Here is a 44,145-nt window from a genome sequence, read left to right as displayed (position 1 = left end):
AAGAGTCAGAGGGGGAAGAGGGGGAAGAGAAAGAAGAAAATTATTCCAAAACCTTAATTAAATTTTATAAAGAATTTCCTTAAATTGATTCTTATTACTTCTTATCACTATTCCCTTTTCTCTGTCATTATCAAAAGACTTTTTTAGCATTACGAGAATTGGGAATAATATTAATAATTTTTATTAATTGGTAATTTTCATTCCTTATTTCCCATTATTAATGGTTTATATTGAAATAAAGATTTAGATTGCGGAGTATGAAATCATGGAATTAATGATCGAAGATTTGATGGAGCAGTTGGTTGAATTAGGTGGTTCGGATATGCACATTCAAGCAGGAGCACCTATCTACTTTCGTATCAGTGGTAAACTTACCCCCATTGGTGAAGAACCTTTGAACCCTCAAGAGTGTCAAAAGTTAATCTTCAGTATGCTGAATAACACTCAACGTAAAACCCTTGAACAAGAATGGGAATTAGATTGCTCTTATGGTGTTAAAGGTTTAGCTCGATTTCGGGTGAATGTTTATAAAGAAAGAGGCTGTTATGCCGCTTGTTTACGCGCTTTGTCTTCTAAAATTCCTAACTTTGATCAACTTGGTTTACCTGATATTGTCAAAGAAATGACCGATCGACCTAGAGGTCTTATACTTGTAACAGGTCAAACAGGATCAGGCAAAACCACCACCCTAGCGGCGATGTTGGACTTAATTAATCGTACCCGTGCCGAACACATTTTAACGGTAGAAGACCCCATCGAGTATGTATTTCCTAATATTAACAGCTTATTTCATCAACGCCAAAAAGGGGAAGATACCAAGAGTTTCGGTAACGCCTTAAAAGCTGCACTACGGGAAGATCCAGATATTATTCTAGTGGGTGAGATGCGAGATTTAGAAACCATCTCCCTTGCCATTAGTGCCGCAGAAACAGGACACCTTGTATTTGGTACATTACACACAAGCTCCGCCGCTGGGACGATCGATCGGATTATTGATGTATTCCCCGCCGCCGAACAAGCCCAAATTCGAGCTATGTTATCAAACTCCTTATTAGCGGTATTTGCCCAAACCCTAGCCAAGAAGAAAAACCCCAAACCGGGGGAATTTGGACGAGCTATGGCACAGGAAATTATGATTGTCACCCCTGCGATCGCCAACCTAATCCGGGAAGCAAAAGCACCACAAATTTATTCAGCCATTCAAACGGGGGGTAAATTAGGAATGCAAACCATGGAACAAGCCTTAGCAGGGTATGTTAAAACGGGAGTAATTAGCATGGAAGAAGGATTAGCAAAAAGCAGTAAACCAGACGAATTAAAACGCTTAGTTGCAGGTAGTGGCATGGATGCTGTAGCAACAACAGCTACAAAGAGAAGATAAATGAAGAATGAAGAATGAAGAATGAAGAATGAAGAATGAAGAATTAATTAAAACCTATTACCTATTACCTATTAACTATGGCTACTTTTATTGTTCAAGTTAAAGATAAAGCAGGTAACATCCTCAATGAAAGAGTAGTTGCCGATTCCCAAGACGAAGCAAGAAGAATCCTGAAAAAAAGATTTGCCTCTATAGGTAAAATCAAAAAAGCAGGGATGGAATTTGACTTGGCGAGTATTGAAGCCGCCATGAGTAAGGTGACGGTGAAAGATAAAGCGATTTTTTCCCGTCAATTCGCCGTGTTAGTCAATGCGGGGGTAGCAATTATTCGTACCCTAACTGTCTTAGCTGAACAATCAGGCAACCCTAAATTCAAAAAAGCGTTACAAACCATTAGCGGTGATGTACAACAGGGTACAAACCTTTCCGAAGCTATGGCAAAACATCCCGACTGTTTTGATCAACTTTATGTTTCTATGGTGGAAGCAGGAGAAACGGGGGGGGTTTTAGACGAAGTAATGAATCGTCTTGCTAAACTCTTGGAAGATGTGGCAAGGTTACAAAACCAAATTAAGTCTGCTATGGCTTATCCTGTGACGGTGGGCATTTTTGCGGTTATCGCCTTTTTAGGGATGACGATTTTCTTAATTCCCGTCTTTGCAGGAATTTTTGATCAATTAGGCGCAGAGTTACCTGCCTTAACTCAGTTTATGGTGACATTAAGTGGATTTTTAAGAAGCCCTAAAGCCGTTATTCCTGTTTTTGTTATCTGGGGCTTGGTATTTGCTTTTAAACAATATTATAAAACTCCAGCAGGAAGATTACAGATTGATACTTTTGCCCTCAAAGCTCCTATTTTTGGTGACTTGAATGAAAAAAGTGCTGTTGCTCGTTTTTGTCGTGTATTTGGTACTTTAACTCGATCGGGCGTACCCATTCTGCAATGTTTAGACATTGTACAGGAAACTATCCCTAATAAAGTCATTTCTAATGCCATTGGAGCGGCAAAAGATGCCATTTTGGAAGGAGGTATGTTGAGTGTGGCGATCGCAGAGAAAAAAGTCTTTCCTGCTATGGCGATTCAAATGATGATGATTGGGGAAGAAACAGGGGAATTAGATTCCATGATGATGAAAGTTGCTGACTTCTATGAGGATGAAGTTGAACAAGCCGTCAAAGCCTTAACCAGTGTTATTGAGCCTTTGATGATGGTGGGTATTGCAGGGATGGTAGGGACAATTCTACTATCTATGTATTTACCTATGTTCTCGATCTTCGATCAACTTGGCTAGTGAATGCAGAATTAACAATTAAGAATTAAGAATTAAGAATTAATAAGTGATTAAAAATTATTTTTTGGGAAAGAGGATTTTTTAATTAGTTAGTAGGGGCATAATATATTATGTCCGTATAGGCTTAAGCCCTCTTCCTACTAATTATTGGATATGCCTATTATAAGTTGAAAATTTAACATCATGAGTATTAAACAATCAGATTATGAAACGGTGTTAGCTGATTATAGCGATCGATCGCGCATTGTTTCTTTATTGGGGCAACATCGTCAATATTTAGAGATGATTCCAAGTATGAGACGACCAACGGATAGTGTCATCTCTATTCCGTTACCTTTAGCAAAAGTGCGAAATTTGCGTACAGTATCAGGGGATAATTTGAGTCAAGTATGTTTAGATGAAATAACTCCAATTCCTTGTGATTTTGCTATCTTAATGTGCGATCCTGAATGGAAGATAAAAATGGGAGTAGAAATATTAGTGTTTATTCATCGCCCTGATGAGGATTTTTCTGATTTATTGAGACGTTGGCGACAATCACAAATTTATCTGAATAAAGATTATGAGTGGATTATGCCCACCACAGAAGAACATATGTTCAGTGACGTAGCCGAAGAAATTCGCCCTTTGTTTATCATTTTTCCTCAAACTCCTGAGAGAATTAGAAAAGGTTTATCGGGGGCTTCTTTACCCTATATTGAATATACTCCTGAGAGTCCTATTAATGAAAATAATTTACAATCTTTGGTTAATAATTAGACTTCTGATCAAAAACTAACTCAAGTGTTATTGTACAGTAACAGATTAAATATCATCAAACTTCTTTTATCTGAAGCACTTGGTTTAACTTCATTGAACTTTACTTTAGGTTTTGTTTTTTGTCAAAGGGGGAGGTTCGTTTATTCGAGAGCCTTTGAAGACGTAGCTCGATCGAACTGAGGTAAAATAAGAAAAATTATTTATAGATAATGTTGGGTTTCATTCTTCAACCCAACCTACATTTGATTATTACTTAAAAATATGGCTTATTATTGGTTTAAAACATTTCACCTCATCGGTATTGTGGTTTGGTTTGCAGGATTATTTTATCTAGTGCGCTTATTTGTCTATCATGCAGAAGCCAATGAAAAACCCGAACCTGCTCAAAGCATCCTTAAGCAACAGTATCAGTTGATGGAAAAACGTCTGTATAATATTATCACTACCCCCGGCATGGTGGTAACGGTTGCTATGGCGATCGGACTGATTCGCACAGAGCCTGAAATCTTAAAATCTTCTTGGTTACACATCAAATTTTTATTTGTAGGTTTATTGTTGATTTATCATTTCTGGTGTGGTAGAATCATCAAACAATTAGAAAAAGGCGAAAACACATGGAGTGGACAAAAATTTCGAGCTTTAAACGAAGCGCCAACTCTCCTTTTAGTAGTTATTGTCATGTTAGCGGTATTTAAAAATAGTTTTCCCCTTGATATTGCCACTTGGTTAATTGTGGGGTTAGTGATTATCATGGCTGGAAGTATTCAATTTTATGCCAAAATTCGCCGTCAAAATGAGGCGAAGTTAAACTCTCAACCTTTAACAAATGAGTAAATAGTACTATTAGCATTCCTATCTGATTTGTAACAATGATTTAGGATTGCTGATATGAGTGTTAATTAGGGGTTGCTGAAAAAGTCTTTTGATGAAGATAGGGAAAAGGGAAAAGGGAATAAGTAATAAAAATAAAGGTTTTGGGACTTTGCATGAATATATAAATACGAAAATGTTTCAAGTAAAATTCCGTAAAAAATGCTCATTTTTTGAGTAAAAATTGCTAAAACTGCACACTTTTTTAGTAATGTAGTTTGTCTAAACCCTTGATTTTAATAGACTTCTGATTTATTCAGCAAACCCTAATTAGACATTTGGGAGAAAAACAGGCATCTTGCCTGTTCTACGGTGGTATAATTGTGATTGTAGTTTAAAAGTATTGTATTAATCTAAATCGGCTTCCATTACCATAGCGGTTGCTTCTCTAGTGGTGTTTTGAAATTCCTGCACATTAACTTTATTTAACAGCACGATCGAACCTAAAGCCACCAAACCTTCACAAACAAACACAAAACTATAGGCTAACCAAGGATTATCAAAGAAAAATCTACCAACGTCCAAAATCCAACCTCCCAAAGCAATAGCAATCCCCCTCGACATGGCTTGGGCTAAACCCCATGCCCCTACAAATGTACCCGCAGTTTCGGCGGCGGTTAAGTCTAACATCAAACTAATGGAAGCAATAGTCGTAATTCCTGCGGCGACTCCAAATAATACCATTGCCCCTTGTAAAATTTGAGGGGTAGCGGTTAAACCAGCTAGAATGATTAAGGAAAAAGATAACGCAACTAGAATACAACCCATTTTAGCTGTTTTAGTTTTACCCAAACGAGGCACAACATAAAATCCTGTGATACCATAGCCAATTAAAATGCCAATACCCCAAAATGAGTTTAACATGGTTGTTTCCCCGATCGACATATTAAACACTTCACCGCCGTAAGGCTCAAGAATTGCCTCCTGCATGAATAAACTCATCGTCACCATGACAAGGAAACTAAAGAAAATCCCTGTTTGACGGGAGGAAGTAAGAATTTTTAAGGCACGTTTCAAACTAATACCGTCTTCTCTATCCACAAAAGATGATCTTAAACGATAACGGGAGTATTTTTTCTCCACTCCCCATGTAGCAATAACCGTTAAAATCACCACAATAATTGGCACTAATAGAAAAATAGAGTTAATTGGTGCGATGAGGTTATCTAAAGAAATTACATTGTCTTCTCCTACCGCTAAATTTTTGAGCAGAATATTTCCCGTAATTCCCCCGATAACTATGCCAACCATCAGCATAGACCAAATTATACCAACTATTTTAGATCGATCGTCTTCATCAGAAATATCCACCAGTAAAGCCGTAAAAGGAGTCGAACTTCCTCCCGTGGCAATACCTTGTACAATGAACACTAAAGCTAAAATTAAGCTCACAAATACTGTAAAAATATTCCATTGCCAACCGTTATTTTCAACAATATTGCCCCCTAATAGCCACACTAATTGTACAGCCAAAAAGATACAAATTCCCGAAATAGCGATGCCTAAACGAATATAACCCGTACGATGTAAACCGAATAACTTTTTACTGTCGGATAATTGCCCTAACCATACTCTTGTCGGTGCGACTAATTGTCCTAATGCTAATACACCTGCTGCGATCGTAGCAGGAATGCCTAACTCAGAAATCATCACACGGTTTAACACCGCTAAAGTCAACACCGAGATTAAACCGATACCGAGATTAAATAAGCCTAAACGTAATACCGTTAAAATATCAACTTTAGGGATTGTTTGAGGATTTTTTTGAGAGATATAATTATCTGTAGTCATAAATCAATATTAATAAACTATACTATTTCAGAACTTACGCAATGATAATTGTATTGTGTCATTGCGAGGTAACGAAGCAATCTTAATCATTTTGATTTTTTTGTTTTAATCCCTAATTCCTCTACTTCTCAAAACTATTTTTCAACTTGATTAACAAATAATTTCGGAAAAATTAAACCCGAAGATTCTTTATACTTTTCAAACTCAGCATAACGAGAAAGAGATTGATCTTTTTTCAGCATATTAGGAATAAATAAAATAGTAATAAAACCTAGTAAAATTATATAAGGCAACCAATGATTTACTAATAATGCAAAACTAAAATAAATTAAAATTTCTCCTAAATAATTAGTATTTCGACACCTAGCAAAAAATCCTTTGGTGATTAAGCCCTGATGATATTTAAGAGTATAATATTTTTGAGCATCACTACTATAATGAAGAAAAATTCCTATAATATTGATACTAACTGCCGTAGCAATTAAAATCTCAGAAGGTTGTTTATCAGAACTTATTAAAATAAATGGTGCTATCCAATATAAACCAAGAATAAAAAAGAGAGTAATTCCTAAAGGTAAAGAAATTTCTGTTTCCCATTGTTTATCGGGATAAATTTTATCTTTTAATAACCATAAAATTCCATAAGTTCCATGAAGTTCTAAATAAATCAACGCCCCAATATTAAAATTATTATAAATTATCATTAAAGATAAAATAAAAATAAAAGTTAGTGCTTTATGAAGATTAATACAGTGTTTTATTTTCATGTTGTTACTTTGATGTTTTTATAACTTAAATCATTTTTGATTCTGCTAACTTATTAGGTTAGGAAATAACAATTTAGTGATACCAGCAACTACGGTTAAAACAATTCCTACCAAAATACTTGCAAAAATACTTCTATTGATAAACTCTACATTTTCTAGTCTTTTGTTTAATCCGTTTTGGTTTTCATCTAATTTTGCTACAGAGGTTTTAATATCATTCACATCCTCCGATAGTTTATCTATTTTATTTTCTAATCGGTTTACTTCTGTTTGAACTTGATTACTTATATCATCTATTTTATTTTCTAATCGATGTACTTCTGTTTGAACTTGATTACTGAGATTATCTATTTTATTTTCTAGTCGGTTTAATACATCAACCAGATTAATTTCTATGGTTTGAGTCATGATTTTTATGATTTTAAGATTTTGACAACTAAGAATATCTTAATCAGTTTTGAGAAAGATTTACAGAAATTACACGCTCAAAAATACATCTATCAGACTATAATTAGCTCTAACTATATCTAATCTTTTTATTTAAAATTTAATAACAAAACGTGAATTACTCGTTATCGGATGCTCAAAAACGCAATACTGAACCTCTAAGACATTATAACCCCCGATCGATCGCTGACTATTATCGTTTTCGTCCTTGGTTGGGAATATTTCGCAGTTTAAAAATTATTCTTTATTTCGGAATTTTTATTATTCAATTAACCCTAGATAAATTGTTCAATCAAGAAGAACAAAATAAACAAAAAAGAGCCGAAGATTTAAGAAAAATTTTAACAAAATTAGGACCTACTTTTATTAAAGTTGGACAAGCTCTTTCTACCCGTCCTGATTTAATTCGTAAAGATTTTTTAGAAGAATTAATTAAATTACAGGATCAATTACCACCTTTTGATAATGATACTGCTTTAGCCATAATCGAACGGGAATTAGATTTAGAAATAACTGAGGCTTATAAAGAATTTTCAACTTCTCCCATCGCCGCCGCTAGTTTAGGACAAGTCTATAAAGCTGTTTTACACACAGGGGAGGAAGTTGCAGTAAAAGTTCAACGCCCTAATTTATTACCAGTTATCTCTTTAGATTTGTATTTAATGCGGTTAGCTTCCCGTTGGGTTGCTCCATTTTTACCCTTAAATTTAGGTCATGATTTAGGCTTAATTGTGGATGAATTTGGTACTAAATTATTTGAAGAAATTGACTATATTAATGAGGGAAGAAACGCTGAAAAATTTGCTTCTAATTTTCTAGGAGATGATGAGGTAAAAGTTCCTTGTATTTATTGGCGTTATAGTACCCATAATGTCTTAACTTTAGAGTGGATTAATGGCATTAAATTAAATGATTTAGACGGTATTAAAAAGGCAGGTTTAAACCCTGATGAAATTATCCGCATCGGTGTTACATCTGGATTGCGTCAATTATTGGAACATGGTTTCTTTCATGCTGATCCTCACCCCGGTAATTTATTCGCTATGACTGATGGTAGAATGGCTTACATTGACTTCGGTATGATGGATCAGTTAACGGAAGATACTAAGGAAACGATCGCATCCTCCGTAGTACAATTAATAAATCGTGATTATGAGGCTTTAGCTAAAGATTTTGTTAATTTAGGCTTTTTAACTCCTGAAACGGATATAAACCCCATTATACCTGCCTTAGAGAAAGTTTTAGGGGATGCTGTAGGACAAAGCGTAGGAGACTTCAATTTCAAAACAATTACTGACGAATTTTCCGAATTGATGTTTGACTATCCTTTTAGAGTACCTGCAAAATTTGCTTTAATCATTCGCTCTTTGGTGACACAGGAGGGGTTAGCATTAAGTTTGAATCCTGATTTTCGCATTGTGGAAGTCTCTTTCCCTTATATTTCTCGTCGTTTGCTGATGGAAGAATCTCCTGCTATGCGTAAACGTCTCATTGAAGTCTTATTTAAAGATGGTAAGTTTCAATGGGAAAGGCTAGAAAATATGATTGCGATCGCACGTTCCGATCGACAATTCGACTTACTGCCCACTGCTAGTTTAGGCTTACAATTTTTAGTATCAGATGAGGGAGACTATTTGCGCCGTCAACTAATTACGGCTTTGATTGAGGACGATCGAATCCATACAGAGGAGGTACAAAGATTATGGACATTAATTCAACCCGAATTTGAGCCGAAAAAATTGTTTAACGTTGCCTTACAAGCTATTCGACAATTTGCAGTAAACTAATTAACAATTAACAATTAACAATTAAATTATTTTAACTCCTCAATATCCTAAATAAAATTTAACTTCAAATTAATGATGTGATAGATACTAATAAAAATGAGCAAAAAAATTTATCCTCGTACAAATTTACGCAATTTATTAGTATTCCCTTTTGTTTGTCAAATTTTGGCAATTTTAATCCTTATTAGTTATTTATCCTATCGTAGTGCTAAAAAAGCATTATCGGAAATAACCATTGATTTAAGAAATGAAATTGCCTTCAAAATTGATAATTATTTAGATGATTATTTAACGGAAGGTAATCAATTAAATCAAGTTAATAGAAATGCTCTTATTATTAACCCTTCTTTGTTTGAAAATTTGGATTTATTAGGACGTTATTTTGTCGCTCAATATCAATGGACAAATAATATTGATAAAATCGCTTTTGCTGATGCAAAACAAGGGAATTATATCGAAGTTTTGAAAACATCTTCAGGAAATTTTGAGTTAACTATTTTAGATAGAAATAAGTCTAATGATTTATTGACTTATCAACTTAATTCTCAAGGAAAAATTGTTAAACTTTTAGACAAAAAAAATAATTCTAATTTTGATCCCCGTCAACTTTTATGGTATCAAAACACCGTTAAACATAATCAACAATCATGGCATGAAATTAATAACAATTCCGTTAATCAAGAATTAGTTGCTTTTATTAATAAATCTGTTTTTGATGATGATAATAATTTTTTAGGAGTCTTAACTAATCAACAAAGTTTAGTCGATATTAGTCAATTTTTAAAAGAGATAAAAATAGGTAAAACTGGTATCGCTTTTATTCTCGATCGAAATGGTTTATTAATAGCAAATTCTTTATATAATAACTCTGAATATCAAGATTTATTAACTTCTGCTATCAATCATCAAAATAAATATATTTCAAAAATAACTAAGTTTTTAGAATCTAATAATGTACTTACTCAAACTAATCAAAAACCTCTTTATTTTGAGTTAAATATTGATAATAATAAACTGCTAACTAAAGTCATCAATATTAATAATGATTATGGAATTAATTGGTTTGTGGTGTTAGTAATTCCTGAATCAGATTTTATGATTTTTATTATGGAAAACACCAGATTAACCATTACATTATCCTTAATTGCCTTACTATTTGCTGTTTCTAGTGGCTTAATTACGTCTAAATTTTTGATACAACCTATTATTAAATTAAAACTCGCTTCTCAAAAAATTTCTGAAGGAGAATTTAATCAAAAAGTACCCTTACAAGGTATCGAAGAATTAGACAGTTTGGCAATGTCATTTAATAATATGAGTCAAATGTTAGAGGCATTTTTTGATCATTTGAATAAATCTCTACAAGATGTTTCTAATCTTAAATATGCGATTGATCAATCTGCTATTGTTACTTTAACAGACCCCAATGGTAAAATTATTCATAGTAACGAAAAATTAACAGAAATTTCTGGTTATTCTCAAGAAGAATTAATTGGGAAAAAAACCAGTAAATTTAAGTCGGGTTATCATGATAAACAATTTTATAAATCTATGTGGTTAACGATTTCTAAATGTCAGGTATGGCGAGGAGAAATAAAAAATAAAGGTAAAGATAATCATTATTATTGGGTGGACACTACGATCGTACCTTTAACTGATGATAAAGGACATATTTTACAATATTTATCTATTCAAACAGAAATTACTGAACGGAAAATTTTAGAAAAAAACTTAGAAAAAATAGTTGATATTAGGACTCAAGAATTAGCGAAAGCCAATGAAGAAATTAGTTTATTAAATCAGCGTTTATGTTCGGAAAATATTTTAATGAGTGATAAATTAAAAATTATCCATGAAATGCAACAATTAATTTTACCAAAAAATGAAGAATTACAACAAATTAAGTCTTTAGATATAGTGGGTTATATGCAACCAATGGACGAAGTAGGGGGGGATTATTATGATGTTTTAGAGTATGATAATGTTGTGACTATTGGCATTGGAGATGTAACGGGGCATGGTTTAGAAAGTGGAATGTTAATGTTGATGACTCAAGCATCTATTTGTACGTTAAAACAAAGAGGAGAAACTAATCCTACACAAATTTTAAACACATTAAATAAAGCAATTTATCATAATGTTCAAAGGATGAAATCTGAAAAAAATCTGTCTTTAGTTATTCTTAATTATTCTGATAATCAACTACAAATTAGTGGGCAACACGAAGAAATTATTTTGGTGAGAAAAGGGGGTAAAATAGAATTAATTGATACGATCGATCTAGGTTTACCCATAGGTTTAGATTATGATATAACAGATTTTATTGATCATAAATTAATTACCCTTAATCAAGGAGATGGAATTGTTCTTTATACCGATGGCATTACTGAAGCGAGAAACGTTGATAAAATGCAATATGGGATCGATCGACTATGTAATGTAGTAAGCCAAAATTGGCATTTAGACATAGAAAGTGTTAGAGATATTATTATTAACGATGTCAAAAAATTTATCGGATTAAATAAAATTAATGACGATATTACTTTGCTGATATTAAGACAAAAATAAACGATCGATCTGTTTTTTTATCTTAAATACCTATTACCTATTACTTATTACCTATTACCTATTACCTATTACCGAACTTCAGCAAAAGCCTATGAGACAACTCCTAACTAGCGGTTAATTGATAACGGTTAGTAAGTTTATCTAACTGCTGTAATAACAAGCTGAGGAATAAGCCGACATCGGTGACAATACCAACAGACTCCACTGAGCCTCGATCGCTCAATTTGGTTACAACCGCAGGATTGATGTCCACACATACCATTTTCACCCCTGCTGGAGTCATATTTCCTACCCCGATCGAGTGCAACATAGTAGAAAGCATGATGATCATGTCTGTACCTTTGAGCAAACGAGAATATTCTTCCTGTGCTTTAATTAAATCCATGTAGGTGTCAGGTAAAGGGCCATCATCACGAATTGAACCTGCAAGACAGAAAGGCACGTTATTTTTGACGCACTCATACATGATACCCTTAGTCACGATTCCTTGTTCTACGGCTTGGGTAATACTTCCTGCACGGCGAACTGCATTAATTACTTTGAGGTGATGACGATGCCCTCCACTAACGGGGATACCTTTGCGCATATCCACCCCTAAAGAAGTACCCATAATGGATTGTTCCATATCATGAACTGCGATGGCATTACCGCCGAGTAAACATTGAACGTAACCTTCACGAATTAAACGGGAAAGATGCTCAGAACCGCCGGTATGAATAACTACAGGACCTGCTACTACAGCGACTTTGCCTCCTTGATCACGAATGTGGCGCATTTCCCATGCAATTTGTTCAACTAATAATTCGACTCGTCTTTCACTAGAAACACCACCGCTCATGAAACTAAATTCTTGGGGTTTATTTCTTTCTTCCCTCGATTGGGTCGATCGAACCGTACGAATACCATCCACACCAACTACAACTTTTTCCCCTACTTCTAAGTCACGCAAAAGTTTGCAAGTAGCAGTAGTACCTTCTTCCGTTTCAGAAATTACGATCGCACCGTCCATGCGTTGATTAGTAACTCTTTCCCAATAACCGTTAACTCTTACTTCTGTGGGATAAATAGTCGTTACATAAAAATCATCAGGAGAAACACCTGCTTTAATCACGGTTTCGAGGTTAGCATCAGATTCTCTTTCAGGGAGAGACATTGCGCCCAAATCGATAAGTAAGCTAACAATATCCTCCATCACATCTCCAGATGGAGCGGAAATGCGGACTTCGGCGGTGGAGGGGCTTTGTCTTTCTACTCCTAAGTCGAAGTTAAGAACTTTAAAACTACCGCCCTCTTTCACTACCACATCTAAAGCACGATTCATTAAGCCACTATCGAGTAAATGTCCTTCCATTTTGATAATTCGACTGGTAACACTGACGTTAGCGTGAACATCGTCTAAAATAGGTTCTGTTACTCGTAAGGTGAGACATTTAGCTGCACCTCCAGCCTTCAAAAATTCTGTTAAGGGTGTTTGAATCACTCGGAAGCCTTTTTCGGTGATGCGTTGCTCTAAATCATGACTAATTTTGTTCATGATTACCACATCGTTAATATTAACGGCATTACAAGCAAAGTTAACAGCGTCGGGTTCTTCCACTACAATACGTCTTTCTTCGGGAACACGCATCTCAATTAAACGATTAGAGTAGCTATCGAAGGCTTCGGGATAGTAGAGTAAGTAACCGTTAGCTAAAGGACAAAAACAGGTATCTAAATGATAAAAACGATTATCGATGAGGCGTAATGATAAAACTTCCGTGTCTAACCATTTGGCAATATAAGGGTGTGAGTCTAATTCCGATCGAAATCCGTAACCTGCCCATAACCAACGCCCTTCTCGATCGAATAAAGCATCTCCAGCGCCTTCAAAGGGTAAATCTTTTGGCAATTCATAGACAGTGAAACCATTTTCTTCAAACCACTGTTTAAAAAAAGGTTCTTCTCCTTGTCTTTCGGGGTGATAGAAGCGACTTAACACCACATTTTGCCCTAAAACTAAACCAGCATTAGCAGTGAAAACCATATCAGGGACACCTTTTTGAGGGGTAACTAAATCCACAATAGCGTGTTCTTTGATAATATGATACAATTTTTGCCATTGCTCTACCGCACGTTCTCTACTAGATTTATGTATATTACCTTCCATCCAAGGGTTGATCACATAATCCACATCATAGTGATCAGGGGCGCACATTAAAATGCGAATATCTTGATTCATAAGAATTTAAAATTTACTATAAAGCTATCAAATTTAATTGGTTAATGGTATTTGTAATCCATTTATTTTTTACCAACATTCCATTATAACTTTATATGGTTAATACTTTTAGCTTTAATATCTTGAAACCATAACTTATGACTTATGCCATAATATTTGATAACTTTGTAATCTTTAAAAAATAAGATTTTTTTGAGTTTAATAAACTCTTTTATAAATTAAAAATTAAATCAATTTGAATATGGAAATTATTAAATAACTATAGTTTATTGTCATTTTACATTTTAGTAAACTTAAATATTTCTTAATTATGAAACATTGAATCTTCTCATTAGTCTTTTATAGTTAACTTTTTCCCAATCCATGCTACGTCCACTAAACCATTAAAAATAGCGATGGCAACATCAATACCACCTTTTGAACTATCAATACGAATATGAGGAATAGAAGATTCTTTAAGTCGATTATTAATCATTTCCTTGCGAAAAAATCCTGATGGAGTAGCAATAATTAAACTAGGTTGAATAGGATATAATTCTATTAAATCTAATAGATAAATTAACATGGGAGAATTTTGACCAATAATAAAAATAGCGGATGAATAACGCAAGGCAAGATTTTCTAAAAGTAATGATTTTTTTTGTCGTAATGAAACAGGAAGGGAGATATTTTCTAAACTATAAATAGGATTAAGAAAACTGTGTTGTAAAGCATTAAAAATTCCCGTTTGAATAGTGGCTTTATCTACTATAATTGGAACTCGATCGTTTAAGGCTTTGACGGCAAATTTAAAAACATCGGCAGAAAAATTAACTAAGGAAGAATAATTTAAGTCTCCTGTTATACTAATAACTCTACGCACTATCTCATATTCAGCACTAGAAAAACGACTCTTATCTATTTCTTGATCAATAATTGCCAAATTTTGTGCGGTTAATAAATTCCATTCCATTGATTTATTAAATATTTTTATTTTACCTTAGTTCGATCGAAACTCATATTAAATAGGGAGTGCTGAAAAAGTATTTTGGTGCGGTTGGGTTTAATATCTTAAACCCCTACATTATCCATTCTTAATTCTTAATTCTTAATTCTTAATTCTTAATTCTCCATTAACTTTTTTGACGATAAAACACCCCAATACCATTATGTACTCTGGCGGCAGTGGCGGAAGATCGATCGACAATTTCACCACCAAGATACATTTGTGTTGAACTTCCACCGTCTAAATTTAATGCCGATACAGCGCCCATTCTTTGTAAAATTTGGGCAAATTCCGCTAAACTAGGTCCATTTCCGCCTACTCTGTTATGTACAGCGACTAATAACATTCTACCTTGATTATCGATCGCAATGGCACTACGGGAGGCTCTTTGGGTGTTAAAAGCTGTACTGAATTTTTCCGCTTCACCGTTTAAGACAATTTGATTATTTAAAAGTAAAAGAGGACCTGCCCCTATAATATAAGGATAATTAGCGAAATTTGCTGGAATAGTGCCAGTATTGAGGGTAATTTGGTCATTTATATTGATTTTATCCGCAAAAGTCTTAGCGCTTCTAAACACTAATAGATAGTTTCTTGGTTGCAGGGTAATGGAGTCTTCTCCTGCTTTCCTCGCCGTAATTTTATCCCTGACAATGTTATTTTCTACCACCACAATAATTTCATTATCACTCAAGGTAGTGTAACTATTACCCCAAGTATTAGTATAACGAGCAACTCCTGCTTGAATATAGCCACTATTAATATAGCTATTGACTAATCTTTCCCCTTTATCGGTAGTAATGATTTCTTCTATCATGGTTCGATCGAATTGTACATCTCCCATGTCATTCCATGCCATCACTCCACGATTTAAAATAGGGCTAGATAACCAATTTTCACGATTTTTAATCGCACCTAAAGGTAACTGATTATTACGGTTAAAAAATCCTGCATTAATTGCCGCCATCGCTTCTGAATTTTGACCAATATTTTTCAGAGGTGCTGTACCAATTACCGTATTATTATTTGGTAAAATAGGCTTTAAATCCACATTAAAACTCTTTAAATTAAACATTAAAGAAGATACAAAAAAAGAATCTTGGTTATTGTTTAAATTGATATATCTTTTACTAAAAAATAAGTCATTATTCCAACTAATATCACGAGGAGTAAAAGCAAAAGGGGTTATATCCACTAATAAAAGACTGGGATTAGCCGAAGTAACTTTGACATTATTTCCAGCAGGTAAAGTAATATTGACTAGGGTTTTATTGTCTGGATTAGTAACAGTAAATAAATTCTGTTTAGGTTGGATTTCTTGCTTTCTAATCTCATCTCCTTCCTCCTCATCTAAACCAGAAGTATCCAAAGGTTTTAACGGTTTTATTTCTTCTAATAAACTCGAATTAGCTTGAGCATCAATACTAATAATAGCTTGATCTCTTCCTTGACTTACCTGAAAAAAACTAGGTTTATCTAACTCAATAATAATTTTTTTGCCTTGATTTTCTGTTACTTCATATACCTTATTTACTTGAGCAGAAGGCATATTTAACTCTAAAATATTGTTATTATTATTAATTGAAATAGGAGTAGTTTTCGTCAAATTAGTTATATCTAAATAGCGAAAAGGATTAACAAATCTAGCAGGTAAAACATCGTGATAATTAAACCATTTAACAGGTTGTCTTTCCGTATTAGTAGTACTCATTAATTCGATACCTAAAATAGCTTCAGCACTCATGTCACTAACTCCCGTATGAATACCGTCATTTTCCTGCCATTGTATCCATGAAAAATTGACAAGTTTTTGATTAATTAGCACATTTTTTCCTTGAGCAATAATGTTTAAGGGTGTAGATTGAGCAAATACTGGATTGAAAAATTTACCCGTAGTAATTAATTGAGGAATATTTCCGATAAAATTAACGAGAAAAACTGTACAAAAAGTCAGTAATAAATATTTTGATTTAAGAATTTTTTTTGGCATAACATTTATTAAACTATAGTGGTTTTATTTAAGGACGATCGAACTGATCAATTAGTTTCCGATTATTTATTAATAATAATCCATCTTAAAACTTATACCTTTATTAATTTATAATAAACATTTTTTTAGATTAATTCGATTCTCAATTTTTTTCCTAATATGGAGGTTACTTTAGTTATAGTTTGTAAATTAATAGAAGCATTTTGAGGATCTAATAAACACTCTAAAGATGAACGGCTAGTATTGATTTTTTTTGCCATTTCTGTTTTTGTCCAACCTAATTTATTCATTTCTTGTTCAATTTGATAGGCAATTATTTTTTTTATTGCCCTCGCTTCTACTTCAACTAATAAACCTTCTTCTTCTAAGAAATCGTCAAAATTACTACCTAGATACTGATTATTCATAATTATTTATTCTTGTAAATTTTTAAGTCTTATTTGAGCTATTTCTAATTCTTTATTAGGTGTCTTTTGTGACTTTTTAATAAAACCATGTAATAGAATCATTGACTGATTTTGAATACTAAAGAAAACCCTAGCGATTTTATTTTTTAAGTTAATTCTAACCTCCCATAAATCAGTAGATATTTTTCTCACTAATGGCATTCCAATAGGATAAGAAAATTGTACAGTTTTGATCGCCTCTCCTATGAGCTTTTTTTCTTCTTGAGATAGATTTTTTAACCATTCTCTTACCGGTTCTTTATTATTTTCTGATCGATAAAAAATAACTGTTAAAATTAAATTTTGATCATCCATGAACAGATTGTACCATGTTAAATACTAAATTTGCTTCTTAATTAGATTATTTCTGATAATAATGATACCATTACCATATAAATATGTACAATAATTATTTCGATCGAATTTAAAATAAATAATAATAAAATCAAAACAACATATTTGCAATATTAAGATTATTGTAATAAAAAATTAACTGAAATACTTTTAATAAAATTAAAATATAATTGATATGAAAAATAGATTACATCAAAAAAAATGATCGATTCTCAAGGCTACTGGCTTAAAAATACTCATATTCCCACTTGTTTAATTGTCGAGGAAGGTTTTATTCCTAACACAAGAGAAAATTTGTCTCTGTGTGATATACAAATTCAGGAGGGCAAAATCACTCAAATTATTCCCTCCTCCCTTGATACCATTGGTATTGATTTACAAAAAAATATCCTCTTACCCTGTTTTGTGGATATTCATACTCACCTTGATAAAGGGCATATTTTCGATCGAACTCCCAACCTACAAGGAGATTTCGACACTGCTTTAGAAATGGTGAAACAGGATTCTATTTATTGGGATGAGGAAGATTTATATAAAAGGATGAATTTTGGTTTACAATGCAGTTATGCCCATGGTACGATCGCGCTTAGAACTCATTTAGACTGTCATGAAGCCCAAGCCGACATTAGTTTAAGAGTATGGCAACAGTTGAGAGAGGAATGGCGAGATAAGATAACTTTGCAAGGGGTGTCTTTAGTCAGCTTAGATTACTTTCTCACGGAGGAAGGGGTAAAACTGGCGGATAAAATCGCAGAAATAGGAGGAGTTTTAGGCGGTGTGGCTTATATGAATCCAGATATTGACAGGCAATTAGAGAATATTTTTGAGTTAGCCAAAGAAAGAAATCTCGATTTAGACTTTCACGCTGACGAAAACGGCGATATGTATTCGGTTTGTCTGCAAAAAATCGCTAAAACCGCCTTAAAACTCAATTTTACTAATAGCATTCTCTGCGGACATTGCTGTAGTCTATCTGTGCAACCTCAAGGAGTAGTACAGAAAACCATTAACCTAGTAAGGGAGGCAAATATTAACATTGTCAGTTTGCCCATGTGTAACTTATATTTGCAGGATAGACAGGAAAATATAACCCCGACTTGGCGAGGGGTGACGAGGGTAAAAGAATTAAAGGAAGCGGGGGTAAAAATTGCCTTTGCCAGTGATAATTGTCGTGATCCTTTTTTCGCTTTCGGTGATCATGATATGTTAGAGGTGTTTAATCAGTCTGTGAGGATTGCGCATTTAGATACTCCCTATGATGATTGGATTGCTTCCGTTTCCAAAACCCCTGCGGATTTAATGGGATTACCTCAATTCGGCAGAATAGGTGTTAATTATCCTGCGGATTTTATCATTTTTAAAGCTCGTTTTTTCAGTGAATTATTATCTCGTCCTCAATTCGATCGAACTATTATTAGAAATGGTAGAATTGTCGATCGAACTTTACCTAATTATCAAGATTTTACTTAGAATAGTCACAATGTAATAATAATTAAAATTGTTAATGGATGATCATGCTAATAGACTCATTTAGATTACCAAAAACATTATTAGAAGAAGTAGAAAAATATGCAGTAAATCAAGGCATTTCTACGGAGGAGTTTATTCTTTATGCGGTAATGGAAAAAATAGACTTTTTAAATCAAGAAAAATCAGCAAAAACTATTCATAACCCTTGGTTAAAACTTGCAGGTAAATATAAAGACGATCGAGATTTTGATAAAGTATTAACTTATATAGAAGAATATCGTCATGAATTAGATAATGAATCAGAAATTAAAGAAGTGTAAATGATCGATAAAAAGACAAACTAAAATATATTATATTCTTGACACAGATCATTTTTCTCTTTTACATAAATTTTTTTAGACTAAAACTGCATTAAATAAATAACCAATGCAGATAATTCCAAAAGTAGTTAAACCAATAAAAATACCTAATAATTTAGGTTTTAAAACCTTGCGTAAAATGATCATTTGTGGTAGAGAAAGAGCCGTTACTGCCATAGTAAAAGATAAAACTGTGCCGATGGGCATACCTTTAGCAAATAAGGCGGAAGCAATAGGTAAAACTCCTGCAATATTGGTATAAAGAGGCACTCCAAATAACACTGCAATAGGCACAGCAAAAGGATTATTTCCTCCTATCCATTGACTTATAAATTCAGTGGGTAAATAGCCGTGAATCCCTGCACCAATACCAATTACCACATAAAGCCAAACAGATTTAAGAATTTCACTAGATTGAAAATAACCAATTTTAAACCGCTCATTCCATGTTATTTTTTCAGCTTCAATGATGTCTAATTCATCTATTTTTTCATTATCAGCTGATTGTCTTTTCATTTCCCAGATGAAAGATTCAACCCATTTTTCTAGTTTTAATAAGCCAATTATATAACCTGAAATTACTGCTAATGTAACCCCAAAAATGATGTAAAATAAAGTAACTTTTAAACCAAATAAAGCTAAGAGTAAAAATACAGCTACTGCATCCACCATCGGGGCAGAAATTAAGTAAGAAAAGGTAATTCCTAAAGGTATTCCAGCCTTAATAAAACCGATAAATAAAGGTACAGCAGAACAAGAACAAAATGGAGTAATTGCCCCTAACATTGCGGTTAAAATATTACCACTTAATTTGCGTTTTCCTTCTAAATAAATTCTAACTTTTTCTGCTTCTAAAAAACTTTGAAAAGTGCCGACAACAAAGCTAATTACCACTAATAAAGTTAAGACTTTCGGCACATCATAAAAGAAAAAGTGTAAACTTCCCCCTAAAGGTGATTCGACAGATAAACCTAATAATTTTGTAACTATTTGAGTTGATAACCAATCAAAGGGATAAAATAAATCAAACATAATTTTTAACCTTTTTATGATTAGGTTTGTAGTGAAGGCTTTAGCCTTTTATTAAAGTTAATAAATTAAATTACTACAAATGAGTTAAAAAATAATCGTGGTGGGCATCGCCCACCCTACAAGGTATTATTGTAAGAAGGCTTGAATTTGCTCTGGTGTTAATACTTTTCCTTTACTAACAACCTTACCATTGATAGCTAAGGCAGGAGTTGACATCACTCCACGGGTAGCAATTTCGATCGAATCGGTGATATGGTTAATGTCGGCGGTAAGGTTAAGATTCTCAACGGCATTTTTAGCATTAGATTCTAATTGTTGACATTTTTTGCAACCTGTGCCTAAAATTTCTAGTTTAAGTGTCATGGCTTTTTCTCCTGATTATTGTTGAGTAAAATAATTTTCAGTAAAATCTTTCAATGGGCAATTTTCTTTATGTTGTAATTCCAACTTAGCAAATTCAGCTTGGTATTGCTCTTGTGTCCAATTTTCTTCATCCGCTATCGTCAATAGTGTCATTACTCCTGCTCGTAATCCCGATGCACAACGGATATATACATACTGAGGGGCGCAGTTAATGGCTTCTTTAATATTATTCAGGGTATCCATATTAATATTTTGGGGAGATACAGGGATATTAAGATATTTAAACCCTAAATCTGTCATGGCTTTTTCATCTAATAAGTTACCTTCTCTCTCCGTACATAAGTCAATGATAGTGTGATAACCTTGTTGATGGATTTCTTGGAGTTTATCTGTATCTACGATCGAACCTATAGCCAGATGTTCTCTGATATTCTTTAACATAGAGTAATAGTGTTTTTTAGTTTAACTATCTTGATGATAAACTCTATACTTGGGTATAAAGTCAAGGGATAAATAAAATTTTTTTTGGCAGAAATGAATATAGTTAAATCGTTTTTTAAAAAAATGAATGGTATAATAACTCTAAAACTCTTGCGTTTTGCCTACCTTCATCAAAATACTTTTTCAGCAACCCCTAATTATTTACATTTAACACTTGACATTGATGATCAGGATTAGGATTATGAAGATTAACTTCGCATTGTTTTAATAAAGGCATTAATTCGCTTTTTAATCCTTCTAATTGTCGAATTTTGTCCTCAATTTCCGCTATTTTGCCTTTTAATTGATCATATACCACTTGACAGGAGAGCGATCGACCCTTTTTCAGATTTAATAATTCTTTAATTTCCTCAAGGGTTAAGCCTAATAATTTAACTTGGAGAATAAAACGTAAATTTTCCATATCTTCAGAGGAAAAAAGACGATAACCCGACTCGCTACGTTGAGGAGAAATCAACCCAATACGTTCATAATAGTAGATTGTTTGAGCATTAATATCTAATCGTTGACAAACTTGTTTAACCTGCAACATATTCTTTTTTTAGTCTTCAAGATTTATTTGCCAATCTTCCCTAGATAAATCAAACTCCTCTAGGATTTTTTCACAGAAAGAATAAATATCTTGTGCTGATAATTGCACTTCTACAAAAATACCATTTTTTAATTGACGAGTCGATCGTAAATCCCCTTTATTTTTCGACAAAAAACGAGGAAAAGTTAGTAATAATTCCTCAAATTTTTCGGTTTCCACTTCCGCAATCGTATTCAAAGTTATCTCTAAAACATCTCTCCAAGTTTTAACCGAATATTCATCATTCAAAATTATTAAACTCTTAGGAGTGCTTCCCGTAACTCCTTTTCTTACCCTTCCTTTATAATTTTTATCCCCAAAATAATGCCAAATTTGTAAGGCAATATTTGCTAATTCTTCACCCCTATTTTCAATAGTTTCTCTACGCCAATTAAAAACATTTTGAAAATACTTATTAACTTCTAAATGACTATTTATTAATTCCCTTTGTTTATTAGGAAAAATGTCATTAGATAATTCAGAATTATAAGCAGTTAAAGTTAAATTCCCTAGAGAATGTAATAATAAATCATGGGTTATTTCATAATCTTCTCCGAGATGATTTTTCCACCATTCATTTAATTTTTGAGGCATAATATGTTCAATGGTAAGATTATCAAAAGAAACCATTTCTTTATGTCCAAAAAATTCTTCTATGGATTCTAAAATTAATCTTGCTTTTTCCGTGCGATTACTACCATATAATTTAACTTGTTTAATATTTTCTCTAAATTCATCATCTAAAGGATAATCTTGAGTTTGTAAATGACGCTTTAATTCTTCTAAAAAATTCATATTTTTTAAGTCAATATTTTTTGTTACTTGACTGTATAATATAGAAAAAATACGATTTAATCCTCTCGTTTGTACATTACAGACAAAGCGTCTAATAATAAAATTTTCAACTATTTTACAAATATCAATAAAATCTGTTTCTGTTAATCTATTTTGTTGCCAATCATCATAACAATTCAATAAAAAAGGATAGACAGTTTTTATATCTAGGCTTTTGATTCTTTTTAAATACTTCCTGACTTTTAGATTCTTTTCTTGCTGTGGATTTAAAAAAATAGCATAATAATTAGCAAATTTATAAATATCTTTTAGATAATCACTAACATTATCTTTTATGGCTTGTTCTTTTAACTCGAAATAAACTTCATTTATCTTGACATCTTTACCTTTTTTTGTGAGATAATGACGCATAAAATCTGTTAAGTTATCCCCTAACAAATTTTCCATTGGTAGCCAATATTGTTGATAAATTTTATCTTGCTTATGGTTAGAAATACCCATAAATAAATAATTACGAATTAAATCAGCTTGGGTTAAAGGTTGCCCTTTAGCGTTTAAACTTTCAAAGACTAAATAGGGGTTATCATCTTTTCCTAAAACTATACTGATAACAATTAAACAAGCACCAATAATATTAATTAATTTTTTATATTCATTATCAGAAAATCTTTTAATTTTACGAGCAAAAAAATCATAACATTGATAAATATAATTTTTGGATGATTTACTCTCAATACGATCATTCGTAATAATTTGGTAAAAAAATTGTCTATCTATTTGAGTAGGTAAAACTTTATAAAAATTGTCCCCTTCTTCGTAGGCATTAATCAAATATTTATCATTAATTTCCTGAGAAAGTTTATTGTTATTATTAGTTTTTGCTTTATCTCTAAGAGTGGCTAAAAATATCAATATTGTTGTTAATCTTTGTTGCCCATCAATTAATAAAAACTTACTTACTCCTTCAGGAGATGACTCTATCTGCATAGTGACTATTGAGCCAAAAAAGTGAGGGGAATTAGTATCACTTTCCCACAATTCCATAATATCATTCCAAAGTTGTTCCCATTGAGATTTACCCCAACTATAGGGGCGTTGAAATAAAGGAATAATATATTGTTTTTCTCCTTGTATAATATCCCGTAAAATGGTTTCTCCCGCTTGCATTTTTTTGATAATTATTTTTTGTTTTAGTAATTATATCATCTTTGTTGGTAATTAAAATATGTTTTGTATATGGAAAGATTATCTTAATCAAATTTGATCATGATAAAAATTTAAAATTAATGAATTTTATGCCCGATATATATAAGTAGTTAATATCAAGATTATTGTCTATTTCTTTGCTTTTTATAATCATAGTTTTCCTGATATTCAATAGTTCCAAATAATTCTATAATTTTCTCTCTTTTATACTTATTAATATAATCTTTTAATGCAGTTTCAACTAATAAATTAATACTAGAATGTTGTCCTAATGCTAAGGCTTCTTCAACTAAATTTTCATCAAGTTCGATCGATTTTGTCATAGTTTTTTATAAAAAAAGGTAATAAAGTAGGTTGGGTTAATAAAAGCCTAACCCAACAAAACATGATCTTTTATGCTAGATCAAAACGATCGAGATTCATCACCTTAACCCAAGCCTTGACGAAATCTTGGACAAATTTCTCTTTATTGTCATCCTGTGCGTAAACTTCGGCATAGGCACGAAGAATGGAATTTGAACCGAACACTAAATCAACTCGTGTAGCTGTCCATTTCACCTTCCCAGTTTTTCGATCGCAAATTTCATACAAATTCTTACCAGCAGGTTTCCATGAATAATTCATATCTGTCAAATTCACGAAAAAGTCGTTAGTTAATACCCCTTCATTATCAGTAAATACACCGTGCTTAGTACCGCCATAGTTAGTACCCAAAACACGCATACCGCCCACTAAAACCGTCATCTCAGGGGCAGTTAACCCCATCAGTTGGGTTCGATCGAGCAGTAATTCTTCAGGAGTAACAGCGTAATCTTTTTTCAACCAATTACGAAAGCCATCGTGGATAGGTTCGAGAGGTGCAAAGGATTCAGCGTCCGTCATTTCCTCTGTAGCATCACCACGCCCCGAAGCAAAAGGAACGGTAATATCAAACCCTGCTTTCTTCACTGCTTGTTCAATACCAACATTACCTGCTAATACAATGACATCAGCGACACTGACACCGCTATCTTGAGCAATTCCTTCGAGAATAGCCAATACTTTAGCTAAACGCACAGGCTCATTACCTTCCCAATCTTTCTGGGGAGCTAGGCGAATACGACCACCATTAGCACCTCCGCGCTTGTCTGAACCTCGAAAAGTTCTGGCACTATCCCAAGCAGTAGATACCATTTCGCTAATGGTTAAACCACTGTTAGCAATTTTTTCTTTTACGGCTTGAACATCATAATTACTATTGCCTACAGGAATGGGGTCTTGCCAAATCAAGTCTTCTTGGGGGGCTTCTGTACCAATATAGCGAGTTTTAGGTCCCATATCTCGGTGAGTCAGTTTGAACCATGCACGGGCAAAAACATCGGCAAAGTATTCGGGTTCACGATAAAACCGCTCTGAAATTTTACGATATTCTGGATCAAGTTTCATTGCCATATCAGCATCCGTCATCACCAAGTTACGGCGGATAGAGGGGTCTTCCACATCCACAGGCATATCTTCTTCTTTAGGGTTGATGGGTTGCCATTGCCACGCACCAGCAGGGCTTTTCTTCAATTCCCAGTCATAATTAAGCAGTAAGTGAAAATAACCGTTATCCCATTGGGTAGGATAGGTTGTCCATGCACCCTCAATGCCACTGCTCATAGTATTACGTCCAATGCCACGCTGAGTTTTGTTAATCCAACCCAAGCCTTGATCTTCCACATCAGCGCCTTCAGGTTCAGCACCAAGTAACTCTGCATTGCCGTTACCATGACATTTACCCACAGTATGACCTCCTGCGGTAAGGGCAACGGTTTCTTCGTCATTCATCGCCATACGATCGAAGGTAACACGCACATCATGGGCAGTTTTGAGAGGATCAGGTTTACCGTCCACTCCTTCGGGATTGACATAGATTAACCCCATCATTACAGCCGCCAAAGGATTTTCTAATTCTCGTTCGCTAGAATAACGACTTTGAGGATTATCACTAGGCGCTAACCATTGCTTTTCTGCTCCCCAGTAAATATCTTTTTCGGGATGCCAGATGTCTTCTCGTCCAAAGGCAAAACCGAAGGTTTTTAAGCCCATAGATTCATAAGCGATCGTACCTGCATAGGCGATCAAATCTGCCCAACTGAGTTTGTTACCGTATTTTTTCTTAATGGGCCAAAGTAAACGCCGTGCCTTATCTAAGTTAACGTTATCGGGCCAAGAGTTCAAGGGAGCAAAACGTTGATTTCCAGTACCTGCACCGCCTCGACCATCGGCAATACGATAAGTTCCTGCGGCGTGCCAAGTCATACGGATCATCAAACCGCCATAATGTCCCCAATCGGCGGGCCACCAATCTTGGCTATCTCTCATTAGTTTATGTAAATCTTGTTTGAGGGATGCTATATCAAGTTTTTTCACCTCCTCCCGATAGTTAAAATCTGCACCTAGGGGGTTTGTCTTTCGATCGTGCTGACTCAAAATATCGAGGTTTAGTGATTTGGGCCACCATTCCATATTCGACATAGTATTTGTAGTGATACCGCCGTGCATTACTGGACATTTGCCACTGCTTGTTGTCATATTCTTTTTATCTCTCGTGAGTTAATATAGGTTTATCTTAACGGATAGTTTTACTTTTGTTATCATAGCGTTGAGATAAATAAAATTCACAATTAATTCTGCTTACCTACTTAACATTGAGTTGTGCAATTAGTGGACAAATTTCCGTTGTTTCTTGATTATCTATGTTTACCTCATTTATTCTCCAACTTTCTCTATAATTTTCTAATTCAACTTTGAAAGAAGTCATTTGTTTAATTTGGGTAGTTAATTCTTCAATTTTTTTATCCAATAGATTTTTGACTAATTCACAGGGTGGCTTACCGTAATTACGAATCTCTATAATTTGCCTAATTTCTTCCAAAGAAAATCCCAAAGATTGAGCTTTTTTGATAAATTCAACCACTTTAACCGCTTCTAATTCGTAATATCTATAAGCATTTTCCCCTCGTCTTATAGGCTTGAGGAGTTTTAGAGTTTCATAATATCGTAAAGTACCAACAGAAACTCTGGTTTGTTTTGCGATTTCACCTATTTTTAAAAGATTATTCATATTCACAACCTCAAATATTATAAATTTACTTCAAACTCAAAAAATTTTGACTTACCCCTTGACTCTCTAGTTAACTATAGAGTTTATCATAGAGACATAAACTCAAAAAAAACTTTTTTAAACAATCAAATCCGCAAAATAAGTACTTTTTAAATACTGAAATTGATGATTTATAGCCTTATATTGATTTGATATTTGTTTTTTGTTATTAATTAATAATGAGGTAATGAAAATGGTAACAATAGGGAAAAATACACAAGTAAAATTATACAGGATGTCCATGGGAGAAAAAGAATGCCCTTGGGGTTTAAAAGCAGTTAATTTACTCAAGGAAGCAGGAATTGCTTTTGAAGATATAAAATTGACTAGCCAAGAAGAAGTCGATTTATTCAAGGCTAAATATAATGTAGCAACGACTCCACAAATATTTTTTGATCTCGATCGAATTGGTGGTTATACTGATTTAGCGAATTATTTTGGGGTAACAGCAAAAAAAGCAGATTATTCCTATACACCTGTGATTGCGTTATTTTCTACAGCAGGGTTAATCAGTTTAGCCTCCTCTTTAGGATTTACAGGTTTTATGGGGGTTTCTCTGTCGATGTTAGCATCATTAAAATTAATGGATCTTAATGCTTTTGCGGAAAGTTTTGCAAAATACGATCTCATTTGTCAACGTTTCAAACCCTATGGCAAAGTTTATCCTTTTCTGGAGTCGATGATTGGCTTAGGTTTATTATCAGGAATCCTTCCCTTAGCCACTGGCATTGGTGCATTTACATTAGGTATTAGTGGTGGTATCTCGGTATTTAAAGCCGTTTATGTGGATAAACTAGAATTAAATTGTGCCTGTGTTGGTGGTAATTCTAAAGCACCGTTAGGGGTTGTGAGTTTTGCGGAAAATGCTATCATGGCGATTATGGGAGCTAGTTTGATTTTTTCTAATGTTTCCGTTAACTTGAATCAACAACAATCTATCTCTCCATTGTCTAGTTCGATCGTTCAGGAAATCAAAAAATAGATTTTTTTCTCACGCAAAGACGCAAAGATAGTTTTAAGTCAAAATCGAGAATAAATAAGTTAAGAAACAAGAGATTTACATCATTAACAGGTATCGGACTAAAATGGAAATCTTGCTGTTTATACTTAAAGTTGTCACTATTCGCAGTATCTAAACTTTATCAAAAAAAGTCAAGACTTGTCAAGGGCAAGACGAACAAATTTTAAATTTTTGTGCAATTATTCACTATTTTTTAAGAGAGGAATTTGAGATAAGGGGATAGTTAATGTGACGGTTGAGCCTAATTCTTCTCCCATGCTATAAAAGGAGATTTTGCCCCCCATTGCCTCTACTAAGCGCTTAGAAATGGCTAAACCTAATCCCGTACCGCCATAAGCCTTCGTACGAGAGCCATCGACTTGGTAAAATGTTTCAAAGAGTTTTTCTTGTTTGTCTAAGGAAACTCCCACACCCGTATCGGCAACGCTAATTTTTATCATGCCGGGGAAGGTTTTTTCTTTGAAGGTAACTGTTTTAATGATAATTTCTGTGGTGACTTCAATACCTCCCGTATGGGTAAATTTCAAGGAATTACCCACGAGATTGAGCATCACTTGTAATAATCTTTGATAATCAGCGTAGAGTAATATATCATCATAGGTTGGCGGTAATATTATGTCCAGAGAAATGTGTTTATTATCGGCTTGAGTACGGGCAAATCTTTCAATTTCTTGGTAAATAATATTTAGAGAAATGTTATCAAAGTTAAATTCTAGTTTTCCTGCTTCTATTTTGGCGATGTCTAATATATCATTGATTAAGTTGAGCAGGTGCAGGGCTGAATGATAGGCTTGAGTTATAAATTCTCTTTCTTCTTCTACACTATCGGTTAAGTCATCGAGGATTAGTTTTAAAAATCCCAAGATTCCGTTTAAAGGAGTCCTTAATTCATGGCTTGTACTAGCTAAAAATTCTGTTTTTAATCGTGATGCTTCTTTTGCTTCAATATTTGCCTGTTCTAACTTTTGGTATAGCATAGCATGAGCCATAGCAGTTCCCACTTGATCTGCTAATTCTTGTACTAATTCTAATTCCGCTTCATTCCATTGTCTAATTCGATCGCACTGATGTAAAACAATAATGCTGTTAAATTCCTGTTGATAAAAAGTCGGTACTAACAACACGGATAAAGAATCACAACTTTTATATAAATTACCTATAATTATCTTATATTTTCGATCGAACATCACTTCTTGGAGAATAGGGAAATCCTGCACATTAAAACGCTTTCCTAACAAGGAAGGATATTGCCCATCACAATATTCGGCTTTTGCTTCTAAATATTCTCTATTGTCAGCAGACGTTAACAAAAGACAACGATTTGTACCCAAGGCTTCCCCAATACTGTCAACGGTTTGTTGCCAAATGGTGTTCAAATCAAGGGTACGACGAATTTTACGGGCGATAGTCGTTAATAATTTCTGGTAGGGATCAGGATTTGTTGGTAAGGTAGATGTCAAACATATTTCTTGATCTTGTAATTGATGCCCCATGACTAATACTAATTCGGCTGTGCCATTGTCGAGAATTATGGGGCTGATAATTAATTCAAAGGTTAAAGAGTGATGTTCATAACATAAGACACAATGACATTGTTCGGGTATTTTACGAGTTAAAATCCTTTCAATTCTTTCCAGATAAGCTGATTTAGCAAAGGGATATAATTTTGTATTTGAATCTTCCGTAATAATACTTAATTCTAGTAATTTCGATCGCCAATAAAAAGAATGATAATTACCCAAAACATCTTGAGTAAAAACCAATTCGCTACCCAAAGTCGCAAGAGATTGATAGTTATTATTGACTACATTTAATGTCATTGATTCTTTAATAATCTACAATTAATTTAATGATAATGGAAAAAAGCTCAAAAGAAAATGTAGAATTAAAAATTGAGAATTAATAATTAATTAATTTGCCGATACCAATGAGCCTACTTTTTACTCATTACACATTACTCTTTACAAATTACTCATTTAGTCATTCCATTCACCCCTAGGAGGTACAGGAGGATTTCGTCTTAAAGTACGAGTTAAATCGTCATCTTGCTGTCTTTCACCTTTTAACCATTCTTTTAACGCAGATTCAATCACTCGACTAGGATCATTTGTAAGATGTTTGATTTTTTCCACTAACTCAGAATCGAGATGAATGGAAATTTCTACCTTATCGTTACCACTAACACGTCCTTCGGATACAATTTGATTATTCATATACAATTTACTAACCCTACAATTATCTATTTTACTATTTATTCTATATATTTCTATTGTCCTAGATTTTTCCCTATTTTCCTAGTTATCAGTCAAGATAAGTTAAGAAACGTTAATTTTTGCAAAAGTTACTTAGGGGTTGCTGAAAAAGTTTGAGGAGGGGATGGGTATCAGGTGTCAGATTATTCAAAATCAAGGTTTTCAGTCATTGCGTCATCATCAAAAAAAACAAGGGTATTGTAAAAAAATCAGGTTTGAAATGCTCTGTTTATGTAATTACATGATAAATTTTTCGATAAATTTTTGTTTTCGTGGATTTCTGTGGCAAAATAAAAACTACCTAAAATCAATACCAGTCTGATTAATGGAGCAACAAATTCGATCGAACTCATCTGACTCTATCCTTATCGCTAGTAATCTATCCAAAAGTTTTGGCGGTTTAAAAGCCGTAAATAATGCCAGTATAGAAGTCAAGGCTAACAGTATAACAGGATTAATAGGTCCTAATGGTGCGGGAAAAAGTACCTTATTCAATTTACTCTCAAACTTTTTAAAAGCTGACACAGGAAAAGTCTTATTTGAAGGTAAACCTGTTCATAATTTAAACCCCCATCAGATTGCAAGACAAGGTTTTATCCGTACATTTCAAGTCGCTAGGGTATTATCTCGTTTAACGGTATTAGAAAATATGTTGTTAGGCAGTCAACAACAAACGGGAGAAAATATCTTGTCAGTGATTGTCAATCAAGGCAAAATTCGTAAGGAAGAAAAGGAAAATCGATCGAAAGCCATGGGTATCTTAGAATCTGTAGGATTAGCTGAAAAAGCCTACGATTACGCAGGGGCATTATCAGGAGGACAGCGTAAGCTACTTGAAATGGCTCGAACTCTAATGACAAATCCTAAACTCATTTTACTAGATGAACCAGCCGCAGGAGTAAACCCCACTTTAATTAATCAAATTTGTCAACATATTGTTAACTGGAATCAACAGGGAATTTCTTTTCTCATCATTGAGCATAATATGGATGTGATTATGTCTCTTTGTAGTCATGTTTGGGTATTAGCTGAAGGGACAAATTTAGCGGATGGTACTCCTGACGAAATACAAGGAGACGATCGAGTTTTAGAAGCCTATTTAGGGGGGTAAAGAAAATTATATTTAACTGAAAACTATAATTGATAAAAAATCTTTCTTTTTAAGCTAATATTTGTTAGCTTACTTATTGTCTTGCAATATTTTATTAGTCTAAAGTACAGTTATAAGAAGAAACCCGTGCATAAATAAGGGTAATTTCTTTAGATTCTCCCATGACGCTAGAGAGTTCGTATCTTCTGAGTCCTGTGGGAGTTCTAATGGTGCTAATTTTTCCTGTTTTATCCCAATTTCGGAGGGTTTGAGTGCTAACTCCGAGGGCTTTTGACGCTTCTGCCGCCGAGACATATTCTTTTTTTCCCATGAAAAAAGGTATGCTAAAATTTTTTTATTATTCTAACACACCTTTTTGTTTTTATGTATTTTCTTGTATAAGATATTAACTTTTTATGCTTTAGTCATTCTTTAGTCATTAACAGTCATAGTATAAAGAAAACTCGTAAGGATGAGGACGAAGACGCATGGGGTTAACCTCATTATCTAGTTTGTACTCAATCCAGTTTTCAATAAAGTCAGTGGTAAATACGCCAGTCTCAGTTAAGAAAGCATGATCATTTTCTAAGGCTTCTAAAGCGGCTTCTAAAGAACCGGGGGTAGAAGGAATTTTGCTTAATTCTTCGGGGGATAAGTCATAAATATCCACGTCTAAAGGCTCACCCGGATCGATTTGATTCTTAATACCATCGATACCTGCACATAACATCGCTGCAAACGCTAAATAAGGATTACTGGTAGCATCAGGGCAACGGAATTCTAAACGTTTCGCTTTGGGGTTAGTACCCGATAAAGGAATACGAATAGAAGCCGATCGATTTCCTTGAGAGTAAGCTAAGTTTACAGGAGCTTCAAAACCGGGTACTAAACGTTTGTAAGAGTTAGTGGTAGGGTTCGTTAAAGCTAATAAAGCAGGAGCGTGTTTAATAATACCACCGATATACCATAAAGCCATCTGACTTAAACCTGCGTACTTATCACCTGCAAATAAAGGTACACCGTTATTCCAGAGAGACTGGTGAGTGTGCATACCAGAACCATTATCATTAAATAAAGGCTTAGGCATGAAAGTAACGGTTTTACCGTATTTTTTCGCTACGTTTTTAATACAATATTTGTAAGTCATTAAATAATCTGCCGCTTGAACAAGGGTAGAAAATTTGATTCCTAACTCATTTTGTCCACCAGTTGCTACTTCGTGGTGATGTTTTTCAATGGGTACACCACAAGCCGCCATAGTTAAAAGCATTTCTGTTCTAATGTCTTGGGTGGTGTCAGTGGGAGCTACGGGGAAGTATCCCTGTTTGTAGCCCGGTTTATAGCCTAAGTTACCACCTTCTTCGACTTTACCAGAGTTCCAACGACCTTCAACGCTGTCCACATAATAAAAACCTTTGTTTTCAGTTTGATCGAAACGAACATCATCAAAAATGAAAAACTCAGCTTCAGGACCAAAATAAGCTGTATCACCGATACCACTAGAGGCTAAATATTCAACCGCTTTAGCTGCAATACTACGGGGATCTCTGGAATACCATTCACCAGTACGAGGCTCTTTGATACTACAAATCATGCTTAAAGTGGGTTCTTTGTAGAAAGGATCGATCCATGCAGTGGTGGCATCGGGTACCATTGCCATATCGGAGTCATTAATGGCTTTCCAACCACGAATACTAGAACCATCGAAGGCTACACCGTCAACGAAAGAACTTTCATCTATTTGGTCATAATAGAAAGAACAGTGTTGCCAAATGCCGGGCATATCAATAAATTTGAGATCAATAATTTTAATATTGTTCTCTTTGATCATCTGTAAGACTTCTTGGGGTGTTCCTGGCATTAACTATTTCTCCTTTAACTTTACTTACTTTATTTGTTTAATCGCTCAAACACTTAATGCTAAAGATAGATTTATTTTTATTTTGTAGCTATTTATACATAATCTTTAAATTTGTTACCTGTATTGCCCTTAAACTTTTATTCGTCTAAAGGTTTGTTATCATTTTCTTGTGTGGAACTCAAGTAATTTTCGGTTCGATCGAACAAACCATAGGTTTCTCTGATAAGATACAATGGTCTTCCCTTCACTTCTTCATAAATTCTGGCAATATATTCGCCGATAACTCCTAAAGTAATTAATTGAATACCGCCTAAGAATAAAATAGTCACAATAGTAGAGGCGTAACCGGGTAAATCAACACCAAAAATCAAGGTTTTTAGTAATAAAAATAAACCGTATAATAAAGAGATAAAAGAGATAAATAAACCAAAATAACTCCAAACTTTTAGAGGAATTGAACTAAAAGAAGTGATACCATCTAATGCAAAATTCCACAATTTCCAATAGTTAAAACTGCTTTTTCCTCCGTATCTTGGTAAACGTTCAAAATATATTGCAGTTTGGCGATAACCTACCCATGAAAATAAACCTTTCATAAAGCGATTTTTTTCTGGTAATTGTCTTAAAGCGATGACGACTTTTTCATCTAATAAACGATAATCTCCAGTATTAGCAGGAATAGGAATAGTACTAATTTTGCCAATAAAACTATAGAAATAATCGGCGGTTTTTTTCTTTAACCATGATTCCCCTTGACGAGATTTTCTCACGGCATAAACCATATCAAAACCTTCTCGCCATTTTTCTAATAACTCAATAATTAATTCGGGTGGGTCTTGTAAATCGGCATCGATGGGAATTACGGCTTTTCCTGTGGTATAATCTAATCCTGCACTCATGGCGATTTCTTTACCAAAATTACGGGATAAATTAATAATTTTAATACGTTTATCTCGATCGTGATAATCAATCAAAAGTTTTAAAGTGTCATCTTTACTACCATCGTTAATGCAAACTATTTCATAGTCTAAATTAAGGGGATTTAAGACTGATTGCAAACGAGAAAAAAGAATATCTAAATTTTCGGCTTCGTTATAACAAGGTATTAATAAAGATAATTCTGGTTGATTTTTTTTCACCATTAATTGATTGTTAATATTTAATACTAATAGTTTTATTTTTTCTCTCTAAATTTGGTGAGAGATGGCTTCAGATTGCTTCGTTACCTCGCAATGACTATTTATTACTAATGATGATTTTTCCTTGTCGTAGAGTTTGCCAATTTTCTCCTGTCCATTTTATCACTGTAGAGGCGATGCCAGAATATTCTTTATTGTCATAATCTAAGGCATAAACGGAGGGAAATTTTTTGGCTATGGCATACATATCCGTTAAGGCTTCTTCTCCCGATAAATTAGCGCTAGTGGTTGCCATTCCTCCTGTTTGACGGAGAATTTCCTGCGCGATCGAACTGTTAGGTACACGAACCCCTATACTATTAGGATTAAGAGGATTCATTTTCGGTGGGATTAAGGAAGAAGCAGGTAATACCATAGTTAAACCACCGGGGAGATATTGATAGGCGATGTCTTGCCAAATTTTTAATTCTTCATGTGTACCTTTAACATATTGCCAGATTTCATCTACACTGCTAACCATTAATATCAAGGGTTTTTCATAACTTCTTTGTTTCAACTCAAAGATTAATTCGCTATGACTAGGTTTTACAGCTAAAGCTGGTAATGTGTCAGTAGGAAAGCTGACTACTTGATTTTCGATCGCCTTTTGGATTAAAACAGAAATAGAAACCATGAGAAGAATTAAGAATTAAGAATTAAGAATTAAAAACTATCCACTATCCACTATCCACTATTCACTATCCACTATTCACTATTCACTTAAAAAATGCGTATAGTTTTTTTTGGTACACCAGATTTTGCGGTTAACAGTTTACAATCATTACTTAATCACAGTGATTATGATGTCACCGCCGTTGTCACTCAACCTGATAAAAGACGGGGTAGGGGAAATAAGATGATACCTTCTCCTGTGAAGGAGTTGGCTTTAAAGTATGATTTGCCTGTCTGGCAACCCCTTCGCATCAAAAAAGATAAGGATACCCTTGAATTGTTGCAGAAAAGTCACGCTGACGTTTTTGTGGTGGTTGCCTATGGGCAAATTTTATCAAAAAAAATCCTGAATATGCCAAAATTAGGCTGTATCAATGTTCATGGTTCAATTTTACCTGAATATCGAGGGGCGGCACCGATTCAGTGGAGTATTTATGATGGAAAAACGGAAATGGGTATAACTACTATGCTGATGGATGAAGGTATGGACACGGGTGATATGCTATTAAAAGCCTATACTTCGATCGAACTTTTAACTAATGTAGAAGAATTATCTGTAAAATTAGCACAACAAGGTGCAGATTTATTGATAGAAACCCTCGCAAAATTAGAGGCAAAAGAAATTCAACCTATCCCTCAAAATGAAGAATTAGCCACTTATGCACGTTTAATTGACAAAGCAGATTATCAAATTAATTGGCATCAATCAGCATTACAAATTCATAACCAAATTAGGGCATTTTATCCCCATTGTATCACCACATTTCGATCGCAAAATTTAAAAATAACTCAAAGCATTCCCTTAACAGAAATTGATACCTTAAATTTACCTTCTCATTTAAGTAAATTACCATCTTTTTTACAAGATATAGATAACCTTTCGGGGGATATTGGAGAAATAGTTAAAACCGTGAAAAATTTTGGTTTTATTGTGCAAACTGGAGCAGGATTATTGTTAATATTAGAAGTGCAATTAGCAGGGAAAAAACTGCAATCTGCATGGAATTTTATTAACGGTAGTCATCTAAAAATAGGTGAAAAACTTATCTAAAAGCAGGACGTTTTCATTCTCGAAAATTTAATATAACTAAAAACTATCATTGATAAGAAATATAGTCATTTTTTATGGTTAGAAAATCAATTATTATGGCTCTTCTACAGTAGTTATTCCCAATTAATAGAAAATAATTAAGGCTCTTCTACAGTCGTTATGATATTTTAGTAATAAATAATCGTTAAAAGTGTTGATATATAATAGGTTTAGGATTTTGAAAATGCAAATATTATAAATTTACAGTTTTAATTTAACCTAACACCTGCCACCTGACACCTGACACCTGACACCTATCCCCATCAAAAGACTTTTTCAGCACCCCCTATTTAATCTCCCCGAACTTGTTACCAATATGATATAATTGAAGATTGCAGTATTTAAACTTTTAAAGAAAAATGAGCTTAACTCAAGAAAAAAAACAAGAAATTATCAGTAAATATCAAATGCACGAAACTGATACAGGATCATCTAATTTACAAGTAGCATTGTTAACCGAAAGAATTAGTCAACTTACAGGACACTTAAAAGTTAACCAAAAAGATCACTCTAGTCGTCGTGGACTTTTAAAATTAATCGGTCAACGCAAAAGTTTATTAGGTTATATTAAAAAAGAAAGTCCTCAAGCCTATCAAGACTTGATTCAAAAATTAGGTATTCGTGGTTAAACACAATTAAATAAATTATTATGCCATCTCCATCTAATCGCAACTCTTTACCTTTTGAACCCAAGAAAAATAAAAAAGTCGTTAAGAAAACGACTAATAACACTCCTGTAACTAAATCTGAAAAAACATCTAACCAAAATTTCCGAAGCAACAAACAAAAGGCTTCCTTAAGAGAAATTCCTGAAGTGGTTAGTAAAAGAATGATTCGCAGAATGGCTATTTTTAGCGGAATTCCTACAGGTTTGGGTATTTTATCCTTTTTCGCTTTTTATTTAGTGGTAAAACAAGAATGGTTTAAAGTACCTAATACCGCCGTATTATTGGTCAGTATGGGTTTATTTGGGTTGGGTGTGTTAGGTTTAAGTTATGGCATTCTTTCCACATCATGGGATGAAGAAAGAGTTGGTACTTGGTGGGGTTGGTCAGATTTTTCCCTCAATTTTAGCAGAATGACTTCGGCATGGAGAAGCGCACGACAAGAATCTATTAATAATAAATAATTAGCTATTTTGTGTGATTTATCTCTAGCAAACTATCATCATTGAGGATTTTTACCCCTAGTTGATATTCTATGGCTTTTCGATCGAACTCGAAATTATAATTTATTCTTCTTGGGGGTAACTTATCAATCTATAGAAATTTTACCGTCATCAAATACCAGTCCTAGCACATTTATTAGTCAAGGGAAATATAATTATGATCGTTGTAATGAAAGTGGGTACTCCCGAAGTGGAAATTACCCGTGTCGGGGATGAGTTAACCACATGGGGATTGACTCCTGAAAAAATTGTCGGACAACATAAAGTAGTTATCGGTTTAGTGGGAGAAACTGCTTCCTTAAATCCAGAGCAGATTCAAGAAATTAGCCCTTGGATTGAAACAGTTTTACGAGTAGAAAAGCCGTACAAACGAGCCAGTTTAGATTATCGTCATGGGCAACCCAGTGAAGTGGTAGTGCCTACTCCTAATGGTGATGTCACCTTCGGTTTAAATCATCCTGTGGTGATTGTAGCAGGTCCTTGCTCGGTAGAAAATGAAGAGATGATCGTAGAAACCGCTAAGAGAGTAAAAAACGCAGGAGCAAAATTTTTAAGAGGTGGAGCTTACAAACCTCGTACTTCTCCCTATGCTTTCCAAGGGCATGGTGAAAGTGCTTTACAATTATTAGCCGCCGCTAGAGATGCTTCGGGCTTGGGCATTATTACCGAAGTTATGGATACCGCAGATTTAGATGTAATTGTAGAATTTGCGGATGTGATCCAAGTGGGTGCGCGCAATATGCAAAATTTCTCTCTTTTGAAGAAAGTCGGTACTCAACCTAAACCAGTGTTACTGAAAAGAGGTATGTCTGCCACTATTTCTGAATGGTTAATGGCGGCGGAATATATCCTTGCTGGGGGTAATTCTAACGTTATTTTATGTGAGAGAGGTATCCGTACTTTCGATCGAGAATATGCCCGAAACGTCTTAGATTTATCGGTAATTCCTGTATTGCGTTCTTTAACTCATTTACCGATTATGATCGATCCTAGTCATGGTACAGGAAAAGCTGAATATGTGCCTAGTATGGCGATGGCGGCTATTGCGGGGGGGACTGATTCATTAATGATTGAAGTTCACCCCAATCCTGCTAAAGCCTTGTCTGATGGTCCTCAATCTTTGACTCCTGATGCGTTCGATCGATTGGTGAAAGAATTAGCAGTGATTGGGAAAGCGGTCGATCGTTGGGAAACTCCCGTTCCTGCTTTAGTTTAAAGATTACTTGACAAAATCCATAAAATATCTTATATTGGTATCTAGTGAATTCCTAATTCCTAATTCCTAATTCCTAATTCCTAATTGTCTTGCCTCTTTTACCCACGTTTTTACGAGGGAAAGGGGCGGGCATTCTTTTTTTGTACCGAAATGAGATACTTGTAATTTGAGAATTTGTCTGTGCAACTGTGGCACTGAAGTCTGTGCTAATTGACGACAGGAAATCACTCCAGAATGTAAAATTAAACCGCAATACTGATTTCCCACACTTTCCAGACGGGATAAGTCAGCTAAGGCAATCCACTTCAACACATTTTTAAGGTTAACTCCCATTTTGATCGCTAATTCCTGTTGCTTGGGTCGATCGCACCCATATTTGAGTAATGCTAAATTCGTGTCAATGCCTAAATTCTTGAGGTTTTTAAGATCGATCGAAGTGATACCGGGTAATAGAGCTATATCAATATAAGACATGACGAAGGTGCTGAAAAAGTCTTTTGATGAAGATAGGGAAGAGGGAAGAGGAAAGAGGGAATAGTGGTTAATTGTTAATTGTTAATTGTTAATTGTTAATTGTTAACGGATTGCTAGTACTTTCGTCTTAGATTTAAGGATAGCTTGGGCTGCTTGTTTACCCGAAATAGTTGCGCCCTCCATACTGTCAATATAATCTTGTTGAGTATAACTACCTGCTAAGAAGAAGTTAGAAATAGGAGTCTTTTGAGAGGGGCGGTAAACATCCATACCGGGGGCTTCCCGATAAAGAGATTGAGCTAATTTTACCACGCTATACCAAGTCATATTTAAGTCACGGGAAGAAGGGAATAACTTATGCACTTGTTTTAACACATGGTTAGCAATATTTTCGTTACTTTCCTTAATAAAAGGATCACCCGGAGTCAACACTAATTGTAACAGAGAGCCTTCCCCTTGGCGATAATAATCCGCAGGACTCGATAAAGCTAAATCTGAAAAACAGGAAAAGTCAGCATCGCAGGTATAGAGTAAGTTGTCGATACCCTCCGCTTTTTCTAATTGTTTACGTTTCTTTTCGTCGTTTAATTCTGTCACCCAACCGTCAAAACGTAGCTGAACTGTCGCCACAGGTACAGCAGTTAATTTATAGATATTGTCAAATTCTTTCCATTTACGCCACCCTTGGGGAAGCACTTTTTGGATACCGGGTATATCACAGGCAAAAACATAAGTATCTGCTGTAATTAATTCTTCGGTGTCTCCTTTTGCTACTAATAAACCAGTGACGAGGGTTTCTTCTCCTTCCTGATATTTAATTTCTCTGACTTGACGACGGGTATGGATTTTTACCCCTTTAGATTCTAAGTAGTTTACAATGGGCTTATGTAAGTATTCATGGGGTGAGCCTTCTAACATTCTCAATACAGAGGCTTCGGTTTTCGCCGCAAAGAATTGAAAAATAGTTAACATACAACGGGCGGAGATGTTTTCTGTGTCGATGAATCCTAAAGCATAGGCAATGGGATTCCACATTTTATCAAGACTTCCTTGATTACCTCCGTGTTTACGAAACCAGTCAGCAAAACTGATGCTATCTAAGTCTCGAATGTTACGCATTGCGCCTTCAAAGTCTATTAATCCCCTGACAATGGGGCTTGTGCCTAAAGCTAAAGAATTGGCAATTTTATCCACCGCCGATAGTTGAGAAGTGGTGAAAAACGCTTTTAAACCGTTAAAAGGTGCGCCCGTGATGAAACGAAAGTCTAATTCTCCTACTCTTCCTCCTTCGTTGATAAAGGTATGAGTATGCTCTTTCAATCTTAAGTTATCGATCGCGCCTACTTTTTCCATTAAGGCAAAAAGATTGTAATAGCAACCAAAAAAGACGTGTAAACCCATCTCGATATGATTGCCGTCACCGTCAACCCAACTACCTACTTTACCCCCGACAAAAGGGCGAGATTCAAATATTTCGACATCCCAACCAGCGTCAACTAAGTCAATGGCGGTGGCTAATCCTGCTAATCCTGCACCTACGATGGCAACTCGCATTCTACTTCTAATTTTTCTTAACTTTTCTTTACATTCTTTATTATACTGACATCTTGCACTAAAAATAACCTGATTAAATAGGTTCGAGCTTATCAGGTTTTATAACCAGTGATTGTTAAAATATATTAAGATAAATGAGAAATAGTTGCATCGATCAACATCGTTAACTCTCATCTAATTAAAGAATTGTAAATAATCATGGCAGAAAAAATACTATACCTCAGACTTCCTTGTAATCCCATTTTTCCGATTGGGGTGGTATATTTAGCAGATCATGTTCATAAATTATTCCCCAATATAGAACAAAAAATCTTCGATTTAGGTACAATTCCCCCTCTGGATTTCGATCGAGCCTTGTTAGAATGTATCGATGAGTTTCAACCTACCATGTTAGTCTATTCGTGGCGAGACATCCAAATTTATGCCCCCGTAGGCGGTAGAGGAGGTAATCCGTTACAAAATGCCTTTGAATTTTATTATGCCCAAAATCCTTTAATTAGGTTAAGAGGTGCGTTTGGGGGTTTAAAAGTAGCTACTGCCTATTATGGAGAGTTATGGCGTAATGCAAGATTAATTAAAAAAGGCTTAAAACAAGCTAAAAAATATCACTCAGATATAAAAGTGATGGTGGGAGGCGGTGCAGTTAGTGTATTTTATGAACAGTTGAAAACTACTTTACCTCAAGGTACGATCGTATCTGTAGGCGAAGGAGAAGCCCTCATGGAGAAAATCCTTACTAATCAAGATTTTAGTAATGAACGTTGTTATGTAGTCGGTGGAGAACAACCGAGAAAGGGCTTAATTCACGAACAACCAGCCCCCCTCGAAAAAACCGCTTGTAATTATGACTATATCGCTAGTATTTGGGATGATTTTGACTACTATTTCCAAGAAAATGACTTTTATATCGGAGTGCAAACTAAGCGCGGATGCCCCCATAATTGTTGTTACTGCGTTTATACTGTGGTAGAAGGTAAACAAGTTAGAATCAACCCTGCGGAAGAAGTCGTGGCGGAAATGAGTCAACTGTACGATCGAGGTATTCGCAATTTTTGGTTTACCGATGCTCAATTTATCCCTGCCAAAATGTATATTAACGATGCCATCGAACTACTCAAAAAAATCAAAGCATCAGGCATGGAAGATATACATTGGGCTTCCTACATTCGTGCCGATAACCTTACTCCCGAATTATGCGATTTGATGGTAGCGACGGGGATGAATTACTTTGAAATCGGCATTACGAGCGGTTCACAGGAATTAGTGCGTAAAATGCGCATGGGTTATAACCTCAAAACTGTCTTGCAAAATTGTCGAGACTTAAAAACTGCTGGATTCAATGATGTGGTTTCCGTTAACTATTCTTTTAATGTTATAGATGAAACTTTTGACACTATTCGCCAAACGATCGTCTATCATCGAGAATTAGAAAAGATATTCGGGGCGGATAAAGTCGAACCTGCGATATTTTTCATTGGTTTACAACCCCATACCCACTTAGAAGAATATGCCCTCAAAAATAACATCTTGAAAGAAGGCTATAACCCTATGAGTATGATGCCTTGGACTGCAAAAAAACTACTCTGGAATCCTGAACCTTTAGGCTCATTTTTCGGGGAAGTATGCCTACAGGCATGGAAACAAAACCCCCTCGACTTTGGTAGAGAAGTATTTAACATCCTTGAGCAAAAATTAGGCTGTGCCAAGTTAGAGGAAGCCTTAAGCGCCCCCATGAAAACAGCAGAATCAGTGAACAATTTTATCAAAGTTTAAACTACTTAGAGTGACATTTTGCAACAAACTGTTACAGTTCATAACAAATATGTACAAGAAAGTTAATCTGAATGATAGCATTGCCTAGATAGTAAATATATTTCCATAAAAGCAATATCCCTATGAGCGAAACAATTCAACTTACTGGACAGATGCCTAAATTCGGTGGTAGCACCGGCGGTTTACTTTCTGCTGCTGACAGAGAAGAAAAGTATGCTATTACTTGGACAAGTAAAAGTGAGCAGGTTTTTGAAATGCCTACTGGTGGTGCAGCCATTATGAATGAAGGGGAAAACTTATTCTATTTTGCCCGTAAAGAGCAATGCTTGGCTTTAGGTACTCAATTACGCACCAAATTCAAACCCAAAATTGAAGATTATAAAATCTACCGTGTATATCCTACTGGTGAAATCCAATATCTTCATCCTGCGGATGGTGTATTCCCTGAGAAAGTTAATGAAGGTCGTGAGTTTCACGGTAAAAAAGACAGAAATATCGGTAAAAATCCTGAGCCTGTCACCCTCAAATTCTCTGGTAAAGCACCCTACGATGTTTAATTTTTAATCGTTGCCCTCAAGAATAGGAAAGACAATTTAAGGGGAATGGTTTATATCTATTTCCCTATCACCGCTAACTACCTACGTTAGTGAAAATAAAATCATGACTACCGTATTAAATCTCCAATCAATTACGGCATTAAATCGACAACAATTTTATCAACTCTGCGTTAATAATCCAGAATTGCAATTAGAAAGAAATATTGAATTAAGATCGAAAAGCGATCGCGCAGCGCCACTTCGTGATCGACTTAAACCGTTACAAGAAAAAATGAAGGAATATTTAGACTCTGGATTACAGTTAGGATGGTTAATCAATCCGCAGGATAAAACTGTCGAAATTTATCGTCAAAATCAAACCGTAGAAATGATCAAAATGCCCGTAACTTTATCAGGAGAAAATGTATTATTAGACTTAGAAATAACTTTAGATTACTAAGGGGAAAATAATTATGACTACTGTATTAAATCTTGAGTCAATTACTACTTTAAATCGTAAACAATTTTATCAACTTTGCGTTAATAATCCAGAAATATCATTAGAAAGAAATCCTCAAGGAGAATTAATTATTATGGCACCCGTCGGTGGTATAAGTGGAGAAAAAGAAGCTAATTTAATAATTGATATTGGCTATTGGAATCGTCAAAAAAAATTAGGTAAAGTATTTAGTTCATCGACAATATTTAGTTTACCAAAAGGGGGCGATCGAAGTCCAGATGTGGCTTGGGTATCTTTGGCAAAATGGGAAGCATTGAGCGAAAAAGAAAAGGAAGGATTCCCCCCTATTTGTCCTGATTTTGTCATAGAATTAAGATCGAAAAGCGATAGGCTTAAGCCATTACAAGAAAAAATGAAGGAATATTTAGACTCTGGATTACAGTTAGGATGGTTAATCAATCCACAGGATAAAACTGTCGAAATTTATCGTCAAAATAAAGCTGTAGAAGTGGTAAAAATGCCTGTAACTTTATCAGGAGAAAATGTTTTATTAGACTTAGAAATAACTTTAGATTACTAAGGGGAAAATAATTATGGCTACTGTATTAAATCTTGATTCAATTACCGCTTTAAATCGACAACAATTTTATCAACTTTGTCTCAATAATCCAGAAATATCATTAGAAAGAAATCCTCAAGGAGAATTAATTATTATGGCACC

General features: G+C 34.5%; 42 protein-coding genes. 18 read left to right on the top strand and 24 right to left on the bottom strand.

Features of this window, described 5'->3' with window-relative positions; genetic code table 11:
* The first annotated feature begins 265 nt into the window (after window positions 1–265).
* The 4 genes from ACN4EE_RS09775 (at window position 266) to hemJ (ending at window position 4,266) form a co-directional block, all read left to right on the top strand.
* Window positions 266–1,381, top strand: coding sequence for a type IV pilus twitching motility protein PilT (locus ACN4EE_RS09775; RefSeq protein ID WP_431706255.1), 1,116 nt, complete (start codon window positions 266–268; stop codon window positions 1,379–1,381).
* 77 nt (window positions 1,382–1,458) lie between these two features.
* A complete protein-coding gene (locus tag ACN4EE_RS09770; RefSeq protein WP_431706254.1) occupies window positions 1,459–2,673 on the top strand; it encodes a type II secretion system F family protein in 1,215 nt (404 codons plus the stop codon).
* Between the two features lie 183 nt (window positions 2,674–2,856).
* A complete protein-coding gene (locus ACN4EE_RS09765; protein WP_431706253.1) occupies window positions 2,857–3,432 on the top strand; it encodes a hypothetical protein in 576 nt (191 codons plus the stop codon).
* A gap of 261 nt (window positions 3,433–3,693) precedes the next feature.
* Window positions 3,694–4,266, top strand: coding sequence for a protoporphyrinogen oxidase HemJ (gene hemJ / locus ACN4EE_RS09760; RefSeq protein ID WP_431706252.1), 573 nt, complete (start codon window positions 3,694–3,696; stop codon window positions 4,264–4,266).
* 384 nt (window positions 4,267–4,650) lie between these two features.
* Here the strand turns inward: hemJ and ACN4EE_RS09755 are convergent, their stop codons facing one another.
* The 3 genes from ACN4EE_RS09755 to ACN4EE_RS09745 all read right to left on the bottom strand — a co-directional run bounded on the left by ACN4EE_RS09755 (window position 4,651) and on the right by ACN4EE_RS09745 (window position 7,268).
* Window positions 4,651–6,093 (bottom strand): BCD family MFS transporter, encoded by a 1,443-nt coding sequence (locus ACN4EE_RS09755; RefSeq protein WP_431706251.1) that lies wholly within the window; start codon window positions 6,091–6,093, stop codon window positions 4,651–4,653.
* Between the two features lie 134 nt (window positions 6,094–6,227).
* Entirely contained in the window at window positions 6,228–6,860 is a 633-nt protein-coding gene (locus ACN4EE_RS09750) for a methyltransferase family protein (protein ID WP_431706250.1), read from the bottom strand.
* 45 nt (window positions 6,861–6,905) lie between these two features.
* Window positions 6,906–7,268, bottom strand: coding sequence for a hypothetical protein (locus ACN4EE_RS09745; RefSeq protein WP_431706249.1), 363 nt, complete (start codon window positions 7,266–7,268; stop codon window positions 6,906–6,908).
* A gap of 152 nt (window positions 7,269–7,420) precedes the next feature.
* On the opposite strand from ACN4EE_RS09745, the gene ACN4EE_RS09740 reads away from it, so the two are divergent.
* Entirely contained in the window at window positions 7,421–9,094 is a 1,674-nt protein-coding gene (locus tag ACN4EE_RS09740; RefSeq protein ID WP_431706248.1) for an ABC1 kinase family protein, read from the top strand.
* Window positions 9,095–9,190: 96 nt separating this feature from the next.
* Window positions 9,191–11,662 carry a SpoIIE family protein phosphatase gene (locus ACN4EE_RS09735; RefSeq protein ID WP_431706247.1) on the top strand — a complete coding sequence of 824 codons (2,472 nt, stop codon included), beginning with the start codon at window positions 9,191–9,193 and terminating at the stop codon, window positions 11,660–11,662.
* A 103-nt stretch (window positions 11,663–11,765) separates the two neighbouring features.
* Here the strand turns inward: ACN4EE_RS09735 and argZ are convergent, their stop codons facing one another.
* From argZ to ACN4EE_RS09710, 5 genes are all read right to left on the bottom strand, one after another.
* A complete protein-coding gene (gene argZ / locus ACN4EE_RS09730; protein WP_431706246.1) occupies window positions 11,766–13,880 on the bottom strand; it encodes a bifunctional arginine dihydrolase/ornithine cyclodeaminase in 2,115 nt (704 codons plus the stop codon).
* 331 nt (window positions 13,881–14,211) lie between these two features.
* The gene (locus tag ACN4EE_RS09725; RefSeq protein ID WP_431706245.1) at window positions 14,212–14,832 is read right to left on the bottom strand and encodes a precorrin-8X methylmutase; all 621 of its coding nucleotides are present in this window, start codon (window positions 14,830–14,832) and stop codon (window positions 14,212–14,214) included.
* A 160-nt stretch (window positions 14,833–14,992) separates the two neighbouring features.
* Window positions 14,993–16,855, bottom strand: coding sequence for a phosphodiester glycosidase family protein (locus tag ACN4EE_RS09720; protein WP_431706244.1), 1,863 nt, complete (start codon window positions 16,853–16,855; stop codon window positions 14,993–14,995).
* Between the two features lie 125 nt (window positions 16,856–16,980).
* On the bottom strand, window positions 16,981–17,262 hold the full coding sequence (locus ACN4EE_RS09715) for a Fis family transcriptional regulator (RefSeq protein ID WP_431706243.1): 282 nt from the start codon (window positions 17,260–17,262) through the stop codon (window positions 16,981–16,983).
* 6 nt (window positions 17,263–17,268) lie between these two features.
* On the bottom strand, window positions 17,269–17,616 hold the full coding sequence (locus ACN4EE_RS09710; protein WP_431706242.1) for a type II toxin-antitoxin system RelE/ParE family toxin: 348 nt from the start codon (window positions 17,614–17,616) through the stop codon (window positions 17,269–17,271).
* A gap of 240 nt (window positions 17,617–17,856) precedes the next feature.
* Between ACN4EE_RS09710 and ACN4EE_RS09705 the strand changes: the two genes are divergently transcribed.
* Together ACN4EE_RS09705 and ACN4EE_RS09700 are read left to right on the top strand one after the other, a co-directional pair.
* Window positions 17,857–19,125 carry a cytosine deaminase gene (locus ACN4EE_RS09705; RefSeq protein WP_431706241.1) on the top strand — a complete coding sequence of 423 codons (1,269 nt, stop codon included), beginning with the start codon at window positions 17,857–17,859 and terminating at the stop codon, window positions 19,123–19,125.
* A 44-nt stretch (window positions 19,126–19,169) separates the two neighbouring features.
* Window positions 19,170–19,445 (top strand): hypothetical protein, encoded by a 276-nt coding sequence (locus ACN4EE_RS09700; protein ID WP_431706240.1) that lies wholly within the window; start codon window positions 19,170–19,172, stop codon window positions 19,443–19,445.
* Between the two features lie 75 nt (window positions 19,446–19,520).
* Here the strand turns inward: ACN4EE_RS09700 and ACN4EE_RS09695 are convergent, their stop codons facing one another.
* The 8 genes from ACN4EE_RS09695 to ACN4EE_RS09660 form a co-directional block, all read right to left on the bottom strand.
* The gene (locus ACN4EE_RS09695; RefSeq protein WP_431706239.1) at window positions 19,521–20,516 is read right to left on the bottom strand and encodes a permease; all 996 of its coding nucleotides are present in this window, start codon (window positions 20,514–20,516) and stop codon (window positions 19,521–19,523) included.
* A gap of 126 nt (window positions 20,517–20,642) precedes the next feature.
* Complete coding sequence (locus ACN4EE_RS09690; RefSeq protein ID WP_431706238.1) at window positions 20,643–20,879, bottom strand: thioredoxin family protein; 237 nt, start codon at window positions 20,877–20,879, stop codon at window positions 20,643–20,645.
* 15 nt (window positions 20,880–20,894) lie between these two features.
* Window positions 20,895–21,320: a protein tyrosine phosphatase family protein gene (locus ACN4EE_RS09685; RefSeq protein WP_431706237.1), complete on the bottom strand. Its 426-nt coding sequence runs from the start codon at window positions 21,318–21,320 to the stop codon at window positions 20,895–20,897.
* Window positions 21,321–21,513: 193 nt separating this feature from the next.
* Window positions 21,514–21,912: a MerR family DNA-binding protein gene (locus ACN4EE_RS09680; RefSeq protein ID WP_431706236.1), complete on the bottom strand. Its 399-nt coding sequence runs from the start codon at window positions 21,910–21,912 to the stop codon at window positions 21,514–21,516.
* A gap of 9 nt (window positions 21,913–21,921) precedes the next feature.
* Window positions 21,922–23,913, bottom strand: coding sequence for a DUF262 domain-containing protein (locus tag ACN4EE_RS09675; RefSeq protein WP_431706235.1), 1,992 nt, complete (start codon window positions 23,911–23,913; stop codon window positions 21,922–21,924).
* Window positions 23,914–24,074: 161 nt separating this feature from the next.
* A complete protein-coding gene (locus ACN4EE_RS09670) occupies window positions 24,075–24,275 on the bottom strand; it encodes a type II toxin-antitoxin system VapB family antitoxin (RefSeq protein ID WP_431706233.1) in 201 nt (66 codons plus the stop codon).
* A gap of 70 nt (window positions 24,276–24,345) precedes the next feature.
* Complete coding sequence (katG, locus tag ACN4EE_RS09665) at window positions 24,346–26,508, bottom strand: catalase/peroxidase HPI (RefSeq protein WP_431706232.1); 2,163 nt, start codon at window positions 26,506–26,508, stop codon at window positions 24,346–24,348.
* Window positions 26,509–26,614: 106 nt separating this feature from the next.
* Window positions 26,615–27,040 (bottom strand): heavy metal-responsive transcriptional regulator, encoded by a 426-nt coding sequence (locus ACN4EE_RS09660; RefSeq protein WP_431706231.1) that lies wholly within the window; start codon window positions 27,038–27,040, stop codon window positions 26,615–26,617.
* Window positions 27,041–27,266: 226 nt separating this feature from the next.
* Here ACN4EE_RS09660 and ACN4EE_RS09655 point away from each other — a divergent pair, with 226 nt between their 5' ends.
* Window positions 27,267–28,061, top strand: a complete 795-nt coding sequence (locus ACN4EE_RS09655; RefSeq protein ID WP_431706230.1) for a glutaredoxin family protein — start codon at window positions 27,267–27,269, stop codon at window positions 28,059–28,061.
* A 218-nt stretch (window positions 28,062–28,279) separates the two neighbouring features.
* On the opposite strand, the gene ACN4EE_RS09650 is transcribed toward ACN4EE_RS09655, so the two are convergent.
* Together ACN4EE_RS09650 and ACN4EE_RS09645 are read right to left on the bottom strand one after the other, a co-directional pair.
* On the bottom strand, window positions 28,280–29,920 hold the full coding sequence (locus ACN4EE_RS09650) for a GAF domain-containing sensor histidine kinase (RefSeq protein ID WP_431706229.1): 1,641 nt from the start codon (window positions 29,918–29,920) through the stop codon (window positions 28,280–28,282).
* 156 nt (window positions 29,921–30,076) lie between these two features.
* Window positions 30,077–30,313 carry a hypothetical protein gene (locus ACN4EE_RS09645; RefSeq protein ID WP_431706228.1) on the bottom strand — a complete coding sequence of 79 codons (237 nt, stop codon included), beginning with the start codon at window positions 30,311–30,313 and terminating at the stop codon, window positions 30,077–30,079.
* Window positions 30,314–30,677: 364 nt separating this feature from the next.
* On the opposite strand from ACN4EE_RS09645, the gene ACN4EE_RS09640 reads away from it, so the two are divergent.
* Window positions 30,678–31,463 carry an ABC transporter ATP-binding protein gene (locus ACN4EE_RS09640; RefSeq protein ID WP_431706227.1) on the top strand — a complete coding sequence of 262 codons (786 nt, stop codon included), beginning with the start codon at window positions 30,678–30,680 and terminating at the stop codon, window positions 31,461–31,463.
* A gap of 94 nt (window positions 31,464–31,557) precedes the next feature.
* Here ACN4EE_RS09640 and ACN4EE_RS09635 read toward each other — a convergent pair whose 3' ends face one another.
* The 4 genes from ACN4EE_RS09635 to ACN4EE_RS09620 form a co-directional block, all read right to left on the bottom strand.
* Entirely contained in the window at window positions 31,558–31,773 is a 216-nt protein-coding gene (locus tag ACN4EE_RS09635; RefSeq protein ID WP_431706226.1) for a MerR family DNA-binding transcriptional regulator, read from the bottom strand.
* Window positions 31,774–31,881: 108 nt separating this feature from the next.
* The gene (glnA, locus tag ACN4EE_RS09630) at window positions 31,882–33,303 is read right to left on the bottom strand and encodes a type I glutamate--ammonia ligase (protein WP_431706225.1); all 1,422 of its coding nucleotides are present in this window, start codon (window positions 33,301–33,303) and stop codon (window positions 31,882–31,884) included.
* A 137-nt stretch (window positions 33,304–33,440) separates the two neighbouring features.
* Window positions 33,441–34,445, bottom strand: a complete 1,005-nt coding sequence (locus tag ACN4EE_RS09625) for a glycosyltransferase family 2 protein (RefSeq protein WP_431706224.1) — start codon at window positions 34,443–34,445, stop codon at window positions 33,441–33,443.
* Between the two features lie 94 nt (window positions 34,446–34,539).
* The gene (locus tag ACN4EE_RS09620) at window positions 34,540–35,115 is read right to left on the bottom strand and encodes an L-threonylcarbamoyladenylate synthase (protein WP_431706223.1); all 576 of its coding nucleotides are present in this window, start codon (window positions 35,113–35,115) and stop codon (window positions 34,540–34,542) included.
* A gap of 93 nt (window positions 35,116–35,208) precedes the next feature.
* On the opposite strand from ACN4EE_RS09620, the gene fmt reads away from it, so the two are divergent.
* From fmt to aroF, 4 genes are all read left to right on the top strand, one after another.
* Complete coding sequence (gene fmt, locus ACN4EE_RS09615; RefSeq protein WP_431706222.1) at window positions 35,209–36,204, top strand: methionyl-tRNA formyltransferase; 996 nt, start codon at window positions 35,209–35,211, stop codon at window positions 36,202–36,204.
* 398 nt (window positions 36,205–36,602) lie between these two features.
* Entirely contained in the window at window positions 36,603–36,872 is a 270-nt protein-coding gene (gene rpsO / locus ACN4EE_RS09610) for a 30S ribosomal protein S15 (protein WP_431706221.1), read from the top strand.
* 20 nt (window positions 36,873–36,892) lie between these two features.
* Window positions 36,893–37,372, top strand: coding sequence for a PAM68 family protein (locus ACN4EE_RS09605; protein ID WP_431706220.1), 480 nt, complete (start codon window positions 36,893–36,895; stop codon window positions 37,370–37,372).
* Between the two features lie 196 nt (window positions 37,373–37,568).
* Window positions 37,569–38,627, top strand: coding sequence for a 3-deoxy-7-phosphoheptulonate synthase (gene aroF / locus ACN4EE_RS09600; RefSeq protein ID WP_431706219.1), 1,059 nt, complete (start codon window positions 37,569–37,571; stop codon window positions 38,625–38,627).
* A gap of 66 nt (window positions 38,628–38,693) precedes the next feature.
* On the opposite strand, the gene ACN4EE_RS09595 is transcribed toward aroF, so the two are convergent.
* Window positions 38,694–39,101, bottom strand: a complete 408-nt coding sequence (locus ACN4EE_RS09595) for a DUF4332 domain-containing protein (protein WP_431706218.1) — start codon at window positions 39,099–39,101, stop codon at window positions 38,694–38,696.
* 102 nt (window positions 39,102–39,203) lie between these two features.
* Window positions 39,204–40,655, bottom strand: coding sequence for a 9,9'-di-cis-zeta-carotene desaturase (gene zds / locus ACN4EE_RS09590; protein WP_431706217.1), 1,452 nt, complete (start codon window positions 40,653–40,655; stop codon window positions 39,204–39,206).
* A 198-nt stretch (window positions 40,656–40,853) separates the two neighbouring features.
* On the opposite strand from zds, the gene ACN4EE_RS09585 reads away from it, so the two are divergent.
* The 4 genes from ACN4EE_RS09585 to ACN4EE_RS09570 all read left to right on the top strand — a co-directional run bounded on the left by ACN4EE_RS09585 (window position 40,854) and on the right by ACN4EE_RS09570 (window position 44,004).
* A complete protein-coding gene (locus tag ACN4EE_RS09585) occupies window positions 40,854–42,428 on the top strand; it encodes a photosystem II high light acclimation radical SAM protein (RefSeq protein ID WP_431706216.1) in 1,575 nt (524 codons plus the stop codon).
* A 122-nt stretch (window positions 42,429–42,550) separates the two neighbouring features.
* The gene (gene psaD / locus ACN4EE_RS09580; protein WP_431706215.1) at window positions 42,551–42,985 is read left to right on the top strand and encodes a photosystem I reaction center subunit II PsaD; all 435 of its coding nucleotides are present in this window, start codon (window positions 42,551–42,553) and stop codon (window positions 42,983–42,985) included.
* A 103-nt stretch (window positions 42,986–43,088) separates the two neighbouring features.
* Window positions 43,089–43,424, top strand: coding sequence for a Uma2 family endonuclease (locus ACN4EE_RS09575; protein WP_431706214.1), 336 nt, complete (start codon window positions 43,089–43,091; stop codon window positions 43,422–43,424).
* Window positions 43,425–43,437: 13 nt separating this feature from the next.
* Window positions 43,438–44,004, top strand: a complete 567-nt coding sequence (locus tag ACN4EE_RS09570) for a Uma2 family endonuclease (protein WP_431706213.1) — start codon at window positions 43,438–43,440, stop codon at window positions 44,002–44,004.
* The last annotated feature ends 141 nt before the right edge of the window (window positions 44,005–44,145 follow it).

Origin of the sequence: Geminocystis sp. CENA526 (assembly GCF_050753365.1) — a bacterium.
Taxonomy (GTDB): Bacteria; Cyanobacteriota; Cyanobacteriia; order Cyanobacteriales; family Cyanobacteriaceae; genus Geminocystis.
This window is presented reverse-complemented; position numbering and strand designations above follow the sequence as displayed.

Coding starts and splice junctions, on each gene's coding strand:
- ACN4EE_RS09775 (WP_431706255.1), top strand. CDS start 266: ATGGAATTAATGATCGAAGATTTGATGGAGCAGTTGGTTGAATTAGGT.
- ACN4EE_RS09770 (WP_431706254.1), top strand. CDS start 1,459: ATGGCTACTTTTATTGTTCAAGTTAAAGATAAAGCAGGTAACATCCTC.
- ACN4EE_RS09765 (WP_431706253.1), top strand. CDS start 2,857: ATGAGTATTAAACAATCAGATTATGAAACGGTGTTAGCTGATTATAGC.
- hemJ (WP_431706252.1), top strand. CDS start 3,694: ATGGCTTATTATTGGTTTAAAACATTTCACCTCATCGGTATTGTGGTT.
- ACN4EE_RS09755 (WP_431706251.1), bottom strand. CDS start 6,093: ATGACTACAGATAATTATATCTCTCAAAAAAATCCTCAAACAATCCCT.
- ACN4EE_RS09750 (WP_431706250.1), bottom strand. CDS start 6,860: ATGAAAATAAAACACTGTATTAATCTTCATAAAGCACTAACTTTTATT.
- ACN4EE_RS09745 (WP_431706249.1), bottom strand. CDS start 7,268: ATGACTCAAACCATAGAAATTAATCTGGTTGATGTATTAAACCGACTA.
- ACN4EE_RS09735 (WP_431706247.1), top strand. CDS start 9,191: ATGAGCAAAAAAATTTATCCTCGTACAAATTTACGCAATTTATTAGTA.
- argZ (WP_431706246.1), bottom strand. CDS start 13,880: ATGAATCAAGATATTCGCATTTTAATGTGCGCCCCTGATCACTATGAT.
- ACN4EE_RS09725 (WP_431706245.1), bottom strand. CDS start 14,832: ATGGAATGGAATTTATTAACCGCACAAAATTTGGCAATTATTGATCAA.
- ACN4EE_RS09720 (WP_431706244.1), bottom strand. CDS start 16,855: ATGCCAAAAAAAATTCTTAAATCAAAATATTTATTACTGACTTTTTGT.
- ACN4EE_RS09715 (WP_431706243.1), bottom strand. CDS start 17,262: ATGAATAATCAGTATCTAGGTAGTAATTTTGACGATTTCTTAGAAGAA.
- ACN4EE_RS09710 (WP_431706242.1), bottom strand. CDS start 17,616: ATGGATGATCAAAATTTAATTTTAACAGTTATTTTTTATCGATCAGAA.
- ACN4EE_RS09705 (WP_431706241.1), top strand. CDS start 17,857: ATGATCGATTCTCAAGGCTACTGGCTTAAAAATACTCATATTCCCACT.
- ACN4EE_RS09700 (WP_431706240.1), top strand. CDS start 19,170: ATGCTAATAGACTCATTTAGATTACCAAAAACATTATTAGAAGAAGTA.
- ACN4EE_RS09695 (WP_431706239.1), bottom strand. CDS start 20,516: ATGTTTGATTTATTTTATCCCTTTGATTGGTTATCAACTCAAATAGTT.
- ACN4EE_RS09690 (WP_431706238.1), bottom strand. CDS start 20,879: ATGACACTTAAACTAGAAATTTTAGGCACAGGTTGCAAAAAATGTCAA.
- ACN4EE_RS09685 (WP_431706237.1), bottom strand. CDS start 21,320: ATGTTAAAGAATATCAGAGAACATCTGGCTATAGGTTCGATCGTAGAT.
- ACN4EE_RS09680 (WP_431706236.1), bottom strand. CDS start 21,912: ATGTTGCAGGTTAAACAAGTTTGTCAACGATTAGATATTAATGCTCAA.
- ACN4EE_RS09675 (WP_431706235.1), bottom strand. CDS start 23,913: ATGCAAGCGGGAGAAACCATTTTACGGGATATTATACAAGGAGAAAAA.
- ACN4EE_RS09670 (WP_431706233.1), bottom strand. CDS start 24,275: ATGACAAAATCGATCGAACTTGATGAAAATTTAGTTGAAGAAGCCTTA.
- katG (WP_431706232.1), bottom strand. CDS start 26,508: ATGACAACAAGCAGTGGCAAATGTCCAGTAATGCACGGCGGTATCACT.
- ACN4EE_RS09660 (WP_431706231.1), bottom strand. CDS start 27,040: ATGAATAATCTTTTAAAAATAGGTGAAATCGCAAAACAAACCAGAGTT.
- ACN4EE_RS09655 (WP_431706230.1), top strand. CDS start 27,267: ATGAAAATGGTAACAATAGGGAAAAATACACAAGTAAAATTATACAGG.
- ACN4EE_RS09650 (WP_431706229.1), bottom strand. CDS start 29,920: ATGACATTAAATGTAGTCAATAATAACTATCAATCTCTTGCGACTTTG.
- ACN4EE_RS09645 (WP_431706228.1), bottom strand. CDS start 30,313: ATGAATAATCAAATTGTATCCGAAGGACGTGTTAGTGGTAACGATAAG.
- ACN4EE_RS09640 (WP_431706227.1), top strand. CDS start 30,678: ATGGAGCAACAAATTCGATCGAACTCATCTGACTCTATCCTTATCGCT.
- ACN4EE_RS09635 (WP_431706226.1), bottom strand. CDS start 31,773: ATGGGAAAAAAAGAATATGTCTCGGCGGCAGAAGCGTCAAAAGCCCTC.
- glnA (WP_431706225.1), bottom strand. CDS start 33,303: ATGCCAGGAACACCCCAAGAAGTCTTACAGATGATCAAAGAGAACAAT.
- ACN4EE_RS09625 (WP_431706224.1), bottom strand. CDS start 34,445: ATGGTGAAAAAAAATCAACCAGAATTATCTTTATTAATACCTTGTTAT.
- ACN4EE_RS09620 (WP_431706223.1), bottom strand. CDS start 35,115: ATGGTTTCTATTTCTGTTTTAATCCAAAAGGCGATCGAAAATCAAGTA.
- fmt (WP_431706222.1), top strand. CDS start 35,209: ATGCGTATAGTTTTTTTTGGTACACCAGATTTTGCGGTTAACAGTTTA.
- rpsO (WP_431706221.1), top strand. CDS start 36,603: ATGAGCTTAACTCAAGAAAAAAAACAAGAAATTATCAGTAAATATCAA.
- ACN4EE_RS09605 (WP_431706220.1), top strand. CDS start 36,893: ATGCCATCTCCATCTAATCGCAACTCTTTACCTTTTGAACCCAAGAAA.
- aroF (WP_431706219.1), top strand. CDS start 37,569: ATGATCGTTGTAATGAAAGTGGGTACTCCCGAAGTGGAAATTACCCGT.
- ACN4EE_RS09595 (WP_431706218.1), bottom strand. CDS start 39,101: ATGTCTTATATTGATATAGCTCTATTACCCGGTATCACTTCGATCGAT.
- zds (WP_431706217.1), bottom strand. CDS start 40,655: ATGCGAGTTGCCATCGTAGGTGCAGGATTAGCAGGATTAGCCACCGCC.
- ACN4EE_RS09585 (WP_431706216.1), top strand. CDS start 40,854: ATGGCAGAAAAAATACTATACCTCAGACTTCCTTGTAATCCCATTTTT.
- psaD (WP_431706215.1), top strand. CDS start 42,551: ATGAGCGAAACAATTCAACTTACTGGACAGATGCCTAAATTCGGTGGT.
- ACN4EE_RS09575 (WP_431706214.1), top strand. CDS start 43,089: ATGACTACCGTATTAAATCTCCAATCAATTACGGCATTAAATCGACAA.
- ACN4EE_RS09570 (WP_431706213.1), top strand. CDS start 43,438: ATGACTACTGTATTAAATCTTGAGTCAATTACTACTTTAAATCGTAAA.